The following is a 57,671-nucleotide window of genomic DNA, read 5'->3' on the forward strand; positions in this document are numbered from 1 at the left end:
CTAACCAACAAAAGGAATGACAGAGTTAGGCAGTGATGAGATCACAATAAGAGAGCCTCTATATGTGTTTGCCGTAAACAATTTTAACGGTCACAGTGACATTGCGAAGTAGATTATTTTGCTGATTGACGAATACAATTAGCTGCCTAACAGCAGCTAAAAAAGATCCTATTGTCTATTTGACGGAAGAAGGTTCATATGTGTTATAAGCACACTGCTGCACAGTTACCATATATAATTTTAATAATGAGTCCATCATCATCGCTAAACTCAGCAATATTTAACCCGTTAAGTTCAGAAAACTTTGCATCCGATATATATACAGGATCATTTACAAAATTGAAGTCTACGCTATCAAATCTGATGCTCCAACTCACCCTTTGATAATCTTCAATAGTAAGAATAAACATATATGTTATGCGCCAGTTTCCGCTTACACGAACAGACCAAATATCTTTTCTATCACCTATAAGTTGGTGCATAAATAAACCAGGAAGATCCATATCATCTGGTTCTTCTGCTTGATCTAAATTAGCCAGAATAAGACGTAGTTTCTTTTCGTGCTTTTTCTGTATCCCCACAGTACTGCCAGAAGCATAAGAAGTGGGACAATTTTGGATGCATTTTTGCATCGTTTCTTTTAGCAAAAATACGGACTAAGTTGTGAAGTCTGTATTGATGCGTTTGTTGTATCGACCTATCTATTAGGTACTTTTGTAAGCGTTTTAACGAACCACATTATAAATCCACAGTTTCGACACGCTAAGGTGGTAGCGGTCTTATTCGCCCAGTCTAAACCTATGAAACTCATACCAGCTGTATTTAACTGAGCCTCACCTTTGTCAAAAAATTCATTTTGACACTGATTACATTTAATTCTGTGTTCATTTATTTCGTATCGATGCGGTCCATTTTTCATAATTAAGTTATCGATGCTACTCTGGATTTTCTTACGAATACTCATGGGCTTCCTTGTCTAAATAACGCCCTCGTTAAGGGGCAAATTGTAGTTGGCTAAAATTGTGTAGCGAAGCGAAACGTAGCCAACTGTTACGTGTTCTTGTTGATTTGCTTTGTTAGAAGACGCTATCAAAGACTCTAATTCTTCAGGATCTGAAAGATACATTTTCACAAGGTGCAATGATGGTAGACCTGAGTTACTTAAACCAATGTCCTCTCTAATAGCTCTATATAGGTTATCAATAGCAAGAAAAATATTACCACTTACTTTTGACTGCTGTTCAAACTCTGCCTGCGCAATTAAAACCTTAGGTGACCCCCAAAGAATAATATTTGTCTTAAACTTAACTAAGTAATCTATTAGAGCCTGGTCGCTGATTCCTTTTGCTTTTGATTTTTTATTCTGTCCCTGAAGTAGTTTTTCAACTGTCTCAAGGAATCCTCTGTATATTTCTACTTTTTTCTCTCTATGGGCTTCTTCAATTGCCCTTTTTTTGGTTTGGTATTGTGTAATTAAGACAACAGCTAAACCAGCCAATATAGTAAACATCCCCCCAATAACTGCGGCAGAAATCTTCGCATCAGCTTTAATAAGTGACTCTATAAAAAATGAAATAATAATCCAGGATAACCAGCCAAGAGCAACTACTAAAAACAACCCGAGTAGTATGATTTTCCAATCTTGCTTTTTATTATGCACCGACCCCTCCTAGTCTTCTAACGCCTCACTCAGAGGCTAAAATTGTTGGCTAAAATAGCGTGGCACGAGCAATAGCCAGCTGTTTTAGTCCTTTGCAGTGACTTGTTAGGCAATTACCCATTGTGCACCAAAGCTAATACCTAAAATTAATGAAGATACTAATTGTCCATATAAAAACAACTTATTTCTATTTTTATAGTAATAAAAACATAAAATTAAAATAACGATTAACCAAATAAAGCCATTACCCGCAAAGAATGACCATAACAAAATACCAGGAACATGAATAATAGAATTAAAAGCTGCATTTAACTCCCACATTCCAATTGAAAAACCAACACCAATAAAAACAATAGCTATCAAAAGATTAATTATTTGAATTAGAAAAAAGTTCATCACCTCTCACTTAATTGCCTAACGCCCGCATAAGCAGCGGACCAATTTAGGACGCATTTATGCGTCGTTTCTTTTGCATTAAATGAGGCCGAAGTTGAAGCCGTCTGACTTAATGCGCTTGTATGGATAATAACTTCACCAAATAAACCTACTTCGGGTAAAGTGAGACCCAGGCTTTAGCTGCAACTAAAGCCCTCTTTTGTGGCAGTTCGATTGAGCGATGGCTCCTCAGTTGAGAGACCGATAACAAGAAAGAACGCCACAAAAGACTTCAAGCACAAAACTCGAATAGTCTACTGGGTCTCGAACCCGCATTATGCAAGCAAGAGTCAGCTTATTATGAATACAAAAACAAATCAAAACATTAACGTCGGTGTTGATACTGGTAAGTTCCAACTCGACATTTATATCCGCCCTTTGGATATTTATTTCACCGTTTCAAACGATGAAAAAGGGATCAATGACGCGGTTAAAGAAATTAAGAAACATAAGCCTGAGCGCATTATTATCGAAGCTACAGGTCGTCTTGAAATGCCTTTTATAATCGCATGCGCCAAAGCCAAATTACCGTTTGTAATTGCCAATCCAATTCACATAAAGCGCTTTGCTGGTGCGATAGGTCAACGCGCTAAAACAGACAAGTTAGACGCGCAATTAATAGCCCATTACGGTGAAGCGATAAAACCGAACTTATCTCAATTAAAGCCAGACACAATGCAAGCTATGAGCGATTTAGTCGCAAGAAGAAATCAATTGTTAGTGATGCAAACCATGGAAAAGAACCGACTACAAATCTTACCTAAGAACTTAGCCATGACGATTAAACCTATCCTTACCGCATTCAAAAATCAGATAACAAAGATAGAAAATAAAATTGTTGAGCTAATTGAAAGCTGTCCAGATTATCAAGCCAAAAACACAATTCTTCAAAGTATGAAAGGCATAGGTAAAATCGCATCCGCTTCACTCATTAGCAACCTGCCAGAATTAGGTTATATGACGAACAAACAAGCCTCAGCTTTAGTAGGTGTTGCACCTATGAATCGAGAAAGTGGTCGCTTAAAAGGTCAAAGAAAAATCCAAGGAGGAAGGCACCAAGTGAGAACGGTTTTATACATGGCGATGATGTCAGCCATTCAATCAAATCCAGTTTTCAAAGAAACATATCAACGCTTAGTTGCGGCTGGAAAGCCGAAAAAAGTAGCCATAATTGCATGTATTAGGAAGATGATAGTTATCTTAAATTCGATGCTCAGAGATGGTGTTTTATGGGAAGCGCCAAAGATGTGAAATTAACTATTGACGCCATAGTCTCTTGTTAGATGCTCTTATACACTGTAGACCTGTGTGCAACTTTGACCACATTTACTATCAAAACGTCATCACGTATTTCATAGATGATTCTGTATAACCCTTGTCTAGCCCTATAGTTTTCTGATCCAGATAACTTGATACATCCTTCAGATCTTGGGTCCTCGGCTAGACTCTCTATTTTATGCAGTATTTTCGATACATCTTTTTTTGGAATGTTCTTAAAATCTTTGCTTACGGACTTCTTAAATGTGATTTTATATTTTGCCATCGGCTCTCAGCTCATTCAGGAAATCTTCATAAGTGATCTCTGGCTCATTTAAGCGTTCTGAAATGGCAGCTAAATCTTCTTGATCTTCGCGCATCAATAGTCGCACTGCTTCGTCAATTAATTCAGAAACAGATACATCAGAAGATGCAGCACGCATTTTTAAGGCTTGGTGGATGGCAGGCTCAAAATAAACAGTTGAACGCTTAGATAGATTACTCATAATATTTCTCATTAACAGTTTGGAGTTATAACATTGTAGCACTATAGCACTATAGCACTATAACACCAATTTTCGAGAGAGCTTCTAACAGTTTAATCAGAGGAAACTTTCCTCTTTTTAACAATATTTATATTTGTATCAAATTACACAAACCTTTGCTACAAACTAATTTCACAAGCTAGGGGATGACGTTTTTCTTCTGAAATTATGAGCTAATTAAAGGCGAATTATGTGATTCCTCTGCACTGGGTTGGAGATCCCAAATATCGCTGTGGCTGACTCATTTTACAAGCTTAGGGATGACGTTTTTCTTCTGAAATTATGAGTCAATTTAGGGCGAATTATGACATTCCTCTGCATTTGGTTGTAGATCCCTAATATCGCCGTGGCTCTTTTGGGATGACGTTTTTCTTTCTGGAATCAAGAGCTAATTTAGGGCGGAATATGTGATTCCTCTGCACTCGGTTGGAGGTTCTTAATATCGCTTAGACTCTTTTAGAATGACGTTTTTTGTTCTGAAATTATGTGTCAATTTATGGCGAATTATGATCTTCCTCTGCATTTGGTTGGAGATCCCTAATATCGCCGAGGCTCTTTTGGGATGACGTTTTTCATCTGAAATTATGAGCTAATTAAAGGCGAATTATGTTCTTCCTCTGCATTTGGTTGGAGATCCCTAATATCGCTGTGGCTGACTCATTTTACAAGCTTAGGGATGACGTTTTTTGTTCTGAAATTATGAGCTAATTTAAGGCGAATTATGTGATTCCTCTGCACTCGGTTGGAGGTTCTTAATATCGCTTAGACTCTTTTAGAATGACGTTTTTTGTTCTGAAATTATGAGCTAATTTAGGGCGGAATATGTGATTCCTCTGTGTTTGGTTGGAGATCCCTAATATCGCCGTGGCTCTTTTGGGATGACGTTTTTTTTCTGTTTGGTTTGGAATGACGTTTTTAATCTAAACCACCAGATTATTTCACCTAAATTTCAGGCTGCATATTACTTCGTCTAAATCCCCCTTAGTTGAGATTTATATCTCGAAGTGAACGGCAGGGACGCCGTTGCAAGGGATGCTTGTATATGGACATACTTTCATCCCGTCTTCGACGATAATATAAATCTTAAATAAGGATTAGGGATTTGGCCGAAAGCGGCCTTTTTGCCTACTTTTTTGGCTGTTGAAAAAAGTAAGGTCGACGCAGTCGAAATAGCCGCCTGCAAGGCAAAGAAAGGCGCAGCCTGCAAGGCGAATTATGCACTTCCTCTGCACTTGGTTGGAGGTCCCAAATATCGCTAAGGCTCGACTCATATTACAAGCTAGGGGATGACGTTTTTTGTTCTGATTACTTTGAGCCAATTTTAGGTGGATTATGAACTTCCTCTGCACTCGGTTGGAGGTCCCAAATATCGCTTAGACTCTTTTAGGATGACGTTTTTTGTTCTGATTACTTTGAGCCAATTGAAGGTAAACTATGTGATTCCTCTGCACTTGGTTGGAGATCCCTAATATCGCCGAGGCTCTTTTGGGATGACGGCATTTTGTTTATTTGGGATGACGTTATTTCTGGTTATTCGTAATTAAATTCTATCTAAATACGTTGTACAGGGTTACACCTATAAACTAGTAAAATCAAAAACTCGTTTAAAGGTAAAAGCTTGATTGGTGTCGCCATGCTTCCGAACGAATTCGAGTTTACTTACGGCTTCTTCAAGCGTTGGAATATGTCCTTTAGGTATCCACCACATTACGTAATTTTGTTCTGGCAATGCATCAAACCATTCTTTTTTACGACTTAAAAAGTCTCGGTGGTGAGTTTTAAACATGAAGTGTTTTAAAGCGTCTGGTGAGGTCCATACCGACATATTGACAATAATATTAGGATCATCAAATATCTTTATTGCAGTTGCATCACCAGATTCATCTTTTAATCGCCACACAAAACCGTCGCTGTTTTCAGCAAGCAAGTTTACGGGCTCTAAGTTATCGACAAAATCTTTAATTTCAGGTGCGTCTAAAGGAAATTTTGCTGTGGCGATATTCAATTGTGCTAGATGCATTTGGGCTCCATTTCAGACTATTTAGCATGTTGCTAAGCACTTGGGATAAGTTAGTTTGAATAACAAACTAAACTTTGTTCACTTGCTTATTATTTGTGGTCAAACCGATAAATACCATCCCATTCTAAATCGGGGTCATTTTTAAGAGCGCGACAACGTTCAATTAAACAATGGGCGGCTTTGTGCTGATATTCATTTTCTAATTTTATAAATTCTTGTTCCGCCGCGGAAAAGTCGCCATTTTGATACAGGGTAAACGCCCGAAGGTACATAGTTTGAGCAATTTCGTTAAATGACTTCGAGGCGTCTTCGATACCATAAACTTCTGTTGCTGTGCTCTTCCCTTTCACAATTATTTGATCTACAAAAGCAAACATATTGCGATACTGATCGGATAATTGAGACAACAAATCCTTAGTCACTAATACGTGCTGCCCATACACCTTACTCAATGACGTGATACGCGACGCCAAATTAACGGTGTTGCCAACAGCCGTATAATTGTATCTTAGTTGCGTCCCCATGTTTCCGACGATTACAGGTCCCTGGGCGAGCCCGAGTGACAATGCAACATTTGGTAATTGTAAGGTTTGCAGCTCTAAGTTAATTTCTTTAACTGCCTGCTGAATACCAATCGCTGCAATGATAGATTTGTCTTGATATCTTTCTATATCAGCAGGGGCATTAAACAACGCCATCACTTCATCGCCGATGTATTTATCCAACATTCCTTCATTATTAATGATATTTTCAGTGACAGGCTCAAATACAGTATTGAGCAGTAAAATAACTTCCTGAGGTTCTAAGTTTTCCGACAGGTTTGTGAAATTTTGAATGTCAGTAAACAACACAACGGTTTCCTTTAGATTGCCTTTTTGATCAGCACTAATCCCTTGCTCAACAATACTTTCTACCACTTGAGGTACAACGTAAGAGCTAAACGCAGACTTGACTGAACGATAGCGATTTTGTGTCATCAAGAAGTTCTTAAACTCCAATATGATCAAACAAACAAAACTGTAAAATAGTATTTCAAATACCTTTAATGCTTCATTTGCAACATACAAATACGACATTGACGCGACAAAAATCACGCCAAAATAGCCAACGTATAATCCCCACCGCAACCCGTCATTTACAATGAGCTTGGCAAAAATAGACAAGATTAAAATACTGACTAAAGCCAAAATCATACTGACTTGGGACTCGTGCTCATACCAATTATTTTGCAACATATTAGACAAAGCAGCCGCATGAAGATGAACGCCGGGAGTATATGGGTCAAGGGCGGTGGGTCGAATGTCATAAAGTCCTATTTCTGACAAACCAATGAGTACAATTTTATCCTCAAAAAACTCTGGAGAAATATGACCATTTAGGACATCAGATGCACTGACAGTAGCTATTTTCCTTGGAAAGTTTAACAGTACAGAATTTTGGTTTTCTATGAGTAAATTATCACCTGTCAGTTTTCTAATTCCAGTATTATCTAACTGAACTTCAAGCTCTTTATTGGTGTAAAACTGAAATGCTTGTACCGCTAAAGTTGGTAAAACAAGATCTTGATAGACATACAACAGGGGGTAGTTTCGGTAAATACCATCACTATCTGCGGTGACTGAGAACAACGCACAGGACATTGCGGCATCTGCGATTAATGGGATATTAACTTCAGCATTTTTAATGGCTGGCAAATTGACATACGTAGAGGTTATTTCAACCCGTTGTAAAGCACAGTTTTCGATATAGGGATAAGACTCATCTCCACCCTGTTCTTGGCTTCTTCCTCTCAAGAAAAAGCCTAGGATCACATTATCCATATCAACGAGCGTATTACTAAATATAAGATCTTCGGCTGGGTCATTTGACGGTTCTGAAAAAACCATATCCGCTACTACAATAGACGCAGCATCAAGTTGACCAAACATATCGGCGATTAAACTACGTGGCCAGGGCCAACGTCCAAAGTCGTCTATCGACTTATCATCAACATCCAAGACAACCACGCGGTCATCTATTTCATGATGATATCCCAACTTATGTAGTAGCGATATTTCTAGATCAGTAAACTGATATGAAAACTTTTCAGCCCAACTAGGCCAATAATTAAAGGTAATCAAAGTGAATAAAAACAGATAAAAAACCGACAAGCGGTTAGCAAATAATTTTATTATTAGTTTATTCACGTAAACCCTTACCGTTTATACTGTTGCATATAACCAATCTATCAGAACGAAATGATTTGTGGTGATTGATTTTCATAACCTGTCATCGTACGACCAATATTAGCGTTGATAAACGTAGGATCCGCAACCACAAAACGTTTGCCTCTAACCGTAAATGCATCACCTTGAATATCCGATTTTACGGCAACGGCGGTCGCTATATGCCCGTCATACTGTAAACCGACAACTTCATTCCCTAGCAAATTTTTCACTAGATAGGCAAATAGTACCGCTCGGTCTTCACAGTCAGCATAAGGATAATGAATGGTTTCACCGGCGAACAAATAGTTTTCATAGTTAAATTGCTGTTGGTCTGTTTGATAACGCAAGCTCTTTTGCACAAAGTGCAATATAACATTTAAAGCGCGTTGCTCTGACATGCCCAGTATATAAGGACGTAATTGATTCAGCAGTTCCTGTTTGGTGCCATCGGGTAACTCAGCTTGAAAATAGTATTCCATGCTCAACTGAGGATAATGATCTAAAAACTCAATATACGAAGAGTTGTAATGCGTACTCACCGTTACCGACTTATTGTCTATTGTTGTGGTTAATTTTCGTGATTTATCAGCGGTTCCGTGTTTCGGCGCAACGCTTAAATCAATATTAACTTGTTCACTTGCCGAACTATGTTGCTTGTCATAGGTATACACACTACCAACACTAATGGGTTGCTTTTCGGCAAGATCAACAAAGTAGTATTTGCCATCTTTCAAAGAAAAGTATTTTTGGCCAAACAATTTTTGTTTCACGCTCAGCATTAAATAAGCTTTGCCATCGTTGTACGCAACTCTGGAATTAAACCCCTGCTTAACAAGGTAAAACCAACTGTATAACTGCATATCGTTCTTGCTTAGTCGTGAGCCCGAAACCAAATATTCATGAGTTAATAGTGCTTGGCCCCAATCATCTAACGCCAAATCGTCAGCTGCAGCTTTAATAGCTGCCACCTGATCTTTAAACTGAGTTTTTGCCATCGACAACCAGCTATCGGCAATCGTATTACTGTCTAATTTTCTGATCCCAAGCGGCTTGGCGTCTAGTTTCGGCATCACCAATGTTTGCCCCAACATTCTCACTGTTGTCCTGCTTTCGCCTTTTTTCACATAAACAAACTGCTCAGGCGCTGGTTTAACAACAGGCTTTGGTTTAGGTAGCGGTTTTGGCAGCGGCTTTGGTTCAGTTGGTTTGTGAACAAGTTCTGGTTCGGAAGGAACAGGATCTGGCTTTTTAACAATTTCTGGGGGCGGAACCGGCTCAACAGGTTTTGCTGGCGGCAAAAGAACAACTGGCTGCGGGTCAGCCTCTACTTCAACAATTGGTTCTGGCTTCGTTTTAGGAGGGGCAGTCACTTTAGGTTTCGAATCGCGTTTCACCTCAGGTTCTACTTCGGTTTCAACCCAGTTTGCTTTTAAAAATTGAGCGAACTCTTTGTCATGTTCATCGACAAAGGTTTTAAATTCTTTCTTATACTGCTTTAACCACTCTTTAAATTCCTTTTCATCCGAAGCATATGACCCCGTTATTGTTGATAATAACAGTGCTACGACAAGTGATTTTTTGAACATGACCATCTCCCTTTTAGTTAACTTTAGTCTACTGCATCTAACGCAATTTTGAGAACTTTTATTTGTCGATTAAGACTTTTTATTTTGTTTAGTCAGTGTGAAATTGACTATTCTATAAAGTGTAGATAGTCTTTAAATGTCGACTTTAATAAATACTAAGTGAAATGGATCAATGAAAACTATATGGACAATAATGTTATTATTGCTTTCACAGTTTGGGTGCGCTCAATCTATTCCTAATTGGGTGCATGCACCATCCCTCGATTCACAATCAAATTTCTATTCAGTAGGCTCTGGTAGTTCTTTAGAAGTAGCTAAGTCTAATGCCTTAACAAACTTAGCTTTACGACTAATTGTCAACGTTGAAAGTGAGACAGAGAGTTACTCTAACTTAGACAACGGTAAGCTTAACCAAAGACTCAACATGTCCACAGTTCAAGCCTCGGAGCAATTGACCTTCGTAAAAACCGAAATAATCAAAACCCATGTAGAAGGCGAAGAAACCCACGTATTAGTTTCCGTCGATAAAATGACCGTATTTAATTCCATTCGGGATAACTTCTCAAATGTCATCTTGCCTCTGACCAATAGTGACAAGGTGCCAGCCGCACAAATTTTGGTTAATCGACTTAAATTAGACGAATACCTCCCTCTATATCAAAAGTACTTATCGTTGCTGCGCGCCTATCAACAACCGGTACAAACAATCGAAAATGCACTAAATCGCTTTCGAATCGCAAGCAATGACCGAATTAATCAAACCGCTTTCACTGTGATCACCAATAAACAAGATGAATTAGGATTAGCAAAATCTTATTCCGACCGGTTGCTCAAAAAGGGGTTTTCAAATTCATCCCAGGCTAATACATTAAAATTGACCTTAGTTGGCCCTGAACTGCAATATTCGATGCAAAATGATCACCATGCATATCGTGCCATTGGCGAGGTCTTTTTTTCCTATAATGGTGATGTTGTTTTAACTAAAAAAATCGACGTGTTTGAATTCGATAAAGATAAATCTATAGCTTGGAGCACGTTAGTATCCGCTCTTAACAGTATTGTTCCGGAGTAATAACAGTGAAAAAAATAATAAAAATAATTTTAGCTGTCAGTTTCGTCACCGCTGTTTTAACGGGTTGTGTGATGACGCCGCAAACCGACGCACTAGGTAATAGCTTTGTCGGATTTGGAGAGCATCAAATCGTTACCGAAGAAGAAGCAAAGAAACTGCCCCGCGGTGAGCGATTAACCCGGATCAGTATTGATATGCAAAATATTGGGTTTAAAAAGGTTAAGGTTTCGAACCTCATGGATTCGGTAACAGAGTCAATACTGAGTATTTTTGAAAACCAATATGAGCTATTAAGTCGCTATACGCTAATTGTTGATGATCACAAAGATGTAACCTCGTTTATTTATGCAAATGAAGGCAAGTCAAGTGAAGAGCTAGCTGAAGAGGTTCGTCGATTTGATATGATGGCGGAAACAGAAGACCAAAAAATTGGACCAAAACTCCAACGTTACCGAACCGCTAATGATGAGATCCAAAAACAAAACACCATTTTGGCAGGTGAATTAGTTAAACAAACAGTTCGTTTAGCCTCATTTTTTCAAGAAAATTCAGAAGAATTACTCGGTGCAGATGCACTCACAATGTTGTTAAACGCAGGTAAAATATCAGAAGCTTATAACCTTGCTGAAATACGCATTCACATGGCGTCAATTGCCAATGACTTTATTGACGATGAAAAAGCAGTGTTAGAGATTACGAAAAAAATTCAAGAGATATTAGATGAAAAACTTTGAGCCATTGGTCACTAAACACAAATTTCAAACTCCCTTAAAAGTTTGTGCGTCGTTTTGCATATCCCTTTTTATGCTTGCTTGTTCTGGTGTTGACGTTAAATATCCGGAAAAAACGACCAACAACCTCGTTCCAAATAATGTGTCTTCAACTATAACGGTCGCTCGCTCAGCCTATAAATTTGAAGACAAAGATATACAAGTACCGTCAAACTTTGACACCCAAGGGTTAAATTCATGTAACTTTTCCATAGATAATGAATCGTCCACCTGCCCATTGAAGAAGAAAAACGTACGTATTTATTTTGGTGACAACCGAATCGTCACCACTAATGAGCAAGAACGCAATGCAATGGAGCAACTCACTAACGATCGTCTCGGATTGATGTTAGAAAATCAACTAGCCGGCGTAAACCGATTCCGCATCGTGACGCGAGATACGATTACCGAAACAGAGCAAACTCAACAATTTATGGAACAGGATGCAATGGAATTGGCGCAAGTTATTGCGAACAAAAAAGTTCTGCGTCCAGACTACCTAATTAAACTCGACACCATAAAAACCGCAGAACGATTTTACGCCGAGTACAATGGCGTCGCTCAGTATAATGTCGAAATGACAACCAGTGTTATCGACCCTTTTACCAAAGAAAAACTGGCCTATCCAAACATCGGAAAAATTCGGGTAAAAGGCACGGACGTGCGAGACAAAGAGTTTTTTGTTTATACCGAAGTTAATAACCGTTATTACACTGGCTTTAATTACAATGATTTAGAAAACATCAGTGCTGTATTTTCTGGCATGGCATCTAAGTCTTTTGACATTTTACTATCACGGTTATTAACGGAAATGCCATCAAGCGCCCAGGTTTTAGCGTTTAGAAACGACCAAGCAACACTTGATAGAGGTCGCAATGCTGGTATTTTGAATAAAGAAACTATGATCTTATTTCGATACGAAATGGGTTTTGTAGAGCCTATTGCTGTAGCTGAAGTTAAACCATCAAAAAATAGTTCCATCGCCCACATCATTCGATGGAAAAATAGCGACGAAGCAGACAAGTTAAAAAAAGCATCAGCCAATACGATTTTTCGTGTTCCAAATGAACAAAAAATATTTGCAGTCTCTGTTGGCCTGCCTGAAGACTTTGTCACCACGAGGCTATAAACATGTATCGTCTATTCGTTGTTCTTGGTTTCCTAATGAGCAGTTCCGTTTTTGCTAACCCGACCCATAAAGTCAGTTATGACGAAACAACTCAAATGGTCAACGTTGAAACACAACTTTGTTTATATGGCAGAGGCATACAGCAAGCGTTAATTGAAACCTCTTACCAAAACTTGAGTAATTACCTGCGCGTTGAGTATCGTCAAATTTCAACTTCCTTAGCAAATAAACATAACCTGAAAAAAAAGCAGCGTGAATATATCGAATATTTACTCACGCTTAAGTTAAACAAAACAACCTTGCAGCATGATTTTTCATTTGTTGGTAACGATACCTGCACCACTGCTAAAGGAAACTTTGAACTCGCCGAGCAAGTAAAATTTGAGTCACTTTTTGATTTTCCCCCTCCGGCAATGTTTCATTTTGTAACGACTGCTCAAAATCTAAATCAATATTTAACTCAAAAACTCAACCTATATAATGTTGTCGTAAGACCTGAGTTATTTGCAAAACACTTAACGGTCATTGATAATTTGTCGGTCCAAGATACGGCAAAAACCTATTACCAGTTTGACCTAACGGCCTACAACTCTAGCTTATCACTAGCAAGCAACTCGGTTTATATTGACGCCGAGCAACCTTATGTAAAAATATTAAGTAAGTACCTTCAATCGCGTTCTTTTTCAATTCAAAGCCAACCTAGCAATGCATTTTGGACTGTAAAACTCACCGCTAATATTGAAGACCAAAAATACTTATCACTACAGTTAGAGATATCAAATACCGATGACTTTCAAACCATATTGGTAAATAACAGTCGTCAACTACCGGCAACCACGCTGTCGAATCCAATTATGTTAGAGAAGTTTTTTAATGTTCATATTGAACTGATGAAACTCAATGAACATCTACGTACAAAAAGGTAATTTGGTAAGCTGAGCATTAATAAATAACCCGCCTAGGGCTACTAGGCGGATTAGTATTACTATCTCTTTCTTAATAATAGACCGAGCGCTGCGCACAGAAAAATGGCTCTGTGATCCGGCTCTGGTACGTTAACTACATCAGGTGCCGCTTCGCCAAATATATTAATATTGCGAAGACCAAAAATTTCACTTCCAGAGTCAGCTTTAACGCGTAATCTAAGTGCTAATGTATTGCCTGTTGCTGCAATCCCTCGATTAAATGTGGCAAACTCGTTTGTCATTAATTGGCCATCTATCGATAGCGGATCTTGAAAGGTCACTGATTTTCCTGACGCCATAATATACTGCATTTCTTTGCTGTTTTCGGTTTGAATGTTAAACAATGCCTGGTGTTCGCTAGCGTCTATTGAATAATCGAACTCTAGCTTGTCAGAAGTTTCAAAGTCTCCCATCGCAGCAAAGTCGATTCCAAGGTTAATACTGTTATATCCAGCAATTGAAAATAACCATTGAGCCTCGACCCACTGCCCGGAGGTTTGCGAATTAACCGTGTCAGATAAAGCAAATAAAGGGGTGAACTGCGATGCAGTGGTGATACTTTTAAATCCGAGATTATCAGCCGGAGAACTAAGTGTTTCGTCAATTAAACTGCTTGGTAACGCGTCGAAATCTATCGGATTAAATTCGCCAAAATAATCATCAGGTGAGGAAAACCCAGCTTGAAATGGATTTTGGTAATTCACTAGGTTTTTGGTGCCATCCGCCGTAAGGGCAAAGGCGATAAGTTCGCAGTTACCTTTGGCTGGGGTAAATAATAGGAATAATAAAGCGGTTATTAAATAGTTTTTCATGGTACATCCTTGTCTAGTTTTAAAACCTAAAAACTAGCCAGAACCACTTAAAACAACAAGTCCAGTTTTAGTAAATCACTAAAAACTGGACTTTAAATACTACCGCTTTGCTATCTTCGATAAATGAGACAAAGCCGCTGCTTTTGCTTCATCTTTGGTAGCATAAAGCTTGCCGTCAATTCCATCCGCAACGCCCGCAGCTCTCAGGGCACGGTCCATTTGATATCGAGAAAGTGCTGTAGGGAAAACATAACAACTGACTCGACAACCGAGGTTTTGATTCATTCGTATTGCGTCAACTAGTATAACTTCGGCTTCTGGGGTCGCAGCTTCTAAGTCATCTGAAATGCAAATTAATGCCCAAAACTCCCCGTTTAAAGGCGCTATGACCTCTTCAACCGAGTTAGCAAAAAACGACATTAACTCAGTACTTGCGGCGCCTCGAAATGTAGCCCAAACAATATTGCCCTCTAAAGACAAAGTTAATTCTGACCGAAATCCTTTAAATCGCATGAGCACCCTACTAATTCCCTATTATTGCCCATAGATTAGATCAAATTTCCAATAGTCGCCACTGGTTTAATGCTAACCCATATTTAATTCTTGCATCTTTCTGGTTATGGTATTACGCCCCCAACCGATACGTTTCGCCGCTTCTTGTTTGTGGCCACGCGTATGACGCAATGCAATATCAATTAGAGCCCGTTCAAAAGCGGCCTGAGCATCTTTGATAATGTCTGATTCACCTTCGCCTAATCGCTTATCTAACCAAGATTCAAAACTCGATACCCAGTCATCAGCTACCGCGGATGGATCTTTAGCCGTTTTAGAGGTGCTCGTTGCCGTTAACATTTCCGGTGGTAAATCATCCATAATGATCTCTTTACCACTCGCCATTACGGTCAACCAACGACAGGTATTTTCAAGTTGGCGAACGTTACCCGGCCAAGTGTATTGCGATAAAAACTCTGCCGCATTTTTGGACAACATTTTGGCGTCAACAGCCAGCTCTTTGGCGGCCTTGAACAAGAAATGTTCACACAATTGTGGGATATCTTCTTTCCTATCTCGAAGCGCTGGAATGTGAATTCTGATGACATTTAAACGATGAAACAAATCTTCCCTAAATTTGCCTTGGTCCACCAAGTTTTCCAAATTTTGGTGGGTCGCAGCGACAATTCGAACATCAACAGAAACCGGCTCGTGACCACCGACTCGATAAAATTGACCATCGGCGAGTACACGTAATAGTCGAGTTTGGATGTCCAATGGCATATCGCCAATTTCGTCCAAAAATAAGGTTCCGCCATTAGCTTGTTCAAATCGGCCTTTTCGTGCAGCTGCTGCCCCCGTAAAGGCTCCTTTTTCATGGCCAAACAATTCTGATTCAATAAGATCTTTTGGAATTGCAGCCATATTCAAGGCAACAAACGTTTGTTCTTTTCGTGGGCTGTGTTTATGCAACGCGTGGGCGACAAGTTCTTTACCCGTTCCCGACTGACCATTGATTAAAACGCTTACGCTAGAGCGTGACAATCGCCCTATCGCGCGAAACACTTCCTGCATCGCTGGGGCTTCACCAATAATCTCAGACGCTGGCTTTTGTTTTACTTTCAGTTTACCGCTGCGCTTTTTACCATGTTCAATCGCACGGCGGGTCAAATTAACCGCTTCGTCAATATCAAAAGGCTTTGGAAGATATTCAAATGCGCCCTGTTGATACGCGTTTACCGCACTATCTAAATCAGAGTGCGCCGTCATGATGATAATTGGCAGTTGCGGGTGACTGGCCTGCATTTTATCCAATAGCTCCATACCGTCCATCTCTGGCATTCTGATGTCCGATATAATCGCTTCTGGTTCATCATATTCAAGTCGTTGCAACATCATAGTAGCAGAGGCAAAAGATTCGACTTCAAATCCATCTTGTGTAAGCGCTTTTTCCAAGACCCAACGAATTGAGTTATCGTCATCTACTATCCAAACTCTACTCATTATTTACTTCCTTCATTGTCTTGTATTACAGGGATAAAAATCGAAAATGCTGTTTGTCCGGGCCAACTATCTACTTCTATTGTGCCTTGGTGTTGGTCGATTAACGTTTGTGAAATAGACAAACCTAAACCATTGCCGTCTGACTTGTTGGTCACCATTGGATAAAAAATTGTACTTCTTAGCTCATCGCTAATGCCTGGACCATTATCAACAATGGAAATTTTCAGGACTTGTTTAAAACGCGTGCCATGCATAACTTTAGAACCCGCAAATCGTGTTCTCATGGTTAATAACGGTTCGAAATTTGCTGGTTGATTAGCGGCGTATTCTAGTAAAGATTGAATGCCATTTTTGACTATGTTCAAAACCGCCTGCTCTAGTTGGCTAGGGTCAAAAACGGTGACTGGTAAACTAGGATCATAATCACGGTAAACTGTAATAAACTCAGGTTTGTCCAGCTTAACCAAATTATAGACTCGTTCTAAAACAATATGGATATTATTGGCTTCACGTTTAGGCGGGGTGTTTGGACCTAATAATCGGTCCACTAAGTCTCGCAATCGGTCTGATTGCTCTATAATCAACTGAGTGAATTCTTTTAGCTCTTCGGACTCCAGACTTCGACTTAATAATTGAGCTGCACCACGAATACCACCGAGTGGATTTTTAATTTCATGGGCGAGTCCCCGAATTAGATGTCGGGATGCACTAATATGGTGCTTTTGAGTATTTTCTTGGCTTATTTTACGTAAATTTTCATTTTGACGAACTTGAAGCAGACATAACGTCTCCCCTTCAACCATCGCCTGATCCGCGCTGACTTCGACTATTGAATGACGTCCATCAGGAAATACAACTTCAACCTCATTATCTGCAAAACTGCGACCGTTATCCCACAACTCAGCCAACAAAGCCTTTGGAAATGTATGATATATGAGTATTTTAAAAAATTTTTGTCCCTGTAATTTGCGTATACTTTGCCCAAACAACATGGCTGCAGAATCGTTACAGAATTTAATTTTTCCGCTGCGGTCGAGTAAAAACACCGAAGAACTTAACTGTTCTAAAATTTGTTGGCTAACACCAGGGTTAGACGACGTTGGTTCGTTCATGGAAAAATCCGCACCGATATAGTGCATAGGTTTATTGAGTTTAGCCGTAAACTGGCTTTTTCCCAAATATTATTGCACCGATTTGGTTAATTAACCGATGCTCTATGCAAATAAACTGTTATTGGCTTACTTACTGCAATAACCTTGCCTGAATCGTTCCAAACTTCTAACTGAACACGGTGTTCGCCGCGATCAACGTCACGTAAGATGAATACAGCTGACTTTTGAGGGCCTGCGACCTTCTTGTCGTCGAATTTGAGAACTACGCTCATACCACGCTTAAAGGATGGTTTAATCAAGCCATTGATATACAGCGAGCCAGTGTTATCTCTTATCGTGTCTTGATCAAGCGGTTTAACGATGTCGATTGAAACAACATCTAGGAGATCTTCTTTTGTTGTATCGCCACTAATTATTGAGGCGTCAACAGATTGAATAATATTGGGGGTTTTTGAAACATCTATTGTATCTGATTTAACATTAGGTTTTGGAGAATCAGAAAACACAAGTACGCCTTCAGCATTACGCCAAACGTATATTTTTTTCTTGTCTGCTGCTAGTGAATTAGTACTTATTAATACTAGAATTAGCAGTATTACGAACTTCCCCATGTTCTCTCATATCAAATAATAGACGTTAGACATAATCTAGCGAATTTTTAACTTTTTGGCTACAAAAAAAAGCCCACTCATGCGAGTGGGCTTAGATCTAATTTATTAATTTAAGTGAATTAAATTAATATTAGCAGCTGTAGTACATTTCAAACTCAATTGGATGAGTTGTCATGTTAAGTTTTTCAACTTCAGCGCGTTTTAATTCAATGTAAGCATCGATAGTGTCGTCTGTGAAAACACCACCAGCTTTTAAGAATTCACGGTCAGCACTTAGTTCATTAAGCGCTTCTTCTAAAGAAGATGCAACTTGTGGGATCGCTGCTGCTTCTTCAGCTGGTAAGTCATACAAGTCTTTATCCATAGCATCGCCAGGGTGGATCTTGTTTTTGATACCGTCAAGACCTGCCATCAACAACGCAGTAAATGCTAAGTAAGGATTCGATGACGGGTCAGGGAAACGTACTTCAATACGACGTGCTTTTGGTGAAGGTACTACTGGGATACGAATAGATGCAGAACGGTTACGTGCAGAGTATGCCAACATTACCGGTGCTTCGAATCCAGGGACCAAACGCTTGTAAGAGTTAGTAGAAGCATTGGTAAACGCGTTAATCGCTTTAGCGTGCTTAATTACGCCACCGATATAGTAAAGCGCAGTTTCAGAAAGGCCGCCATACTTGTCACCAGCAAATAAGTTTTCGCCGTTTTTAACAAGTGATTGGTGAACGTGCATACCAGTACCGTTATCGCCAACAATTGGCTTAGGCATGAATGTCGCTGTTTTTCCATATGCATGCGCCATGTTATGAACAACATACTTATAGATTTGAACTTCGTCAGCTTTGTTAACGATAGTATTAAAACGACAAGCGATTTCATTTTGACCAGCTGTAGCAACTTCGTGGTGATGTGCTTCAACTACTAAGCCCATTTCTTCCATTACTAAACAAGTCGCTGAACGCCAATCGTGTGAAGAGTCAACAGGTGCTACTGGGAAGTAACCGCCTTTAACGCCAGGACGATGTCCTTTGTTACCATCTTCATAAGACTTATCTGAGTTCCATGCCGCTTCTTCAGCGTCAATTTTATAAGAAGAACCAGACATGTCAGTTTTAAATTTAACATCGTCAAATACGAAGAATTCAGGTTCTGGACCAACTAATACTTCATCAGCAATGCCTTCAGCACGCATATAAGCTTCTGCGCGTTTAGCAACAGAACGAGGGTCACGTTCGTAACCTTGGCCAGTACCAGGTTCGATTACGTCACAACGAATGTTTAACGTAGTCTCTTCTGTGAATGGGTCTAAAACAACTGACTCAGCATCAGGCATAAGAACCATGTCTGATTCATTAATACCCTTCCATCCTGAAATTGAAGAACCGTCAAACATTTTGCCGTCTTCAAAGAAGTCTTCGTCAATTTGATGATAAGGCACAGTGATGTGTTGCTCTTTACCTATAGTGTCAGTGAAACGTAAGTCAATAAATTTAACTTCGCTCTCTTTGATTAGGTTTAAAACCGTTTGAGACATTGTTTTCTCCAAGTTAAAAAAATATTTTTTCGAGCCCTTTGGCTCATTTAAGTGCATAAGGCAAAGCCAAATTCATGCCATCAAATTTTAGTTATACAATACAATGAGTTACATATTAACCCTGCGTTTCCATCGATAACATTGCACCATAATGGTTCAAGATACGCACCAACATGAGACTAATCAATAGAAAGCAACAATGAGTGTAATTTAGTTGTTACATTTTGTCCGCGATTTTCGTTATTTTTTTACATATAACGTAGTTCAGTTCCTTCTTAGATCCAAAAAAGACCTAATTTGAAATAACCAAAGTTGAATTAGAGTACCGCTACTACTAATGCAACAACCTAAATTACAGCAGTTTAGCAATAACACAATGCAGTAATGAAAATTAACTCACTTTTTGAGATAGCTATCTACTTACAGGTCTGTAAGTAGCGTTCAAAATTGAATTCCAAAATACAACTGCACCATTTTGAGGCAATGGGCATTTTGGCTATTTTTTACTGTCGATCCAGTCTAGTTGACCAATGAGTTTACGGCGGCTGAAAATTAGATTTTCAATTAATGGTGTTAATATAAGCTCCAATGCCAACCCCATCTTCCCACCCGGGACAACAATTGTATTGATTCGACTCATAAAAGAGCCGTCGATCATTTGTAATAAATATGGAAAATCAACATTAGGCACATCTCGGAAACGGATCACCACAAAACTTTCATCTAGTGACGGAATGTCTTTGGCACTAAATGGATTCGAAGTATCAACAGTAGGAACCCGTTGAAAGTTAATATTGGTTCTAGAAAACTGAGGGGTGATATGCGTGAAGTAGTCGTCCATGCTTCGGACGATGCTGCTCATTACAGCTTCGCGGCTGTGGCCTCGTTGGTTAGTGTCGCGAATTATTTTTTGGATCCACTCCAAGTTAACAATAGGTACCATGCCGATTAACAAGTCGACATAATGGGCAACATTATGCTGTTCGGTAACCGCTCCGCCATGTAGACCTTCATAAAACAGACAATCTGTATTGGGTCTGAGTTCTTCCCATGGCGTAAATGTACCAGGCATTTGATTATACGGAACGGCTTCATCAAATGAATGCAGGTACTTACGAACATTGCCACTGCCGGTTTCAGAATAACTTTTAAATAAGCTTTCTAATGCTCCAAAATCGTTAGCTTCAGAACCAAAATAAGAAATATGGCGGCCTTGTTCTTGCGCTTTTCTAATTTCCATTTCCATTTCTGCACGTGCATAGCGATGAAAACTATCCCCTTCCAAGATCGCAGCATCCACGTCCAAATTACGGAAAATGTGAGTAATAGCATTTGTGGTTGTTGTTGTGCCGGCTCCAGAGGAACCAGTTACTGCAATTATTGGGTGTTTAACTGACATAAATCTTTTTTCTTAGTTTTGAGACTAGATTGTTATAAAGTGATTATTCTAATTAATCAAGCTTAGCGCGCTGAACATTTTATGACAAAAACAATAATTAGGTCCCTAAAATGATAAAAAACCTAGGTAAATTTGCGTTATTGAGTATATCCACTTTTTTACCAATAACGTATGCATCAACCGATATATTTGTTGCGCAGTTCGCAACTCATGGGCAAAAAACACACGTAGTGGAAATAGATAATATTACTCAGCGTCCCGGATATGACAATCAGCCTTATTTTGCAGACGACGGTTCTGGGGTTTATTACACATCTCAATTGGCGCAACAAACAGACATTTTATTTTACAACTTGTCTTCAAAAACACTTACGAACATAACCAAGACATTAGATACCAGCGAATACTCACCGACGCTTGTTCCTGAGTCAAACAACTTATCTTTTATTAAAGTTGAACCTGATAGTACACAGCGGTTATGGACATTAACATTGGGAAGTCAAAAACAAACGATTATCAACAAAACAATCAAGCCTGTTGGATATCATGCTTGGGGCGCTGATAATGATTTGGCTCTATTTGTATTGGGTGAGCCAATGACGTTGCAATATATTCAGTCACCAGAACAAGAAAACGCGAAGGTCATCGCTAATGAAATCGGCCGAGCCCTTCATTATAATGCCAAACATCAGGTGTTTAGTTTCACAACGGGTACAAACAATGTACTTAATACCTTTTCAGCACAGACAGGAATTATCACTCAATACCTAGCTTTGCCTAAAGAAACGCAAGATTACACTTGGCTGAATTCAGATCAGGTCATTGCGGCTATGGGAACTAAAATAATGGTTTGGTCGTTACACACACCAAACCAAACATGGCAGCCTTTATTTGATTTTTCAAACCAGTGTCCAACAAATATAACCCGATTAGCGGTAAATAAATCTGCCAGTAAACTTGCCTTTGTATGTGACGAGGAAACACAATAATGAGTGAACTGCAGATTGTAATTTATTGTTTGATCATATCGGTCATTTTACCATTTGTCGCTAAAGTTCCTTTAGCTCACGCTATGCGTCAGGTTGGTAGTGGTAATATCAGGGGCTACGATAATGAAGAACCCCGTAGCCAGCAAAAGAAGCTTTCAGGTTTTGGCGCGCGTTGCTTAGCGGCCCATGAAAACAGTTTTGAAGCCATCATCATTTTTGCGCCAAGTGTGTTACTTGCCATAGCAACCGACAACCTCTCGCGGGACATTACGCTGCTTAGTTGTGGATTTATCGCTGCTCGTTGTTGCTATTTATTTTTCTACTGGGTCAATTGGGACAAACTGCGTTCATTAAGTTGGGGGATTGGGATGGGTTGTTGTATCGCCATCATGCTTCGTTGTTTGTAATACTCATTCGATAATTGTCTGTTTGTTTTAAAACAGCCTTGCGAGTAACACAAACAAAAACGCCTGCTTAATGCAGGCGTTTTATTTTTCAATAAGACAAATTATTTAGTGTTATTGCTCACGTGCTATCGCGCGATATGCAATGTCGTTGCGAAATTGAACACCATCCCATTTTATTTGTTTTACCGCTTCGTAGGCTAGGGCCTGGGCTTCTGTAACTGTTTGACCTAACGCAGTTGCACATAATACGCGGCCACCAGCGGTAACAACGTCATCGCCGTTTAATTTGGTTCCAGCATGAAACGTTTTTGAATCAGCCGTTGCAACAGGTACGCCAGTAATAACATCACCTTTATTATAAGAACCAGGGTAACCACCAGCGGCTAATACCACTCCAACAGCAGGTCTAGGGTCAAACTTAGCTTCTTTACCTGCTAATTCACCAGCAACCGCAGCCAAACATAACTCAACCATGTCAGACTGCATACGCATCATGATAGGTTGTGTTTCTGGGTCACCAAAACGGCAATTATATTCGATTACTTTTGGCGTACCGTCAGTATCGATCATTAATCCCGCATACAAGAAACCTGAGTATGGATGGCCTTCTTTCGCCATACCTTCAACGGTTGGGTAAATCACTTCATTCATAATACGAGTATAAATTTCGTCGGTAACCACAGGTGCTGGTGAATAAGCGCCCATGCCACCCGTGTTAGGTCCAGCGTCATTATCAAATGCACGTTTATGATCTTGACTAGTTGCCATTGGCACAACATTTTTACCGTCGACCATAACAATAAAACTGGCTTCTTCACCCGTTAAAAACTCTTCGATAACAACTCGAGAACCGGCTTCACCAAATGCATTTCCAGCTAACATATCTTTAATCGCATCTTCAGCTTCTTGTAAAGTCATTGCAACAATGACACCTTTACCAGCTGCTAAGCCGTCGGCTTTAACGACAATTGGTGCGCCTTTTTCACGAACGTAAGCTATCGCTGGGTCGATTTCAGTGAAATTAGCATAATCCCCTGTTGGGATATCATGACGAGCTAAAAAGTCTTTGGTGAACGCTTTTGAGCCTTCTAACTGAGCAGCGCCTTTTGACGGTCCGAAAATTTTCAAACCAGCGGCTTGAAATTCGTCAACAACACCAATAACTAAAGGTGCTTCAGGACCAACAATCGTCAAATCGATAGATTTGTCTTTTGCAAATTGTAGTAACGCAGGTACGTCTTCTGCACCTATCGCAACATTTTCAAGTTTGTTTTCATTGGCTGTGCCGGCATTGCCAGGGGCAACATAAACAATCTCTACGTTTGGATTTTGAGCCGCTTTCCACGCCAACGCGTGCTCACGACCACCACCACCGATAACTAGAATTTTCATGGCTGTTTGCTACTCTGCTAAGTTCAAGATAATTTTGGGCGGAAGTATAACACGATGAAATTATTTTTCTGCTGGAAATAAAGTGCTAAAAACAACTAATGTATAGCTAAAACCATGACTGAGCTTATTAGGGCGTTTAGATGGCGTAACTTGTCAATGTACCGAAATGTACGGAAAAAAGTGATTTTTATTTATGGCAAGCTTGCGGGGGACGAAGAGAGGAAGCAGCTAGGGTCAATCTAGGCTATCAAAACAATAGTAAAAGGGGAGCGAACTCCCCATTAACAAATTAGTTTTTAACAAACTTTAATGTCATTCGATCGCTTTCGCCAATCATAGTGTATTTTTCTTTATCTTCATCACCAAGTGCTAAACGTGGTGGTAAAGTCCAAACTCCACGTGGGTGCTGCGCTGTATCTTTAGGATTCGCATTTATTTCACTAGCCGCGGCTAATGTAAAGCCGGCTTTCTCAGCTGCTGCAATAACAAAGGACTGCTTGACGTACCCTGAACGCTTGTTTTCTTCCTGATCTAAGTTTTCAGGTAAACGGTGATCTACAACACCTAAAACCCCACCTTTTTTCAGCGCTTTGTAAAATGCTTTAAACGCATTTTCAACACCTACATCACCGTCACCCATATAGAAATTATGTACATTTCTAAAGGTTAAAACCATGTCTGCCGTCCCTTCTGGCACAATATCTAAGGCTTTAGTTTGGTGAAACTCAGTGACTTTGATCCCCGCATAAGCCGGATCGTTCATAATTTTTTTATTAAATCCATCAATCGAACGCTGATAATAGCCAGGTGCGCCATCAAACATATGGAATCCAGCGGCGTAAAATTCTCCGTTTTGTTGTACTACCGGGTTAATAATAGATGTATACCAGCCACCACCAGGCCAGATTTCAACAACGGTCATGTCGTCACGTAAACCAAAAAATTCCAGTGTTTGTTGTGGATGACGAAAAGCATCTCTCTCACTTGCTTGTTTTCTTGCATCACTCATAACAGCTTGGGTTATGGCTTCTTTAGACGCCGCTTGGTCACCGGTTATGGAGTCCATAACTGAAGAACACGACACAGATACTAGGCCTGCAAACAGACCAGCGAGTAATATTTTTTTCTTGGCGAAAGTCATTATTGTTTCCCTTAGTTAACTAATGCCTCCAGTGTAGACGTTTTTAAGGAAATATGACTATTGTTTTATCGGCTGTTACCTCCGGTTTAACTCAAATTCCAGAGACCAAATAGGTATTTGTGTCGGTATTTAATCACTGCTAGGCAACGAACCGTCCAAACACATAAATATTATTGATAATGAGGACGTGCAAATCGAAAGGGAGAGTATGAATCATCAAAAAACACTACGTCGTAAAGTGCTCATTTATTCCATTTGAGCACTTTCTAAACATTATTCTACTCAGGTACTATTTGTTCTGCTCTAAAGTCGTTGTTATCCCCTGGTAGTGTTTTCACAAGATAAGGTAAAACTTCAGCCATTGCCGACGGTAACTTCCAAGGTTGATTCACCAAAATCATACCACTGCCGGTCATCCCTCTTTCATGTGAATCTTTAGCAACATTAAATTCATATAACGCGATATTTTTAACACCTGTGCGTTTAAGACCCTGCTCAACTTTATCAATCCGGTATCTCTCAACAACTGGATACCAAATTAGAATAACAGCTCCTTTAAATCGCTTTGTGACGTCTTTGACATATTGCACCACGCGGTCGTAGTCATCTTTGATTTCATAAGGTGGATCGATTATCACAACGCCACGCTTTTGCGCCGGTGGGAACAAGCCCATGCTTAATTCAAAACCATCACCTTTTATCGCTTTTCGGTAACGATTGGGGCGAATAAACTGACGTAATAAATCAAAATCCGTTGGATGAAGTTCATGAAAGAACCCTTTCCCGTCCATTGGCAGCTGATTAAGAGCAAACCAAGGTGAACCTGGGTATAACACTAAATCGTCAAAGCCATCTTCTTTATTAAATTTCGCGACTACGTCTAAATATTCAGCAACGGCCTTAGGCATGTCTGCACGGTCAGCATTCCAAAGTGGGCCAATGCCCGTTTCAAATTCTTTATTTTTTTGAGCAAACTCATCTTCGAGCTTATATGCACCTGCGCCAGCATGGGTATCAACAACAATATAAGGTCGTTCTTTCTCTCCCATATATTGCAGTACAAACTGAAATATTAGATGTTTTAATACATCTGCATGATTTCCCGCATGGAACCCGTGGCGATAACTCAACATGAAATTTGTTTTTCCGAAGTAATGACTGACATCGCCATTCTACGTCACTCCATAAAAAGGAACAATGATAGTGAAACTCTCTGGCAAATTAGGCTAAAATCCAATTTTGTCCAATTAGGAATAAATCAGACTATGGCTTGGGTGCAACTTCGTTTTCCCGTTAAACAACAACACACAGATGAAATCAGTGACTTCTTAATGGACTTAGGCTGCGTATCTGTCACATTTACAGCCTTAGACGATGAAGCTATTTTTGAGCTTTTTCCAGGTGACAAAAAAATATGGCAAATGTCACATTGTGTCGGACTTTTCGACGCCGCCACTGACATGTCACTTATTTCTGCTGCATTAAGCCAACATTCCTCATTTGATGTCCCGCCAATTATCACAACCGAGCAAGTCGAAGACAAAGATTGGGAACGCGAATGGATGGACAATTTCCATGCAATGCAATTTGGCCAACGACTTTGGATTTGTCCTAGCTGGCTAGACATTCCTGATCCAACGGCATGTAATGTCATATTAGACCCTGGTTTAGCCTTCGGCACTGGAACACATGCAACAACAGCATTATGTCTTGAATGGTTAGAAGGTATGGATTTAACCGGTAAAACGGTATTGGACTTTGGATGTGGCAGTGGCATTTTAGCCATCGCAGCCTTGAAACTTGGTGCTAAACGCGCCATTGGCATCGATATCGATCCTAAAGCGATAACCGCAAGCCTAGAAAACGCGGTACGTAATAAAGTAGAAGATCAAATAGAATTATACTTGCCTGAAGATGCACCGATATTTGAAACCGACGTCATTGTCGCCAATATTCTTGCTGGCCCGTTAAAAGATCTGCAGTCCATAATTGTGGGTTACGGACATAAAGGTACAGAATTGGCCTTGTCTGGCATTTTAGCAGAGCAGGCAGATTCTGTTGCAGCAGCATATCAGTCGAGTGTTTCGTTAAATCCGGTCACGCAACAAGACGAATGGGTTCGAATTGACGGCACGATTACCTAAAAGACACAATAACGTAAATTTAAATAATTTATTTTTTTACATCATTTTTTTTGGCCGAACATTCTGTGTCGGCCAATGTTTTCCCGCCACTAACCTCTAAGCGATATAAAAGTCAATCATTTCAATCGCTTTTTTCACCCCTTTTTCGCTAATTCAGAAATGTTTTTTTCGAGTTTTTACTCAATTTTAAATGTCAATAGTTTAGTCCACAAAAAATACACAATTTGTTTAAAAAACAACCTTTGATTTTTGTTAAAAAAACAGTAAACTTGCCGCCCTTTTTTTGGTCAGTGACAGAATTGTGACTGAACTTAAAAAACGATTGAACTAATTAAATGCTAAACGAGGTTATGCGCTTTCATGCAAATTGGTCCCTACACTCTGGACAACAACTTAATTGTTGCACCAATGGCTGGAGTCACGGATAGACCATTTAGACAGTTATGTCGACGTATGGGAGCTGGCCTTGCGGTATCGGAAATGTTGTCGTCCAATCCACAGGTTTGGAAAACAAGTAAATCGATGAACCGAATGGATCACTTAGGTGAAACCGGCATTCGAGCGGTGCAAATCGCTGGAGCGGATCCAGACTTAATGGCAGAGGCCGCGGCATATAATGAAAAAAATGGCGCGCAAATCATCGACATTAATATGGGTTGCCCAGCAAAAAAGGTAAATAAAAAGATGGCGGGGTCTGCATTGATGCAATATCCCGACTTGGTTGAACAAATCGTCAAGTCGGTTGTCAAAGCAGTGAATGTACCTGTCACTTTGAAAACGAGGACTGGCTGGAATACCGATAATCGAAATGGTGTTGAAATTGCCAAAATTGCTGAACGAAATGGAATTCAAAGTTTAGCAATACACGGCAGAACGCGGGCTTGTATGTATAAAGGCCATGCTGAATACGACATTATTAGAGAAATAAAGGACTACATATCGATTCCGGTTATTGCTAATGGTGATATCGATTCACCAGAAAAGGCAAAGGAAGTCTTGGAATATACAAACGCAGATGGGCTAATGATTGGCCGAGCTGCACAAGGTCGTCCCTGGATTTTCAGAGAAATTGACCATTATTTACGAACTGGCGAGTATCTCGCTGCCCCTGACAAAGAGGAAGTTCGAGGCATCTTGTTGGAGCATGTGATAAACCTGCATCAACTTTATGGCGAAGTACTGGGACCCCGAATTGCGCGTAAGCACGTTGGGTGGTACTTGCAAGACCAAGACACGGATAAGTCTTTTAGAAAGTTATTTAACGCTATCGAATCTGGCAATGAACAGTTAGATGCATTAAATAAGTATTTCGAATTTGAATAGGAAAGCCCATTCGCTTTTGAATGTCGCTTTGAGTCTTAACCTTATTTTAATGATAGAGAAATAATAAACATGTTTGACCAAAACGTAGCAACACCGTTTATAACGAACGCACACATCCAAACTGCTGACAAGCCTCAGCCTCTACGTAACGAAGTAAAAAAAGCGGTACGTAACTATTTACAAACGTTAAATGGTCAAGATTCTACCGATGTTTATGACTTGGTTTTATCAGAATTAGAAAAGCCATTATTGGAAGAGATCATGACTTACACTCGCGGTAATCAGACTCGTGCAGCCAATATGTTGGGCATTAACCGTGGTACTTTACGTAAGAAGTTAAAGAAATACGGAATGAACTAATCTCCCTTGGGAGAACATTAAAAGCACCCTCGGGTGCTTTTTTACTTACAGGGACGTAAGTATGCCGGGCCTTCAGGGATGAAGATTAGACCGGCGACTTACAGGGACGTAAGTATGCCGGGCCTTCAGGGATGAAGATTAGACCGGCGACTTACAGGGATGTAAGTATGTCACGATTTCAAGGACGAAAAAAAGTGACCACTTACATCGGATGTAAGTATGCCGGGCCTAATTTGGCGCTCTTTAACCAGAGTTAGTGGCAAAGTACTAAGTTAAAAGTAAAAGGACAGTTTTAAAAACAAATTATTACGTAAAAATAGGTATGGTTTGTTACTAGGAAGTCTAGTTTAAAACTGAGCTGGTTTAAGTTTCGCGACAATAATTAAGCCAGCTAACTTTTTACACACCAATTTCTTTACGGTTGTGGTTACGACCATGACTTTAATCAACCAAGCTAAGGTATATTGATTCAATGGATACATTACGACCTGTTCGCCGCGCTCTAGTCAGCGTGTCCGACAAAACTGGTATAGTAGAATTCGCGCGTAAGTTAGCCTCTCACGGCGTTGAAATATTGTCTACGGGCGGCACATTCAAACTACTCACCGAAAATGGCGTAAACGCAATTGAAGTTTCCAATCACACTGGTTTTCCAGAAATGATGGACGGTCGTGTTAAGACGCTTCACCCTAAGATCCACGGTGGCATTCTAGGCCGTCGCGGTACCGATGATGCGGTAATGACTGAACACGACATTGCACCTATAGATATGGTTGTTGTAAACCTATATCCGTTTGCAAACACAGTTGCAAATCCAGATTGCACAATGGAAGATGCGGTAGAAAACATCGACATTGGCGGACCGACAATGGTTCGTTCTGCAGCAAAAAATCACAAAGACGTTACGATTGTTGTAAATGCCAAAGACTACGACCGCATTTCAGCTGAACTTGACGCCAACCAAGGTGCGACATCGTTTGAAACTCGTTTCGACCTAGCAATCGCAGCGTTTGAACATACTTCTCGTTATGACGGTATGATTGCAAACTACTTTGGCAAAATGGTTCCTGATTATTCAGACAATGCCGACGAAGTTGAAGACTCTAAATTCCCTCGCACCTATAACATGCAATTCACTAAGAAATTAGAAATGCGTTATGGCGAAAACAGCCACCAAGATGCAGCCTTTTATGTTGAAAACGACATTGAAGAAGCATCGGTAGCAACAGCAACACAACTCCAAGGTAAAGCGTTGTCTTATAACAACATCGCTGATACCGACGCAGCTCTGGAGTGTGTAAAAGAATTCACGCGCCCAGCTTGTGTCATCGTTAAACACGCAAACCCTTGTGGTGTTGCTGTTAACGATACCATTTTAGAAGCGTATGACCGGGCTCACAAAACTGACCCTACGTCAGCGTTTGGTGGCATCATTGCATTTAACCGCGAGTTAGATGCAGATACTGCTGAAGCGATTATTTCACGCCAATTTGTTGAAGTAATTATCGCGCCTAAAATCTCTGCAGAAGCTGCACAAATTGTTTCTGCGAAACAAAATGTTCGACTTTTAGAAACAGGCGAATGGGGAACTAAAACAACTCAACCTGACATTAAACGTGTTAATGGAGGTTTGTTAGTTCAAGACCGTGACCAAGGTATGGTTGCTCAAGACGAGCTTAAAGTTGTTTCTAAAGTACAACCAACTGAAGCCCAACTTAAAGACTTAATGTTCTGCTGGAAAGTGGCGAAGTTTGTTAAATCTAACGCTATTGTATACGCCAACGAAGAAATGACTGTTGGTGTGGGCGCAGGACAAATGAGCCGTGTTTATTCAGCTAAAATTGCTGGGATCAAAGCCGCTGATGAAAACTTAGTTGTTGAAGGTTCAGTTATGGCCTCTGACGCATTCTTCCCGTTCCGTGACGGTATCGATGCTGCTGCAGCTGCAGGCATTAAAGCAATCATCCAGCCGGGTGGGTCAATGCGCGACGACGAAGTTATCGCTGCTGCTGACGAACATGGAATTGCAATGGTATTTACTGGCATGCGTCACTTCCGCCACTAAATTCTAGGATATTGATATTAAAAGCCGAACAACCGTTCGGCTTTTTTTTGTTCAATTAGTTTCTGTTGCTAATCCCACCGACTAATTTGTTAATCCCACTTTCCTAATGTAATGTTCCGCTAACTTTTTACTAGCGTATTTGAAACACATTGAGTTTGTAAAAATAAAGGCAAGTTATAAATATCCGCCACTTCTTCAAGACTGTATAAACATATTTGCATCCAATGTCTCGACACTAGGTATTTAGGTTCATAATAGAGCGAATAGCCTTTATCCAATAGTGAATCTGCAAGCTCAATAATGTCGATATCTGAGGGTATCGCAATGGTGAATATACAACTTAGATTGTCATTATTCTCTGCGACGACCGTTATGCCTAAAGCCTTTAATCTAGAAAATAAGTAAGCACTTGCTTCGGCAATTATTTGGTATTTCGATTGCCAGTCGGTTGTTGTCAACGCGTTATTAAAGGCCCTCAATAAATTGGAGCTTAGAGTAAACGGTATCCCACCCCGTTGAGCGTACAAAGATAGATCTAAATACGCAGGTAACATCCTATTATTTAAAAATTCACCATGTTCCCGCGCCACAAACGCCAAACCAGAATACGAACCAATCCCTTTGCCACTAGAGCCTGATACTAAATAGGCACCATCAAAATTAGTTTCTTCACTCCCTAGTAAACTAATGGCGTCAATGCAGCATTTAACATCATAACTTAAACACAGGTTGAGCAATTTTCTGTAGGGGTTTTTAACACCAGTGGACGTTTCTAACCCTACAAACCAAAGCCACCCAAGTGCTTTATCGGAAGTTAATACTTTTTCAATTTCAGGCAGATCAAATTGTTGCCCCCAATCGACTTTAAGCAGTTCAAACTCCAAGCCCCAGCGTCTAGCTTGCTCTGCAAGTCGTTCGCCAAATTCGCCATTAACTAAAATGACGCCTCTTTTTTGCAGTTGTTGTATTTGGCCCGCGACCAAATCGTTTGCTAATGTCCCAGAACCTTGAACAATATAGGCTTCTGGCATAGCAGTTTGCTCGCATATTTTAGCAATTGTATGTTCATACAGATCTAAAAAGCAGGCGCTTCGATGGGAAATAGGTTCTAAAGACAAAGCGTTGCTGACATTTTCCGATATTTCTACAGGCCCAGGGTGCAAGTTCAGCTTTTTGTGTTTTGACGTTTTGATATTGTTTAGCATTGTCGCCAACGATAAGTATTTTTTTAGTGTTAAATACATCGGTTGGTATTGAGCACGAGTTGTTCCTACTGTCGGCCCAAATGATACAAAGCCCATTCGACGATACAGACGAGCCTCTCGTAATGTAGCAGAAATTAATGCAATGTCCTGTCCCTGCCCAGCATAATGAGTCGATAATTTTTCGATCAAAATTCCGCAAACTTTAGTTTTACGGTAACTCGGGTCCACCGCTAATAGTCTAACTTCGACAGGCTGACTATTTAATGGCAATAAACTATCTAACCCTTCAATTTTTATATCGAGTGAAAATGGCCTTTGCGTTCGGCCTGCGATCATCGCAACCAATTGGCTGCCGTTTTTGCAAATAAAATAGGTATTTTCAAGATGAAACTTATCGACTAGTTTGCCCTCTGGGTTTCTCTCATGCTGTGGGATCTCTTCGACAAACGTTAGATAGTTTAGCTTATGAATTGCTTCAAATTCCTCGGCCGTTTCAGCTATTTTATACTCTAACTTCAATGTTCATCCTCCTAATTTTGTTGTACTTTCGACTCATCAGGAAATAAAAAGTTCTCGGCTACCAAGTTTTATCCTGAAAAAAGTTAGCTTACATACTAATACTACTGCTCCTAATTGTAACCTAACCATAATTGATGTTTTCTAACGAGACATAAACAATTGGTAATGCGACCTAAGCCAGATATACTAAAATCTAATCACGCTACCCAATGAGGCTACCATGCAATATAACACTTCTGAACTATGTGATATGTACACAGAGCAGGTTGATGTCGTCGATCCTATCTTTGAACAATACGGTGGACTGACTTCATTTGGTGGTCAAGTTCGCACCATCAAGTGCTTTGAAGACAACGCTCTTATATTAAACGTTGTCTCGACAGACGGCACAGGCAAGGTACTCGTCATCGACGGTGGTGGTTCAACTCGACGTGCATTGATTGATGCAGAAATTGCAGAATTAGCCGCAGAAAATAATTGGGAAGGCATCATTTGTAACGGCAGTATCCGTGAAGTTGACGCCTTAGAAGACATCAATATTGGTGTTGTCGCATTAAATTCAATTCCGGTTGGTGCGGACGATCAGGGCATTGGTGAGGACGATATTGCCATTAATTTTGCCGGTGTCACATTTTTACCAGACGATCATCTTTATGCCGACAGTACTGGTATCATTTTAAGTCCAGAACCACTTGATATTGAATAAGAATGTCGTATCCGATAGCGCTAACTACTGATGCTGATCTAACACGGTTTAAACAAAAGCGACTTGGTGAATCCCACGTCGCTGACGTTATTTCAATACCGAGCGATTTGGATTTGCTTAGTACGCTAAATCAGGCAAAGTTAGATGGTGTTACAACTGTCTTTGTTGGCGTGCCAGAAGACATTGGACCTAGAGCAAACTGTGGCAATGGCGGTGCGGATAAAGGCTGGCCGGCTTTTTTAAATGTACTGTTAAATCAGCAAGCCAATCAGATGTTTGACTGGTCAAAATGTTTGTTATTAGGCCATGTTGTGGTGAATGATTTTTTAGCCAAAAGTCATCTTGATCCTAGTTTAAGCAATCTTCGACAGCTCTGTGCCGATATTGATACTCGCGTAAAAGAGGTGTTAACCCCTATTTTTGATTTAGACTTTAACCTCGTGGTGATTGGTGGTGGCCATAATAATGCCTATCCAATCTTAACGTCGTTAAGTACCAGTGCGAAGTCTCAAGTGAGCTGTGTCAACCTTGACCCGCACGCTGATTTCAGAAACCAAGAAGGCCGACATTCTGGCAATCCTTTTCGATATGCTTTTGCCGATGGCATTTTAGCTGGCTATCATGTATTTGGTTTACACGAGCAAAAAAATAATCAGGATACGTTAACCGAACTAAGTAAAGCTGGTTTTAGTTATACGAGCTATCAATCGTTGTTTATTCGCCAAGATCAATCTATTGAAGATTCAATGCAACAAGCCCTTGTTCAACACCAAACATTAGGTTTACCTTCCGGTGTTGAGCTCGATATCGATGCTATTAAATATGCCGCAGCAAGTGCGTTTAGCGTTTCAGGATTTACATTAGAGCAAGCGGCACGTTATGTGTTCAAAATGAGCAGTAACGATACAAATCGCTACTTACATATTTGTGAGTCCGCGCCAACAGATACGCAACAAAATGAAGCAGGACAAGCAATCATGCAACTGGTATACAGCTACTTAATTGCCAAACACCCAAGTTAATATTGAGGTTTCGTCCTAATCTTTTTCTGACTGTTCAGTGTCGTACCAAATACCGTATTTATCGCCTTGCCAAGTGAGCAATCTAAATAAATGCGCGGTGACCAAAAAGATAATACCACCTGCTAAGATGCTCTCGTAAACAAACCCCATAACACAAAATATGAAAGCAAATATATGGCTAACCACTTCAATTCTCACACCAGTGGCGCGATTTGGGCGCATCTGTAAATAGTTAATAATGAACCAACCTTTAAGTATTGGTGACATTGCTTTCCAATTATCTGACCCTTTATCAATCATAAGTTCCTCCTGATTTAATACATTAATATCTACATCAAGAGCCGCTGCTAAACATTTTAATGATTCCGTACTCGCATTATGACCACTCTCAATACGTTGAATCGTTCGAACACTCAGCCCCGATATCTCTGCTAATTGTTCCTGCGATAAATACCGACTAATACGGAGTTGTTTTAAAATCATTTAGTCATTGCCCCTTGATTGAGGTGAGATAATGTAAAAAATATACCGCTGTCAGTTACGACAAACACCTGACATTTGCCCGACAGTGGGTTTTTCGGCCCTTTTCAGCGTACTGATTTAATATAAGAGTGAAATAAGCAAAAATATAATCGTCAATATTAAAGCTATTTGTGAAGTGATGCTCCAGTATTTTGCCACTGCTCTAGCCAGGTCTCAAATCCAGAAAGCTCAAACGGTTTACTGTAAAAATACCCCTGTGCTAATCGACATTGAGTATCTCGTAATTGATGGATGGTCGACTCAACTTCAACGCCATGACCAACGGTATTTATATTTAAGTTGCGCGCCAGTCCGATAATCGCATTTAAGTAAGCATTGTTTTTTTCTGTACTGGCATCGGTATTTAAACTTTTACAGTCAATTTTTACATACCAAGGTGAAAACTTATTAAAGCAACTAAGCGCACTTTGATCTTTACCAAACTCATCCAATCCCACACGTACGCCAAGGTGCGATATTAAGCGTGTTATTTTAAGTGCACGTTCCGGATCTTGAGCAAATGCCGATTCTTTAATTTCAACCACGAGTTTGTCGGGTGCAACTTGATATTTCTCAAGCAAATTTGCAATTGTATCCACCAGCTGAGACTGGAATAACTCTTTGTTAGATACATTTACAGCTAAGTATTGTTCACATCCATGGAGTTGCATTTTAGCCAATTTTTTTATCGTTTGTTCAAAGCACCAGACACTGAGTTGATAAATAACCCCAGATTCTTCTGCGAGGGTAATAAACTGATCCGCGGCTAATATTTCGCAATTATCTCGACGCCATCGAATTAGAACTTCACCTCCTTCAACTTCATTAGTGATCAGATTGATTTGAGGCTGAACAAACAATTCAAATCGGTCATGGTTTAAATCTTCCCGCAACTGACTAATCACTGCGCGGTTATTGTGGAGGCGACTTTCTAACTTGTTTTGAAAATAAACAGAGGTTCCATCTTGTTGTTGATAACTTAATGCAAGATAGGCTTGTTCTATTAGGTCCTGTGCCGACCCTCCGTGCTCTGGGTAACTTGCAACTCCAAATTGAATCCCAACATCAACCGCTGTTGCATTAATTAACAAAGGTTCGTTAATGACTTCTTTAAGTTTTGACAATAATGTTTCCGTGACATCGTTTTTCCCATCATCGCGAACAGCAAAGCTAAAATCTACACCACCTAATGTTGCCAAAAATGCCGTTTGTGAATGCTCTGACAATAACAATATGTCGGGTGATTGCTTGAGTATATTCCGGATCCGACTAGACATCTGTAACTTCACCATATCGCCATTTTGATGGCCTATAAGCGAATTCAGCAATTCAAAATTAGTTAGTTTAAAAATGACGAGATTAATTGTTAATGAAGAATGGATCTTTAACTGCTTATCAATTTTGTCTGTAAACGCCAACTTATTAGGTAGGCCGGATGCGAGGTCTAATCCAATTGCAATTTCGTTTTTGGAATGTTGTTTTGAATCAGCGTGATGCGCACGGGTTATTTGCCGTAACGACCAAAAATTGTACCCAATAGTCGCCATGGAGCAAATGACAATTGGCAACATAAACAAGAATAAGGAAGACCAGAACAGTTGATTTAAGATTATGATAATTAAACAAATGAGAACTAACGACCATTGTTTAACGTAGTCATGTACTTGTCTAAACATACCAGGCCAATTGCACCCAATACCGATTAATGCAGTAACCAAAGCCGCCATAAGCAAATAGCCATGGTCAAATTTGTGGGCTTGTTGTACTAAAATTAAAAAAGTGCCAAGCAAAATTTGGCTAATAATAGTCGGCACGACACGCCAGTTGTGCAAGATAACGAAGTTAATTAACAGTATGACAAACAATGTTGCGCAGATGCCAACTTCAACGGTTAATTGTGTTTCAGTCATTCAAACCCCAAACTAATTACTACGGGTTAACGTTATACCAGACAACACTTTGTTTGATGTTTGATAAATGGAACGGCTAAATGAAACAAGTCGATTTAACCGTCTATTGAGCCGATTTGTTTATATTCAGATTTCAATAATTCAGGGACTTGATCCGCAGCAACTGGCCTACTAATCAAATACCCTTGAATTTCATTACAACCCATAACGTGCATTAAATAAGCCTGCGCTTCGGTTTCAATACCCTCAGCAATAACGGCGATTCCGAGGTGTTTTGCCAATTGTACAATGACAGACGTAATATTACGGTCTTGTTCGTCAAACTCGATATCTTTGACAAAAGTTCTGTCTATTTTGATCCTATCGATAGGGAACGTTTTTAAATAACCGAGCGAACTGTGACCTGTACCAAAGTCATCTAATGCGATACTAAGACCTTTACTCCGCAACTGACCGACACTTTTAAGTGCGCGTTCAGGTTCACGCATCATTGCGGTTTCAGTTATTTCCAACTCAATGTAATTATGTAAGTTACCTTCCGACTCAATAATTTTAAGCAAACTATCGCAAAAATCGGCCTGTTGGAAATTTAATGCTGAAATATTAACGGCGACTTTCCCTCGCATTAAACCGCTTTTAAGCCAGACTTTTACTTGTTGGCAAACGGTTTTTAAAACATAAAAATCCAACTGGCGAATTAGGCCATTATCTTCTGCGATGGAAATAAACTGATCTGGAGAGACTAAACCACGATTTGGGTTCTGCCAACGCACTAACGCCTCAAAGCCACAAACTTCATTTTCTTTTAACTTAAATTTTGGCTGGTAATACACCAAAAATTCATTTCGATTTAAACCGGCAATTAGCTCACTTTCTAAACTCAACTTATCGTTAACTAAATCGTCCATTACATCATCATAGATAAGACAGTTATTACGTCCGGTAATTTTAACTCTATTGAGCGCAGTGTCGGCACAACGCATTAATACTTCAGGCTTGTCACCATGGATAGGATACACCGAAGCCCCCATGCTTACTGAAATACTGATCTCTGTTTCATCTAACCAAAATGCTGGTCGCAACTCACGTTGAATATCTTTCGCAATGCGTTTTATGAAAAACGCTGGGACACCAGAAAACATCTGATTAGGAATTAAAATGGCAAACTCGTCACCGCCTAGTCTGGCTAAGGTAATGCCCTTTGCCAAACATTTTGCGATTCGTTCCGCAACTAAACCAATAAACTCATCACCCTTTAATGGACCAAAGCTTTCATTTACCTTTTTAAAATTATCTAGGTCTAAAAACATTACCGCAAAATTTGGTGCATGTGCCGTTGTCATATCAATAGTATGTTGTACATGTTCGGTAAATAACGTTCTATTTGGAAGATTGGTTAACGGGTCGCGAGTCGCGAGTAAACGCAACTCTTGTTCACTGTTTTTACGATGCGTTATGTCAGAAAATACACCAACAAATTTCACGTCTGTTTTTGACATCAAACGGTTTTCAGTTTCCACTCGAGTTACGGACAGATCCAATGAAACTTTTTCGCCAGATGACTTTTTACTCCAAACTTCGCCTACCCAAAACCCAGTCTTAGTAACTTCTTGCCAAATTAAACTTTCGAGTTCGTGGTTGCGGCCGAAATCAGCGTGTAGCTGAAAACTTTTTCCGTCAACGTCTTCTAACTGATATCCCGTTATATCAACAAATGCTTGATTGACCGACTGAATTTCTCGGTCTTTGTTTGCTATCCACACACCATCACGTGTTGAGTCAAGTAAAGATAAAATAAACGCCTCTTGTGTCACAGAGTTAAACGCCACTTTTACTCTACCGATCCGCTCATAAACAATGACCATGAGTAGAACAAGTAAAAATCCAGCTACAAATATGATGACCCATTTGGTTTGGAAAAAACGATAAGGGAGAATGTAATTAAAACTTTTTGCATGCTGCCATGACTGCCCCTCTAAACGCGCTTGAAGCTCTAATTGATTGGCACCTTGGCGCAAATTCTTTAACGTCAAAGAGTGATTAAACATCGAAACCACAGTCCAGTTTATTTCGTCAGAATACTTAAACCGAACTTGCATTTGCTGTGAAGGGTGTTGTTTTGCGATATTAAAAGCCAATCGAATTTCATCACTGTCGCTCGACAACGCGATCTTGTTACCAACATTAACGAGGTATTGTGCTTCGTAATCATCAATCACCTGCTGCACAACAAAATTAGGCTCTGCGTTCATTTCATTTACGGCCAATGAACTTAATTTAAACCAGCCGCGTTGGCTGTTAAAAACAAGGTCTTGGCGGATATCCGAAGTGGCATCAAAAATACGATTAAATCCACTGTAGTAAATTTTGGATTGTAATGTGGAAGGGTCAAATAACGCGACTTTATTAGGGTAAATCAACCATAGCTTTTGGTTGCTCGCAACCGCCAACGATAGTAAAGGAGTTAATTGATTTAACGCATCTAACCTTACTATTGAACGCGACAGATCTTTTTTGTCGACACGGTGTAACCCCTGACTCGTTGCAAAATACAAGGCATCACCTAAATGAACCGAATTAGAAACTTTCCAAGGCAAGGCACAGTCTGAGTTACATTGAATAGGATCTTGAAGCACTATTTCACGACCATCCCCAGATAACGTCCGGATCTCATCTTTGGCAAAATAAATCAACCGCGTCGTATCAAACGGAAAAACCGCATCGCCTGATTGGCGTGGCTTATCGGTAGTTACGGTCATCGAGTTTTTATCTAATGCGATAAACCGGTTTGCAGAGACTAGCCATAAATGATTTTGGGTTTCAAATAGGTGAGTATAAACCTTGTTTTCGTTTGGCGATGGTTGCCAAACCGGCAGCCAACTCTGTCTGCCGTTTACCTGACGCTCGTAAAGTGTCCCGTTTTTAAGGGCATAAATTTTAGATTTGGTAATAAGATTAGAGTTTGCGAAATCACTCCAAACGGGTGCATCTTGAGGTTCGACACTTATGGGCTGCCACCAAGAAACTTGAATATCAAACGGTGTACTAAGCCAAATATTGCCACTTCTATCGATAAATACATTTTGAGAAAAATTGGCTTCTCTGACTTTCAAGGCGGGATTTCGAGTGCTGTACAAAAACTCCCCCTTGCGAACGTGGAGGTCACGACCGCTAGATATAAGTTCACTAATCCCAGTTTGATTCGCGACTTTATCAATTTTTGCTGTATCTAAATTTAATGAATAAAGATCCCCCTGTTGATTAAGCATGACAAGGGAGTTTTTAACAGCGGCAAACGACACAAACTCATTGTCAAAACCAAAAGTTTGCCAACTGTTATCTAAACTAGAATATTGTTCGATAGTATCGTCAAACAACAAAAAAATATGTTCATTAAAAGAAGTAACTTGTTTAGGTTGTTGCAGTGGTTCAATTGGTCGAATTAAATTTGAAATCACACTTTGTTGCGGTTCTGAACCAATCAAGCTCAACTGATAAATACCGGCTGTCGTTTGTAAATAAAGGTTAGTTTTATCAACTAAATTACCTTTACCCTGCAGAATTTTAACAACCTCAATTTGGCTTTTTTCTTTAACACCAGTCGTTGGCCATACTTGCGTTAAGGTTGAGTGTGGATTAGTTAACGAGACACGAAACACCTGCCTAGGCGTTGTAATAAAAGCATCATTGCCAATAAATTCGGCACCGGTAATTTTTTGTTCGAATGAAAAAGAGCGAAAAGATACAAACTGAATATCACGAAAAACACTTAACCCCTGCTCTGTTACTAACCAGGTTTGGCCTTGTGCATCTTGACCAAATGCGACACTGTTTTCCATGATGTGAGGGGAAGGTAAAGTTATTGGAATAAAGTCGGTGTGATTTTGAGCCTTTGCGCCAAAGGCGCAAATAAAAATTAGCACTAGCAATCCTAGCCGAATAGTTGCATTTTTCAATACGATTTTCATTTCCATTTGACTGCTTCAGAAGAAGTTAAATTTAGCATAGTCAAAAAATGTACATCTGCCAAAATAAACTTACAAAAATTAAAGTTAAATTGTTAAAAACATTTAAAAATAATATTTTTAACAACGCATTTAATTACATTGCACCGGCAAAATCCAACTGCCGCCAAGACTCATAAACAAAGACTGAAACCGCATTTGACAAGTTCATACTGCGACTTCCAGATTGCATTGGAATTCTAAGCCAATTTGGGCTTTGAATTTGGGCTAATACATCATCCGGTAACCCTCGAGTTTCAGGGCCAAATACCAAACTGTCACCGGCTTTGTATTTTGCTTCATGGTGAAAAGACTGACCTTTAGTCGTGCAGGCATACAGTTGAGATTCTGGGTATTCAGCAACAAACGCTTCAAAATTAGGGTATCGTTTAACATTCGCAAACTCGTGATAATCCAACCCCGCACGACGGACTTTTTTATCATCCCAATCAAACCCCAATGGCTCAATTAAATGCAACTTATAACCCGTGTTTGCACACAATCGAATAATGTTGCCTGTATTAGGGGGAATTTCCGGCTGGTATAACACAATATTTAGCATGAACTTATTCTTTACCTTTCTAATTCTGAGCAGGCTGTATATTACTAAATTAAGTCCATGCACACGACACATTATTATTTAAATTCTTGCGGCACATATTGCGGCACTTAATGCATACGTATGTTCAATTTCCATTTGCTGTTTAATGTTATGTTTTAGCCCTACGTTTAAGCTTGTTTTAGGGGGTTAGATGCCATCTCGATTTATAAAAACCACAATACTATCAATTATATGGTTAACCTCTGCCGTGGCTTATGGCAGCCCAGTGAAATTACAAAGTTACTCTGGAGATACGTCGCTTCCACACAAAATTCTGGTGGAAACTCTCAAGCGCGCTAACTTAGAATATATCTACCCGTATGCTAGTGATAAAGACGTTTCAAATGCCCGTATTTTGAATGATGTAAAAACAGGCAGCTTAGATGTAATGTGGAGCATGACGTCAAGACAATTGGAGGACGATTATCAAGCTCTGTATTTTCCGCTTTTTCGCGGTATGTTAGGAATGCGACTTGCAATCGTTAAGGCCCAAAATAAACATCTTTTTGCCGGTGTAAAAACATTAAGTGACCTAAAGGCTTTCTCCGCTGGGCAGGGGAAAACCTGGCCCGATACTCGAATTTTGGAACACAACGGGTTAACGGTTGCCAAGACCCTAAAGTACCCTAACTTGTTTTATATGCTGGAAGGGGAACGTTTTGACTATTTCCCACGAGGCATAAATGAGCCTTGGGATGAAATTGTTCGTCATAAAGAACTCGATCTTATTGTCGAGCCTCACATTATGGTCAGATACCGCGCACCACTTTATTTTTTCCTGCGAAAAGACAATGTTGCGTTGCAACAAACAATGATAACAACGTTGAACAATATGGTTGCCGACGGCACGTTCGAACAAATGTTTTTGGCCGATACCCAAGTAAAAGCCGCTTTAAGTAAAGCCAATGTAGCAGGCAGGATCATTATCGATTTAGAAAACCCGCTATTAACCGAAAGAACACCAATCAACAGAAAAGAACTATGGTTTGACCCTATTTCTTACACAGGAAATTAATCAGCATGAACTCCATTTCTAAAAAAGTCATTGTCGCAGTCAGCGCCGCGCTGTTTGTCGCTTTTGTCATTGTGTCCATTGTGAGCAATCAATTGCAATCTCATACAGAAAATAACCACTGGCAACAAACTCAAGAAACATTAAAAAATGAACTGAGCGTTATTCTCGCTGAGCCAGTGTATTCATACGATAAACCGCTGATTTCCAGTATTATTCAGGCGTTTGTTAAAGATAACAACATCAGTAAAATTCGCGTTGTTGATCATCGAAACCAAGAACTCGGAAACAGTGGTTTTACGACTGAGTCAACATTAGACAAGGTCACTATTCCTCTAACTTGGAATGACTCGCAACAAATTGGCCACATTGAACTGTCATTATCATCTGAGTTAACCGATAAACGAATTGCAACGTCTACCGCGAACGTCACTGTATCACTGCTAATTTTTGTTGTAGTCACTGGTATTTTTATTATGGTGATCATCAATCGCGTTGTGGTTAAACCGTTATCGAGTGTTAACAAGTTACTCCAAGAGATTGCGCAGGGTGGCGGCGATTTAACCAAACGAATCAACTATAAATCAAACGACGAAATAGGCCTTCTAGTCACTGGATTTAACCAGTTTATCGGTGAGGTTCAACAATTAATAAGCGAAGTGGCGGAAACATCACAGGGCCTCGACGACGTCGCCAAGCAGGTGAAACACGCAAGTGAAAAATCCCACACAGAAGCCAATAACGAATCGGCAAAAACTGAGGCTACGTTAAGTCATTTAGAACAGCTTAATGCCGCGACAGCCGATATTGCTCAAAATGCGACCACCGCAGCAACCAGTACAAATGAAGCACGAGACACTTCAAACCGTAGCCGGGAGCAAATGAACATTAATCTACAGCAGGTTAGTGAATTAGTTTCAGAATTAGACAATACGTCAAATATTGTGACTAAATTGAATCAAAGTAGCGACAATATTTCCGGCGTTCTGGATGTCATCAAAAGTATTGCCGAACAAACAAACCTACTTGCATTAAACGCAGCGATTGAAGCGGCTCGTGCTGGAGAGCAAGGTCGTGGCTTTGCCGTTGTGGCAGATGAAGTAAGAACGCTTGCGCAACGCACTCAGTCATCAACTAAAGAGATTGAGATCATCATAGCCTCTCTGCAGGCCCAAGCTGGAGAGTCGGTTAGTGCAACTAACCGCAGTAAGGAATTGGCTGAATTGGTAATCGAATCGACCGAAATCACCAGTACAGCGATGAACGCTATCGCCGACCAGATGAATCATATCTCTGATATGAATAATATGATCGCCAGTGCGTCTGAGGAACAATCGTCGGTGACCAACGAAGTTCGAAATACAATGGAGCAAATACATAAAGGGGCTGCAGGGCTAGTTCACGAAGCGGAAATGCTGGAAGGGAGCATTCTACAATTATCAGATTTAGAAACCGGCTTGATGCGTCAAATAAAACAATTTAAATTTTAATTCCCCCTAAATATTGGTTCAGCTTAGGCAGTGTGAATAAGCTGAACCAGAATATCTCTCAGACAGTTACCTTAAAATGCGTGAAAGCAGCGCTAGGTAACATGCACGATTTTGTGTCTATTTAAACGCCAACAAGTTTACACTCTCGCCTTTCATCGCAGTAATTATCAGTTGTTTAGAAATTGTATCGATGATTGTTATTTGTCATCATGTCGTTGCCCACTTTTTATTTACAATGAAAGAAAAATAACAATGATAAATACGTTCAAATTATTCGCAGCAACCATATTACTGGTTTGTTCGCTTAGCGGTTTTGCACAAACGTCTGATCCACATTCTTTTGCTAACTTTGACCAAGTTAACGTTAGTCATATTGACCTCAACTTAAACGTCGATTTCAACAAAAAACAACTTACTGGCTCAGCAACGCTAAGCCTAAAATGGCTTGATAAAACAACTAATTCGTTAGTTTTAGATACCCGTGATTTAACGATTAAATCCATCAACTCTGGCGGAAAAACGTTAGCGTATAAACTGCACAAAGCAGATCCTAACCTAGGAAGCGCTTTGGTAATCGACATTGCAAATGGTACGGACAAGGTAACCATCGCTTACTCCACTTCACCAAATGCTTCAGGGTTACAATGGTTGTCTCCTGAACAAACAACTGAAAAGAAACATCCATTTTTATTCAGCCAAGCGCAGGCCATTCACGCCCGTAGCTTTATCCCATTGCAAGACAGCCCAACAGTTCGTGTAACTTACGCGGCAACGATTACAACACCAAAAGAATTAGTGGCAGTAATGAGTGCGAATAACGACGCCAGCGCGCCACGAAATGGTGTTTATCATTTCCAAATGCCTCAGGCGATTCCATCATATTTAATTGCAATTGCCGTGGGTGACTTGCAATTCCAAGCAATTGGTAAAGATACTGGCGTTTATGCTGAGCCAAGCGTACTGGCCTCTGCCGTTAATGAGTTTAGCGATACCCAAGCCATGTTAGACATTACCGAAAAAATGTACGGCGCGTATCCTTGGGAACGTTATGACTTATTAATTTTACCATCGTCATTTCCTTTTGGCGGCATGGAAAACCCTAGATTGTCGTTTATCACGCCAACGGTTATTGCCGGCGACAAATCGCTTGTGTCGCTAATCGCTCACGAACTTGCGCACTCATGGTCAGGTAATACAGTGACCAACTCCAGCTGGCGTGACCTTTGGTTAAATGAAGGATTCACAACTTATTTAACTTATCGGATCATGGAAGTCATTTACGGTACGTCGCGATTTGATATGGAAGCTTTGTTAGGTTACCAAGATTTACAAGCTGATTTAGCCGTACTACAGAAAGACGATCAACGTTTAACCATCGACTTAACAGGTCGTGATCCTGACGATGTTTTCAGTAATATTCCTTACGAAAAAGGCGCTTTGTTTATTCGAGAAATAGAGCAACAGGTCGGCCGCGCTAATTTTGATGAGTTTTTAATGGCCTATTTTGAGCATTTTAAATTCCAAAGCATCGACACAGAAACATTTTTAGCCTATATCCAAAAACATTTGATAACACCTTACCATTTAGACTTAGACCGAATTAAACAGTGGATTTATACACCGGGATTACCAAAAAATCATCCAATACCAAAATCGGATGCGTTTACTATCGTTGACCAAAACAGAATGTCTTGGTTAAACGGCAATGTGAAAGCTACACAGTTAGACGTTAAAGAATGGACAGTGCACCAATGGTTACATTTTTTAAATAACTTACCTGATCAACTTTCTGCAGCCCAATTGGTTGAATTAGACTCTGCATTTAAATTGACTCAGTCGACCAATAACGAAATTGCCCATAGCTGGTTAGTTTTAGTTGTTAAAAATGATTATCAACCAGCTTTTGAACGCCTAGAAACGTATTTAATAAGCATTGGTCGTAATAAGTTAGTTAAACCTTTGTATCGTGAATTAGCAAAAACAAGCAAAGGTAAAAAGTTTGGGAAACGCGTATTTAACATCGCTAAACCTGGCTATCACCCGCTTACCGTCAAAGCAAATGAAGGTTTCTTTAACTAGTTTGATTTTGGTTAAGACAACCTTTAAATAAAATCATAACATCCACTAATGAACTTCTAAGTCATTAGAGGGTGTTATGTTTATCCATAAATTGAAAAATGTGTTTTAGCGCCAAAACTCTTCGTTGATCTGCTTCGATAAAAATCTCGTGCTGACTTCCGGCCACAACAATAGGTAAATTTGAATACAGCGTAGGATTTAGCCGTTTAAGTTCCTCGCAAAACTCATCTTGTGCCTTATTTTCTACTACAGTGTCATCTCCGGCCTGTAAAACTAACACCGGAATTTTTACCCTATCCAATTGCTCAAAAGCTAAATCCAATGCGTCAATAGATGCCTGTAACCACCCAAAAGTAATGCCACCTAATTGAATGTTTGGATGTTGATCATAAATATCGCGGAAGTAGTTGTATCGCGCTTTACTGGTTGTCAGTTCATTATTTTCAAAGGCTTTTCTCGAATAGTTTTTGCCACCAAAAAAGTAGGCACTGTCACGTCCAGTCCATTGGGTCATTCGATTACCTAATTTGACAATATTGCGCGCCATATTCTCCGGAAAGTTAGCCGATATAAAGCCCCACATGGGTGACGAAAATGATGCTGTAGTAAAAACCAAAGGGTAATTTTGAATATATCGTAGACCTATTGCGCCACCCATTGAATGACAGATCAGATGTAAATTTTGCAAGTTATACCCTTGGACCACGCCCTCAACAAACGTATTCAAATCAATTATATAATCGTCAAAGTTCTGTACGTAACCCTTGTGACTATTGCGCAAGATCCGCGACGACAACCCCTGTCCTTGGTGGTCGATAATAAAAACATGGTAGCCTTGGTTGACTATGTCATAGGCCAACTCTTTGTATTTTAAATATCCCTCAACTCGACCAGGACTTATCACAACGCCGCCTTTAGGGTTTTGACAAGGTAAATGTACATAATGGATATCTAAGCCAATAGGGTTCTTAAATAATCCAGGTTGGGCCGTTTGGTTCCAAAATGGGTCGAGTTGGGTAATAACAAATTGACTAAAATTAGACTCTCTAGAATTCAAGCTGTTCATTTAATTTAACGTAAGTTCCATGCTGAAGTCGCAAAATAGCGCAGTGTTTCACCACACTATAATCTTGTATTGGTCTTATTCATTTAAGAATAGTGGATTGACCCTTGAAGTAAATCAAAAATAAACAAAAGTAGGCAAGCTGTTTAAAATTAATTACACTTCGGACGTGATTTGAAAAGGAACAATAGTATGAAAATTTGGGTAGATGCCGACGCTTGTCCTGTCGCAGCAAAAGAAATTCTGTACCGAGCAGCAAATCGAACTCAGATTGAGTTGATATTAGTTGCCAACCAATACCTAAAAGTTCCGCCCTCTCCTTTTATAACCACCATTCAAGTGCCTAGTGGTTTTGACGTTGCTGACAATGAAATTGTATTACGCGCACAACCAGAAGACTTAGTGATCACAGCAGATATTCCATTAGCCTCAGAAGTCATCGACAATAACGCAATTGCCCTGAACCCAAGAGGCGAGTTGTACACTAAGCACAATATAAAACAGCGCCTCAACATTCGTGACTTTATGGATACGATGCGAGCAAGTGGCGCAGATACCGGTGGTCAGCCTAAATACGGCGATAAAGACAAACAACAATTTGCCAACGCCCTTGATAAATATCTAGCTAAACACCGTAAATAAATTATCGACGCGGTTATTCGTGACAGGCTCGAACGCCAGCGAATAAATCTCGGTAACGGTATCGAAAAGCCGAATGTAACTCAATCAAATCACCAGACACCCATTTTGATGATTGTCGAGTCGGTAAGCTCTTTGAGGCCGGTTTGTCATTGTCACCCGCTTGCATCTGCGCAAAGCGATAAAAGTCCTGCTTAGTGGGGTGGTTAGGCGCCACAATATTATAAATTTTTTCTTCACTAACGGGTTGGTTGATCAAATGTGTTATGGCACTAACCACATCGTCAATCATTACCATGTTAACCAGCTGTGATGCATTTGATTGATTTATTTCAACTTTGAAACGACCCGGTGCACGGTCTTTCCCCATTAGCCCAGCTAATCTTAGGACGTGTTTAAATTTCGCACTACTGTTTAATACGCTGCACTCAGCATTATATAAGACCTTAGTCTTTAATTGGCTTTGGTCAAACGGACTAAACTCATCATTTTTTTGACTCTTAGTATAAATCCCTATCGAACTGGTAAAAATGATGTGTCTAACCTTATGTTTTTGCGCTTCATTCACGATTGCAGAAATATTGGCTGGATAACTTTCAGCCAATCCAGATTTGAATCCTGGCGGAATACAAATCACCACAACTTCCGCGTCAAATAACGTTAGGTCTCCTGATAACTGACCGTTTTCAATATTTAGTGGCAGATACTCAACATCACTAATGGGTTCTTTTGGCGTATTCGCACGAAAAGATACCTTAACTCGATTTTTCTGCTGATTTAATTTAGTTGCCAATCGGCTGCCTAAATAACCATTAGCAATGATAGAAATTGTTTTATCCGTCAACTTTACCTGCCTTTTTAGATTTATTAACTTTCCCACCTTTGGGAACGACAACATATTGCCCAGTAAACTTAGCAACCGGTGTAACGTCATCAAGCACTTCAACTTGCACCGCTATGCGCGCCATTTTTGCTTTAAGCAGTGGTTTAAAGTCACCGACGATATTGTCAAAATTTGCCACGGCTCGAGGGAGTTCAGTTACCGGTTTGTGGTAATGAATAGTGGCATCAGCCAATACTAAGTCCCCTTCCACATCGTTTTCTTTCATCATTAAATGAACCAATCCCCACCCCGTTAGCGTTGCAAGGGAGTAGATGCTCCCCGCAAACATAGTACCGTGTAGGTTCATGTTTGGGTTTAATGCCGCTCGTGTTTCAAATGTCGTGCCTGTGTATTGGTAAACTCGGATCCCCATAAGTTGGGTTATTGGAATTTGTTGATGCCAAATATTTTGTAAATCGACACACCAATGTGGGTTTCTAATGATCACTTCAGACGTCTCAAGAGATTTACACATTTGTACATGGGGTATTGCCCCAAATATCTCAGGAGCGTCACCTGTAACCACGTAGCCGAGGTTTTCATAAAAATTAGTTGCGCTGGTACGCGCGTTTAAAATAACCCGCTCAACGCCTTCCTGCCTTGCTATAGCTTCCAAAGATTCTAACATCATAGTTGCTAAGCCTTTGCGGCGATGTTGTTCTGTTACCGCCATATAGCGAATTTGTGATTCTTCACCATTGACCAAATGCAATCGGGCTACGCCCACAACGTTGCCAGCTTCATCTTTGACCATTCGGTGCCAAGCATGTTGTTCATATTCGTCTTTCTCTGACCCTCTAGGTTGTTGTAAAGGCGCTCGCAATATCTGCCAACGTATCTCATAGTACTGTTCCCACTCCTGTTCTGAATGTGGTGCAACTACTTGATACATATTATTTCTCCCCAAGTATCCAAAACGATATACACTTTCTATTATAGTTATTATTAAAAACCCAAGGTTTATTAAAAACTAACAATGAAGTTAGCGCAAACACTTACGCCAGATAATGAAAATAAAACGATATATATGGTCAAAAGTTCCTTTGGCAATATTGAGATCCGTCAAAGCGGGCGCCAATCTTGGCTGCTCGTTAATGGTATTGTGCAAACCGCCATAGAGAACAGCAGGCCCTATCGTTCTCTGTTACCGCACAATTATGTCATGCTGTTACCGTTAAACTACGATGACGAACCCAAATCAATTTTGGAATTAGGAGGTGGCGGTTTATTTATTAATCGCTATTTGTCGCATTCAAGGCCGGATATCAAAGTCACCAGCGTTGATTGTTGTGCAGAGGTCATCGACTCGGTTAAAACCTATTTTCCTGCGAGTGCTAACTTAACTATTGTAGAAACCGATGCAATAGATTATCTCGAGCACTTAATCGTAAAAAACAGCACATTTGATTGGGTTATTGTTGATATTTTTATTGGGGACAGCAACAAACTCGCGACCGCTCAGCGGTCTATTTTTGCTAAAATAAATCAATGTCTAAACCAATTTGGTTGGTTAGTTATCAATATATTAGATACCTCAGAGCAAACAATCGAACAATTAAACCAGGGTATATTGGCGGAATTTGACGAAACCCCGTATCGTTTTGCGGTTCCCGAAATGCAAAATCAGATTATGATGTTGCGCAAGGGAGGTGACTTTAAGTTCCCAGAATCGGTTGCGCAACACGATCTGAACAAGACCTCACATACCTTCTCACATTAATCAATCGATTCATCCCAATAAGGTGGTACGCCATAATAACCTTCAATGAAATCGATAAAACAGCGCACTTTATTTGGCAGTAATTTTCGGTGGGCGTAGACCACATACAAGCCCATAGGATCGAGTTCAAACTCGGGCAGTACAACGTTAAGCTTGCCACTTCGAACCGCCTCACTGGCGATAAAGGTAGGTTGCAACACCAAACCTGCGCCTGCAATTGCTGCATCAACCAAAACGTCACCATTGTTACTTTGAAAATCTCCAACAGACTTACTGTTCTTGGTTTTTAACCATTGGAAAATATCGTTCTCTTTGCCGTCCATTTCGATATAGCTGTAATGCAAATAGCGGTGATCTTTAAGGTCTTCTGGTTGTTTTGGTACACCGTGCTTTTTTAAATAGTCCGGCGATGCGCACAAAATTATTCTAATCGGCGCGACGCGTTTGGCAATAAGCGACGAGCTCTTAAGACGACCAATGCGCAGCGCAATGTCAAATCCCTCGTCAACGATGTCAACTTTGCGGTCGTTCAGTTGTAAGTCTACAGTCACAGATGGATAATGCAGTTGAAAGTCAGTGACTAACCGCGCCATATGTTTTAGCGCAAATGACACTGGGGCACTAATTCGCAATGTACCTTTGGGACTTTGTTGTAGCCCACCTAATTGCGACTCCATTTCGTCAATACTTGATAAAATCTGCTGTGCATGTTGAAAATAATGGGTCCCTGCCTCAGTGAGGCTCACTTTGCGTGTGGTCCGATTAAGCAAACGAACATCGAGTCGTTCTTCTAGTTTAGAAACATACTTACTCACCAGCTGCGGCGATATTTGCATTGCTGTAGCGGCATTACTAAAACTGCCTTCAATTACAACAGAGACAAATGCTCGCATTGCATCAACTCTATCCATCAAGTCCTCCGCCTTTTAATTCAAACATTATCAACATTATGTTGTTAATCATTCCACATTTTCCATATTACTCTTTTATTCTGTTGATAGTAAAGTGTGTTCATCCCAAGAGACGGGCAAATTAATTGTTATTTCAACTACAAAAATGGTTAGAGGAATTACCGATGAAAACTTCATTATTAAATAAAATATTAACTTCAGATGCGGGTTTTGCCGCACTAATCCTTCGTGCTCCTGTTGGCTTAATTTTGGCTGCACATGGTGCCCAGAAACTATTTTCTTGGTTTGGTGGATATGGGTTAGATGGCACTGGACAATGGATGGCCAGTATTGGGCTAACACCAGGTTACTTAATGGCAATGCTAGCCGGCAGCGCTGAATTTTTTGGCGGAATTGCATTACTATTAGGATTGTTAACCCGCCCTGCCGCAGTGGTTTCAGCATTCACGATGTTGGTTGCTATTGTCACCGTACACCTTGGAAACGGTTTATTTATGGCGAACAATGGCTATGAATATGGGTTAGTTTTATTTGTCGTATCAATTGCATTAGCCATTCAAGGTGGTGGTCGTTTCAGTTTAGATAACCTTATAGTGAACAAACTGACTCCTAAGCTAAACTAATCGCTAGCTATTCCCCTGAGAATGACAACGCAGGTATTGATACCGCTTTAAAAAACTTAAAGCGGTATCATTCCCGTTAAGACTGATTTGCGAGTCGCACTTCATTCTGAAAATTTGACTAAGTTAATCTATTTGGAACCAAAATGAGCAATGTCAATATCGCATTTATTTCCCACGGAGGCGGGCCAATGCCTTTGCTTAATGACCCTTCACACGCGGAATTAGTCACTTATCTAACGTCATTGGCCAGTACATTTAAAAAGCCCAAAGCCATATTACTGATCAGCGCCCACTGGGAAGGATCAGTCGCGACAATTACCGCGAGCAGTCACCCTGAAATGATCTATGACTATTCGGGCTTTCCCGCTGCTGCGTATCAATTGCAATACCCAAGTCCAGGCGAGCCCAAACTCGCAACTAAAGTTCAACAAGCTTTACTTAATGCAGGCATCGCAGCACAACTAGATTATAAACGAGGTTATGATCACGGCGCATTCGTGCCTTTAACTTTGATGTACCCAGCGGCAGATATTCCGGTTATTCAATTGTCGTTGCTCAATAATCTTGATCCACTGCAACACCTTGCTATTGGCAAGGCACTGCAGTCCATTCAATATGATGAATTACTGGTGATTGGTTCCGGGTTTTCATTTCATAATATGCGAGAGTTTTTTGCACCTGATACCGAAGAACGAAGAGCTAAAAATCTCGCTTTTGAACAATGGTTGCATACCACGTTATCTGATCAAAACAGCTCTGAGTCAGAACGTTGGGATAAAATGGCAAGCTGGACCAACGCACCGCATGCTCGGTATTGTCATCCAAGAGAAGAGCACCTCTTGCCATTGCATATTTGTTATGGATTGGCGGGTAGAAAAAGTGATGAACAGCAAAGTGTTACCGTACTTAATAAACAATCTAGCGCATTTGTTTGGCGCAGTAAGTCTGATATCAATTAATAAGTTCAGGCACTTTTATTGCTGCTATTTTCCTGTCTCCCTGCATCTAAACACGCAGTTGTCGAGACAGGCGACTTGTTTATTGGCTTCAACCCAAATAAAAACCTAAGTATGTTAAAGGGTTTGATCACAAAAAAACAAATGGCACTTGTTATGGTAAGCGACAACATAAATAGTAGGCCAATCTTAGCTGGGATCGACATTTGCCAGTTAATGACAAAATATGCGATAACCACAATCACAGTTTGATGAAAAATATAAAAAGGATAAATAAGCTCGTTGCATTGCCGAAGCCACTTTGGCGACTGAGTTAAATGGACCTGCGCATACCCCAAAAGCGTTAACATCGCTGACCAAGCAACAAAACAACACACTATCCACCAAATCGCCCATCTAACATCCAATGACAAATATTCGCTCAAATCTGGCGAATAATAATAGGCATAAAAAACACATGTACTCACAAGCAATAACGCTAAGTGATCTTTCCGCTTCTCGCCTAGCGACAGCCAAATATGTCTATCTTGAATAAATACCATGCCTGCAATAAAGAAAAACAAATAAAATGTCGACGCAGATAAGTTCTCAATTTTGTTATCGTCGCTTGGAAAAGCTAAAGAAAAAGTCACCTTGATAATTATAAGTAACGCGACTAATACAAATAGCCCTCTTCTTATATCGGTCAGCGTTCTCAGTTTATTTATAACAAACTTGCCGCTAGATGATGCTAAAAACTGGTTAATTGGGATCGCAAATAAGGCAAATACAATCAAAAACTCAATAAACCACAAATGATTTGTATCAAATTTTAGAGCAAGCATGGGTAACTCTTGCCAAAAAGATCCCATTTCTGAGATATTTTCAATGTAGCTTTGCGGTGGCACAACAAGCAAAACGCCAACCAATAACGGAACAAACAACCTTACCAACTTATCTAATACGAACTGCTTGGCGGAGACGTTCGACAATAGTAAAACCGCACCAACGCCTGATATAAAAAACAAGGTCGGTAATCTAAATTGCTCAAAATACACCATGATGTCATCAAGAAACTTGCTTGAATCTTTATTCATCACATGCCAACCATCACCATTAAAAGGCATACAAACATGATGAACAAAAACGGCGAAGATTAATATGACTCTTAACCAGTCCAATTCAGACAATCGTGATGTATTTTTCATTTCCACAGCGGGATCCTTTTTATTAACAATGGAACATTTGGTTGCTTGTGCAAAGTCCCCCAAACAAAGCTTTAAAAACATTTATATTTCAGCAGTCTGAGCGAAAAAACCTAAACTAGAAAACCGGAAAACATCGTGTAATCCGAACCTTCGAATACAGTTGAGTTGTGTTAAAACTCAGATGACAAACTAGGCTCACTCAGTATTAGTCGTGGAATCAATGAAAAAGGTTACTAATCAGTTGAAATAATTATACGAATAGAAATTGAAAGGGAAGAAATAGAAAGGGTGCGCCATTATATGTTTGGCACCTTTAAGCCGAAAACTGTTTTGTTCTTAAACTAAAAAGCCATCCAAATTTGGATGGCTTTCCATTTACTTCTTACAAGTACTAATAGTTACATTATGCTTTCTTGTAACGTCTTGCCATTAAACCTGCAAAACCTAACATAAGCATAGATAACATTCCTGGTTCAGGAACATCAACATATTGTAAGTTGTCAAAACGAGCCGTATAACCGCCCTGTGCAGACAACGTATTGTAACCATTCAATATTACGCTACCTATGTACGATACATCACTGACTGAGTCAGTATAAACAGTCGTTCCGTTTACTCCAAACTCGGTACCATTCGACGTAATAGAGATACTGAAGGTATTAAATGCATCAAGGATTAATGAAGATGTATCAAAAGCCCAACCGACATTTGAATCCCATACATCAGCGACTATAGTTCCAGAATCTGTTTGCGCTTCCAAAATAGGGTAGGCTGTAATGTTATCACTGTTGTCGAATGCAACACCCCATATACCGCCATATCGACCATCGTTTGCTGCTTGAGCAGAATCAATAAATAAATCAACTGACAAAAATTTAGAATGACCAATGTCTAATGTCATCCCTTGGGTATTATAAAAGCTATTGGAGTTTAGCTGCCCAGCAACAGTCATATGTAGTTCATTGTTTACAATTTCAAAGCCATCTGGCGCTGATCTATCTACAGTCCAGTCGGCAAGGCTGTCACCATTGTTAAAGTCCACTTCAATTATCGACGCCTCTGCGTTAGACACTAGAGCGACACTAAATAATAAACCTGCAATCGATTTCTTCATGAAAATCTCCTTTTTTGAAAGCATGTATTAATTACAAATGACTAACTTGCACTTTTCATTCCAAGTAAAAAATTAGTATCAAATTCAATTGGATGCGTAAAATTTCGGAATAAAACTGTACCAGTTGTAAAATTTTTAGACATAGACAAATAGCAAGCAAACAAAACATTATTACAATACTCTCATTCTTGAGCACGATTTCAGATCGTCTTAATAATTCTCTAAGGCCTGCCAAACAACAATTACAGCAGTAAAACAGTGTTATGGAAACGCCCCAAAATAGCGCATATCGGCTGTCAGTTTTTTTTACATTTATGATGTAATGGCAGAACCTCGTCTGTCATGTAAACTAAAAACAAATCAACAGAACGTTATTAGTTGCCCTGAAAGACCTTTTGGTTTCATTATGTATAATTACTTGAAACTGCACTGAGCAAGTTATATACAAGCCACTCAAGAAAGACAAAACAGAGTTGTACCGATTCTTAGTGTGGCGTTATGCAGAATGACATGGGAGGATACCTTGGAATTAGATAAAGCTTTATCAAAACTATTTCTACCAGATAATGATAGTTGGTTAAAACATGCCAACCCTTGGTCAGTTTGGACTAGATTCGCTACTTTGCCGTTTATAGTTTTAAGTATTTGGTCTCGAGTTTGGATTGGGTGGTATTGCCTTATTCCTATCTCGATTCTTATCTTTTGGGTTTGGATAAATCCAACATTGTTTTCTAAGCCAAAGCATTTTAATAGTTGGGGCGCTAAAGCAGTATTAGGTGAACGCGTGTTCATGAATAGGAAAGAAGTTCCAATACCAAAAGGTCACTTAAAAGTAATAGTAATATTAAATGTACTTCAATCCTGTAGTGGAATTATGCTGATTTACGGTTTGTGGAGTTTAGATTTAGCCATTACTCTTCACGGCATCGCTTATGTATACCTAACCAAAATGTGGTTTTTGGATCGTATGGTTTGGCTTTATGAATCTTCAAATTCGGCATAACAATGTTAATAAATGGACAGCGTTATCGTGGCAAGGAAGGTTAAGGATATTTAGGAAAACAAGGAATATGTTCTGCTCAAGTCAAAGCAATATTTCAACATTCCTTAGTTTGTAAACAGTCCTGTTAACGTTTTGTTGTAGTCAAGGATATTTAGCCTCCGTTTTATAACATCTGACCGGTGATTTTCTCGCACTTTCACCCCCTAATTTCAAACCCCAACATCATATAAACCACTTTTATTAAGTTACCGTGAAATATCTTTTGGCTCCATTGTGTCTACTTACTTGAAACTTGCATCTGCAAGTCATATACAAGTTAAACAAATCAGTAATAGTGCCTAATACACTTTAGTCGGCACTTTTAACTCGCGAACATTAAGGAACCACCATGTCGGACAAAACTTATGAACCACCTAAAGTATGGAAATGGCAACCAGGCAATGGTGGTAAGTTTGCCAGCATTAACCGTCCTATCGCCGGTGCCACGCACGAAAAGCCACTTCCTGTTGGTAAACACCCACTCCAGTTGCATTCATTAGGGACGCCAAACGGTATTAAAGTCACTATTTTACTGGAAGAACTTCTCGCGGCAGGTGAATCTGGCGCGGAATACGATGCGTTTTTGGTTGATATTTTTGAGGGCCAACAGTTTTCTTCTGGGTTTGTAGAAATCAATCCAAATTCAAAAATTCCGGCCATGATTGACCAAAGTACGGACAACCCAACCCCTATTTTTGAGTCGGGCTCCATTATGTTATATCTTGCTGAAAAATTTAATAAATTTATCCCTACAGACCATGCAAAACGCACTCAGTGTTTATCTTGGTTGTTTTGGCAAATGGGCAGCGCGCCATTTGTAGGCGGCGGCTTTGGTCACTTTTATGCTTATGCGCCAGAAAAATACGAATACCCAATAGAACGTTATACGATGGAAGTTAAACGCCAACTTGACGTTTTAGATCGTCATTTAGCAAATAATCAATTTATGTGTGGTGATGAATATACTATTGCTGATATTGCAATTTGGGCCTGGTATGGAACCTTAGTTTTAAACCGAGCCTACGACGCAGCCGAGTATCTAGACACCAAAAGTTATACCCATTTAGTGCGTTGGACTGAACAAATTGCCGCTCGTGACGCGGTTAAACGCGGCTGTAAAGTGAATAAAGTGTGGGGAGAAGATGAAGACCAATTGCATGAACGACACGATGCCAGTGACTTTGACACTAAAACCCAAGATAAATTGAAGTTAGCACAGGAATAACCACTAACTTAGATTAACACTGCAACTCACTTTTGTGAGTTGCAGTGTTAACATTGTCCAAAGCCCGTTAAGAACAATCACGTTTAGTAACGCCTCGGCTTTCAGGTAAGTCCGCTATTGACGTAAAACCCAACAAAACCGCAGCATCAACATCATCAACTTGGAATACATGTACTTTTCCATTTTGACCACCACATACTGCTGGGAACATAACTCCCGTTAACGAACCGCACGTCGCTGAGGTCACGGCGATATTAGCGTCGGTCAATATTTGCGCTGAGTACTTAATATTACGACTGAAGTTT

Annotated in this window: 52 protein-coding genes (1 of these 52 running past the window's edge); 22 read left to right on the forward strand and 30 right to left on the reverse strand. The window is 40.0% G+C overall.

From position 1 onward, the window contains the following. Nucleotides 1-203 precede the first annotated feature (203 nt). The 3 genes from KO525_RS19890 to KO525_RS00020 form a co-directional block, all read right to left on the reverse strand. Nucleotides 204-632, reverse strand: coding sequence for a type II toxin-antitoxin system RelE/ParE family toxin (locus tag KO525_RS19890; RefSeq protein ID WP_371744358.1), 429 nt, complete (start codon nucleotides 630-632; stop codon nucleotides 204-206). Nucleotides 633-976: 344 nt separating this feature from the next. Beyond that, on the reverse strand, nucleotides 977-1,660 hold the full coding sequence (locus tag KO525_RS00015) for a hypothetical protein (RefSeq protein ID WP_215961741.1): 684 nt from the start codon (nucleotides 1,658-1,660) through the stop codon (nucleotides 977-979). A 105-nt stretch (nucleotides 1,661-1,765) separates the two neighbouring features. After that, nucleotides 1,766-2,056 (reverse strand): hypothetical protein, encoded by a 291-nt coding sequence (locus KO525_RS00020; protein WP_215961742.1) that lies wholly within the window; start codon nucleotides 2,054-2,056, stop codon nucleotides 1,766-1,768. Between the two features lie 339 nt (nucleotides 2,057-2,395). Here KO525_RS00020 and KO525_RS00025 point away from each other — a divergent pair, with 339 nt between their 5' ends. Then, nucleotides 2,396-3,346, forward strand: a complete 951-nt coding sequence (locus tag KO525_RS00025; protein WP_215961743.1) for an IS110 family transposase — start codon at nucleotides 2,396-2,398, stop codon at nucleotides 3,344-3,346. A gap of 28 nt (nucleotides 3,347-3,374) precedes the next feature. Here the strand turns inward: KO525_RS00025 and KO525_RS00030 are convergent, their stop codons facing one another. The 5 genes from KO525_RS00030 to KO525_RS00050 form a co-directional block, all read right to left on the reverse strand. Further along, nucleotides 3,375-3,638 (reverse strand): type II toxin-antitoxin system RelE/ParE family toxin, encoded by a 264-nt coding sequence (locus tag KO525_RS00030; protein ID WP_215961744.1) that lies wholly within the window; start codon nucleotides 3,636-3,638, stop codon nucleotides 3,375-3,377. Continuing rightward, nucleotides 3,625-3,858, reverse strand: coding sequence for a ribbon-helix-helix domain-containing protein (locus tag KO525_RS00035; RefSeq protein ID WP_215961745.1), 234 nt, complete (start codon nucleotides 3,856-3,858; stop codon nucleotides 3,625-3,627). The genes KO525_RS00030 and KO525_RS00035 overlap by 14 nt, the downstream gene beginning before the upstream one ends. A gap of 1,615 nt (nucleotides 3,859-5,473) precedes the next feature. Beyond that, the gene (locus tag KO525_RS00040) at nucleotides 5,474-5,917 is read right to left on the reverse strand and encodes a DUF3291 domain-containing protein (RefSeq protein WP_215961746.1); all 444 of its coding nucleotides are present in this window, start codon (nucleotides 5,915-5,917) and stop codon (nucleotides 5,474-5,476) included. A gap of 89 nt (nucleotides 5,918-6,006) precedes the next feature. Next, nucleotides 6,007-8,103, reverse strand: a complete 2,097-nt coding sequence (locus KO525_RS00045; protein ID WP_215961747.1) for an adenylate/guanylate cyclase domain-containing protein — start codon at nucleotides 8,101-8,103, stop codon at nucleotides 6,007-6,009. A gap of 41 nt (nucleotides 8,104-8,144) precedes the next feature. Continuing rightward, nucleotides 8,145-9,710, reverse strand: a complete 1,566-nt coding sequence (locus tag KO525_RS00050; RefSeq protein WP_215961748.1) for a hypothetical protein — start codon at nucleotides 9,708-9,710, stop codon at nucleotides 8,145-8,147. A 172-nt stretch (nucleotides 9,711-9,882) separates the two neighbouring features. On the opposite strand from KO525_RS00050, the gene KO525_RS00055 reads away from it, so the two are divergent. Genes KO525_RS00055 through KO525_RS00070 form a run of 4 tightly spaced genes read left to right on the forward strand, consistent with a single transcriptional unit; the run spans nucleotide 9,883 to nucleotide 13,607 of the window. Next, a complete protein-coding gene (locus KO525_RS00055) occupies nucleotides 9,883-10,782 on the forward strand; it encodes an LPP20 family lipoprotein (RefSeq protein ID WP_215961749.1) in 900 nt (299 codons plus the stop codon). A gap of 5 nt (nucleotides 10,783-10,787) precedes the next feature. Then, the gene (locus KO525_RS00060; RefSeq protein WP_215961750.1) at nucleotides 10,788-11,516 is read left to right on the forward strand and encodes a hypothetical protein; all 729 of its coding nucleotides are present in this window, start codon (nucleotides 10,788-10,790) and stop codon (nucleotides 11,514-11,516) included. Next, nucleotides 11,503-12,681, forward strand: coding sequence for a hypothetical protein (locus KO525_RS00065; RefSeq protein WP_215961751.1), 1,179 nt, complete (start codon nucleotides 11,503-11,505; stop codon nucleotides 12,679-12,681). The genes KO525_RS00060 and KO525_RS00065 overlap by 14 nt, the downstream gene beginning before the upstream one ends. 2 nt (nucleotides 12,682-12,683) lie before the next feature. Then, nucleotides 12,684-13,607 carry a hypothetical protein gene (locus KO525_RS00070; RefSeq protein WP_215961752.1) on the forward strand — a complete coding sequence of 308 codons (924 nt, stop codon included), beginning with the start codon at nucleotides 12,684-12,686 and terminating at the stop codon, nucleotides 13,605-13,607. Nucleotides 13,608-13,666: 59 nt separating this feature from the next. On the opposite strand, the gene KO525_RS00075 is transcribed toward KO525_RS00070, so the two are convergent. The 7 genes from KO525_RS00075 to KO525_RS00105 form a co-directional block, all read right to left on the reverse strand. Further along, on the reverse strand, nucleotides 13,667-14,458 hold the full coding sequence (locus KO525_RS00075) for a hypothetical protein (RefSeq protein WP_215961753.1): 792 nt from the start codon (nucleotides 14,456-14,458) through the stop codon (nucleotides 13,667-13,669). A gap of 99 nt (nucleotides 14,459-14,557) precedes the next feature. Further along, nucleotides 14,558-14,971 carry a hypothetical protein gene (locus KO525_RS00080; RefSeq protein WP_215961754.1) on the reverse strand — a complete coding sequence of 138 codons (414 nt, stop codon included), beginning with the start codon at nucleotides 14,969-14,971 and terminating at the stop codon, nucleotides 14,558-14,560. A gap of 72 nt (nucleotides 14,972-15,043) precedes the next feature. Further along, nucleotides 15,044-16,453, reverse strand: a complete 1,410-nt coding sequence (glnG, locus tag KO525_RS00085; RefSeq protein WP_215961755.1) for a nitrogen regulation protein NR(I) — start codon at nucleotides 16,451-16,453, stop codon at nucleotides 15,044-15,046. After that, on the reverse strand, nucleotides 16,453-17,565 hold the full coding sequence (gene glnL / locus KO525_RS00090) for a nitrogen regulation protein NR(II) (protein WP_215961756.1): 1,113 nt from the start codon (nucleotides 17,563-17,565) through the stop codon (nucleotides 16,453-16,455). The genes glnG and glnL overlap by 1 nt, the downstream gene beginning before the upstream one ends. 86 nt (nucleotides 17,566-17,651) lie before the next feature. Continuing rightward, a complete protein-coding gene (locus tag KO525_RS00095; RefSeq protein WP_215961757.1) occupies nucleotides 17,652-18,176 on the reverse strand; it encodes a DUF4124 domain-containing protein in 525 nt (174 codons plus the stop codon). A gap of 130 nt (nucleotides 18,177-18,306) precedes the next feature. After that, entirely contained in the window at nucleotides 18,307-19,713 is a 1,407-nt protein-coding gene (gene glnA, locus KO525_RS00100) for a glutamate--ammonia ligase (RefSeq protein ID WP_215961758.1), read from the reverse strand. A gap of 496 nt (nucleotides 19,714-20,209) precedes the next feature. Then, nucleotides 20,210-21,112, reverse strand: coding sequence for a phosphoribulokinase (locus tag KO525_RS00105; protein ID WP_215961759.1), 903 nt, complete (start codon nucleotides 21,110-21,112; stop codon nucleotides 20,210-20,212). 110 nt (nucleotides 21,113-21,222) lie between these two features. On the opposite strand from KO525_RS00105, the gene KO525_RS00110 reads away from it, so the two are divergent. Together KO525_RS00110 and KO525_RS00115 are read left to right on the forward strand one after the other, a co-directional pair. Continuing rightward, complete coding sequence (locus tag KO525_RS00110; protein ID WP_215961760.1) at nucleotides 21,223-22,101, forward strand: hypothetical protein; 879 nt, start codon at nucleotides 21,223-21,225, stop codon at nucleotides 22,099-22,101. Then, nucleotides 22,101-22,508: an MAPEG family protein gene (locus KO525_RS00115; RefSeq protein WP_215961761.1), complete on the forward strand. Its 408-nt coding sequence runs from the start codon at nucleotides 22,101-22,103 to the stop codon at nucleotides 22,506-22,508. The genes KO525_RS00110 and KO525_RS00115 overlap by 1 nt, the downstream gene beginning before the upstream one ends. A 111-nt stretch (nucleotides 22,509-22,619) precedes the next feature. On the opposite strand, the gene purD is transcribed toward KO525_RS00115, so the two are convergent. From purD to KO525_RS00130, 3 genes are all read right to left on the reverse strand, one after another. Further along, nucleotides 22,620-23,900 (reverse strand): phosphoribosylamine--glycine ligase, encoded by a 1,281-nt coding sequence (purD, locus tag KO525_RS00120; protein WP_215961762.1) that lies wholly within the window; start codon nucleotides 23,898-23,900, stop codon nucleotides 22,620-22,622. Nucleotides 23,901-24,189: 289 nt separating this feature from the next. Further along, complete coding sequence (locus KO525_RS00125; RefSeq protein WP_215961763.1) at nucleotides 24,190-25,041, reverse strand: class I SAM-dependent methyltransferase; 852 nt, start codon at nucleotides 25,039-25,041, stop codon at nucleotides 24,190-24,192. A 278-nt stretch (nucleotides 25,042-25,319) separates the two neighbouring features. Next, nucleotides 25,320-26,174: a 23S rRNA (adenine(2030)-N(6))-methyltransferase RlmJ gene (locus KO525_RS00130; RefSeq protein WP_215961764.1), complete on the reverse strand. Its 855-nt coding sequence runs from the start codon at nucleotides 26,172-26,174 to the stop codon at nucleotides 25,320-25,322. A gap of 132 nt (nucleotides 26,175-26,306) precedes the next feature. Here KO525_RS00130 and prmA point away from each other — a divergent pair, with 132 nt between their 5' ends. The 4 genes from prmA (at nucleotide 26,307) to purH (ending at nucleotide 30,933) form a co-directional block, all read left to right on the forward strand. Next, a complete protein-coding gene (gene prmA / locus KO525_RS00135; protein WP_215961765.1) occupies nucleotides 26,307-27,185 on the forward strand; it encodes a 50S ribosomal protein L11 methyltransferase in 879 nt (292 codons plus the stop codon). A gap of 360 nt (nucleotides 27,186-27,545) precedes the next feature. Next, nucleotides 27,546-28,508, forward strand: a complete 963-nt coding sequence (gene dusB, locus KO525_RS00140) for a tRNA dihydrouridine synthase DusB (protein ID WP_215961766.1) — start codon at nucleotides 27,546-27,548, stop codon at nucleotides 28,506-28,508. A 69-nt stretch (nucleotides 28,509-28,577) separates the two neighbouring features. Beyond that, complete coding sequence (gene fis, locus KO525_RS00145) at nucleotides 28,578-28,868, forward strand: DNA-binding transcriptional regulator Fis (protein ID WP_215961767.1); 291 nt, start codon at nucleotides 28,578-28,580, stop codon at nucleotides 28,866-28,868. Nucleotides 28,869-29,340: 472 nt separating this feature from the next. Beyond that, nucleotides 29,341-30,933: a bifunctional phosphoribosylaminoimidazolecarboxamide formyltransferase/IMP cyclohydrolase gene (gene purH / locus KO525_RS00150; RefSeq protein WP_215961768.1), complete on the forward strand. Its 1,593-nt coding sequence runs from the start codon at nucleotides 29,341-29,343 to the stop codon at nucleotides 30,931-30,933. 119 nt (nucleotides 30,934-31,052) lie between these two features. On the opposite strand, the gene KO525_RS00155 is transcribed toward purH, so the two are convergent. Continuing rightward, entirely contained in the window at nucleotides 31,053-32,657 is a 1,605-nt protein-coding gene (locus KO525_RS00155) for an aminotransferase class V-fold PLP-dependent enzyme (protein ID WP_215961769.1), read from the reverse strand. 220 nt (nucleotides 32,658-32,877) lie between these two features. Here KO525_RS00155 and rraA point away from each other — a divergent pair, with 220 nt between their 5' ends. Further along, entirely contained in the window at nucleotides 32,878-33,363 is a 486-nt protein-coding gene (gene rraA, locus KO525_RS00160; protein ID WP_215961770.1) for a ribonuclease E activity regulator RraA, read from the forward strand. Between the two features lie 2 nt (nucleotides 33,364-33,365). Further along, nucleotides 33,366-34,385: a formimidoylglutamase gene (locus tag KO525_RS00165; RefSeq protein ID WP_215961771.1), complete on the forward strand. Its 1,020-nt coding sequence runs from the start codon at nucleotides 33,366-33,368 to the stop codon at nucleotides 34,383-34,385. A 15-nt stretch (nucleotides 34,386-34,400) separates the two neighbouring features. Here KO525_RS00165 and KO525_RS00170 read toward each other — a convergent pair whose 3' ends face one another. From KO525_RS00170 to trmL, 4 genes are all read right to left on the reverse strand, one after another. Further along, complete coding sequence (locus KO525_RS00170) at nucleotides 34,401-34,868, reverse strand: helix-turn-helix domain-containing protein (RefSeq protein ID WP_252736507.1); 468 nt, start codon at nucleotides 34,866-34,868, stop codon at nucleotides 34,401-34,403. Between the two features lie 164 nt (nucleotides 34,869-35,032). After that, nucleotides 35,033-36,817: a GGDEF domain-containing phosphodiesterase gene (locus tag KO525_RS00175; RefSeq protein ID WP_215961772.1), complete on the reverse strand. Its 1,785-nt coding sequence runs from the start codon at nucleotides 36,815-36,817 to the stop codon at nucleotides 35,033-35,035. A gap of 95 nt (nucleotides 36,818-36,912) precedes the next feature. Next, nucleotides 36,913-40,740, reverse strand: coding sequence for an EAL domain-containing protein (locus tag KO525_RS19895; protein WP_215961773.1), 3,828 nt, complete (start codon nucleotides 40,738-40,740; stop codon nucleotides 36,913-36,915). A gap of 178 nt (nucleotides 40,741-40,918) precedes the next feature. Then, complete coding sequence (gene trmL / locus KO525_RS00185; RefSeq protein WP_215961774.1) at nucleotides 40,919-41,383, reverse strand: tRNA (uridine(34)/cytosine(34)/5-carboxymethylaminomethyluridine(34)-2'-O)-methyltransferase TrmL; 465 nt, start codon at nucleotides 41,381-41,383, stop codon at nucleotides 40,919-40,921. Nucleotides 41,384-41,573: 190 nt separating this feature from the next. Between trmL and KO525_RS00190 the strand changes: the two genes are divergently transcribed. The 3 genes from KO525_RS00190 to KO525_RS00200 all read left to right on the forward strand — a co-directional run bounded on the left by KO525_RS00190 (nucleotide 41,574) and on the right by KO525_RS00200 (nucleotide 46,003). Then, entirely contained in the window at nucleotides 41,574-42,437 is an 864-nt protein-coding gene (locus tag KO525_RS00190) for a transporter substrate-binding domain-containing protein (protein WP_252736508.1), read from the forward strand. Nucleotides 42,438-42,442: 5 nt separating this feature from the next. Beyond that, on the forward strand, nucleotides 42,443-43,924 hold the full coding sequence (locus KO525_RS00195) for a methyl-accepting chemotaxis protein (protein ID WP_215961775.1): 1,482 nt from the start codon (nucleotides 42,443-42,445) through the stop codon (nucleotides 43,922-43,924). 252 nt (nucleotides 43,925-44,176) lie between these two features. Further along, nucleotides 44,177-46,003: a M1 family metallopeptidase gene (locus KO525_RS00200; protein WP_215961776.1), complete on the forward strand. Its 1,827-nt coding sequence runs from the start codon at nucleotides 44,177-44,179 to the stop codon at nucleotides 46,001-46,003. 64 nt (nucleotides 46,004-46,067) lie between these two features. Here KO525_RS00200 and KO525_RS00205 read toward each other — a convergent pair whose 3' ends face one another. Next, the gene (locus KO525_RS00205) at nucleotides 46,068-47,069 is read right to left on the reverse strand and encodes an alpha/beta fold hydrolase (RefSeq protein ID WP_215961777.1); all 1,002 of its coding nucleotides are present in this window, start codon (nucleotides 47,067-47,069) and stop codon (nucleotides 46,068-46,070) included. Between the two features lie 189 nt (nucleotides 47,070-47,258). Between KO525_RS00205 and KO525_RS00210 the strand changes: the two genes are divergently transcribed. Beyond that, a complete protein-coding gene (locus tag KO525_RS00210; RefSeq protein WP_215961778.1) occupies nucleotides 47,259-47,708 on the forward strand; it encodes a YaiI/YqxD family protein in 450 nt (149 codons plus the stop codon). Nucleotides 47,709-47,721: 13 nt separating this feature from the next. On the opposite strand, the gene KO525_RS00215 is transcribed toward KO525_RS00210, so the two are convergent. Beyond that, the gene (locus KO525_RS00215) at nucleotides 47,722-48,549 is read right to left on the reverse strand and encodes an NAD(P)H-binding protein (protein ID WP_215961779.1); all 828 of its coding nucleotides are present in this window, start codon (nucleotides 48,547-48,549) and stop codon (nucleotides 47,722-47,724) included. Further along, a complete protein-coding gene (locus KO525_RS00220) occupies nucleotides 48,539-49,480 on the reverse strand; it encodes a bifunctional GNAT family N-acetyltransferase/hotdog fold thioesterase (protein WP_215961780.1) in 942 nt (313 codons plus the stop codon). Before KO525_RS00220 ends, KO525_RS00215 begins: the two co-directional genes overlap by 11 nt. An 84-nt stretch (nucleotides 49,481-49,564) precedes the next feature. On the opposite strand from KO525_RS00220, the gene KO525_RS00225 reads away from it, so the two are divergent. Further along, the gene (locus KO525_RS00225; RefSeq protein ID WP_215961781.1) at nucleotides 49,565-50,308 is read left to right on the forward strand and encodes a spermidine synthase; all 744 of its coding nucleotides are present in this window, start codon (nucleotides 49,565-49,567) and stop codon (nucleotides 50,306-50,308) included. Here the strand turns inward: KO525_RS00225 and KO525_RS00230 are convergent. Then, nucleotides 50,305-51,219 (reverse strand): LysR family transcriptional regulator, encoded by a 915-nt coding sequence (locus tag KO525_RS00230; RefSeq protein ID WP_215961782.1) that lies wholly within the window; start codon nucleotides 51,217-51,219, stop codon nucleotides 50,305-50,307. The two genes, KO525_RS00225 and KO525_RS00230, sit on opposite strands and share 4 nt — an antisense overlap. Nucleotides 51,220-51,383: 164 nt before the next feature. Here KO525_RS00230 and KO525_RS00235 point away from each other — a divergent pair, with 164 nt between their 5' ends. After that, on the forward strand, nucleotides 51,384-51,842 hold the full coding sequence (locus KO525_RS00235; RefSeq protein WP_215961783.1) for a DoxX family protein: 459 nt from the start codon (nucleotides 51,384-51,386) through the stop codon (nucleotides 51,840-51,842). Between the two features lie 143 nt (nucleotides 51,843-51,985). After that, on the forward strand, nucleotides 51,986-52,801 hold the full coding sequence (locus tag KO525_RS00240; protein ID WP_215961784.1) for a class III extradiol ring-cleavage dioxygenase: 816 nt from the start codon (nucleotides 51,986-51,988) through the stop codon (nucleotides 52,799-52,801). 5 nt (nucleotides 52,802-52,806) lie between these two features. Here the strand turns inward: KO525_RS00240 and KO525_RS00245 are convergent, their stop codons facing one another. After that, entirely contained in the window at nucleotides 52,807-53,985 is a 1,179-nt protein-coding gene (locus KO525_RS00245) for an acyltransferase (RefSeq protein WP_215961785.1), read from the reverse strand. A gap of 403 nt (nucleotides 53,986-54,388) precedes the next feature. Further along, a complete protein-coding gene (locus tag KO525_RS00250; RefSeq protein WP_215961786.1) occupies nucleotides 54,389-55,099 on the reverse strand; it encodes a PEP-CTERM sorting domain-containing protein in 711 nt (236 codons plus the stop codon). Between the two features lie 523 nt (nucleotides 55,100-55,622). Here KO525_RS00250 and KO525_RS00255 point away from each other — a divergent pair. Next, a complete protein-coding gene (locus KO525_RS00255; RefSeq protein ID WP_215961787.1) occupies nucleotides 55,623-56,102 on the forward strand; it encodes a DUF6653 family protein in 480 nt (159 codons plus the stop codon). A 388-nt stretch (nucleotides 56,103-56,490) separates the two neighbouring features. Next, the gene (gene yghU / locus KO525_RS00260) at nucleotides 56,491-57,366 is read left to right on the forward strand and encodes a glutathione-dependent disulfide-bond oxidoreductase (protein ID WP_215961788.1); all 876 of its coding nucleotides are present in this window, start codon (nucleotides 56,491-56,493) and stop codon (nucleotides 57,364-57,366) included. Between the two features lie 67 nt (nucleotides 57,367-57,433). On the opposite strand, the gene KO525_RS00265 is transcribed toward yghU, so the two are convergent. Further along, on the reverse strand, nucleotides 57,434-57,671 hold the 3' portion of the coding sequence (locus KO525_RS00265; RefSeq protein ID WP_215961789.1) for a hypothetical protein. 125 nt of this gene lie beyond the right edge of the window; the window shows 238 of its 363 coding nt (coding positions 126-363); its start codon lies off the right edge, out of view — the gene reads right to left on this strand; its stop codon occupies nucleotides 57,434-57,436.

It is taken from the genome of Psychrosphaera sp. B3R10 (assembly GCF_018861025.1).
Taxonomy (GTDB): Bacteria; Pseudomonadota; Gammaproteobacteria; order Enterobacterales; family Alteromonadaceae; genus Psychrosphaera; species Psychrosphaera algicola.

Coding starts and splice junctions, on each gene's coding strand:
- KO525_RS00230 (WP_215961782.1), bottom strand. CDS start 51,219: ATGGATAGAGTTGATGCAATGCGAGCATTTGTCTCTGTTGTAATTGAA.
- KO525_RS00080 (WP_215961754.1), bottom strand. CDS start 14,971: ATGCGATTTAAAGGATTTCGGTCAGAATTAACTTTGTCTTTAGAGGGC.
- KO525_RS00195 (WP_215961775.1), top strand. CDS start 42,443: ATGAACTCCATTTCTAAAAAAGTCATTGTCGCAGTCAGCGCCGCGCTG.
- yghU (WP_215961788.1), top strand. CDS start 56,491: ATGTCGGACAAAACTTATGAACCACCTAAAGTATGGAAATGGCAACCA.
- glnG (WP_215961755.1), bottom strand. CDS start 16,453: ATGAGTAGAGTTTGGATAGTAGATGACGATAACTCAATTCGTTGGGTC.
- rraA (WP_215961770.1), top strand. CDS start 32,878: ATGCAATATAACACTTCTGAACTATGTGATATGTACACAGAGCAGGTT.
- KO525_RS00070 (WP_215961752.1), top strand. CDS start 12,684: ATGTATCGTCTATTCGTTGTTCTTGGTTTCCTAATGAGCAGTTCCGTT.
- KO525_RS00050 (WP_215961748.1), bottom strand. CDS start 9,710: ATGTTCAAAAAATCACTTGTCGTAGCACTGTTATTATCAACAATAACG.
- KO525_RS00220 (WP_215961780.1), bottom strand. CDS start 49,480: ATGTATCAAGTAGTTGCACCACATTCAGAACAGGAGTGGGAACAGTAC.
- KO525_RS00035 (WP_215961745.1), bottom strand. CDS start 3,858: ATGAGTAATCTATCTAAGCGTTCAACTGTTTATTTTGAGCCTGCCATC.
- KO525_RS00020 (WP_215961742.1), bottom strand. CDS start 2,056: ATGAACTTTTTTCTAATTCAAATAATTAATCTTTTGATAGCTATTGTT.
- KO525_RS00210 (WP_215961778.1), top strand. CDS start 47,259: ATGAAAATTTGGGTAGATGCCGACGCTTGTCCTGTCGCAGCAAAAGAA.
- KO525_RS00170 (WP_252736507.1), bottom strand. CDS start 34,868: ATGATTTTAAAACAACTCCGTATTAGTCGGTATTTATCGCAGGAACAA.
- KO525_RS00095 (WP_215961757.1), bottom strand. CDS start 18,176: ATGGGGAAGTTCGTAATACTGCTAATTCTAGTATTAATAAGTACTAAT.
- glnL (WP_215961756.1), bottom strand. CDS start 17,565: ATGAACGAACCAACGTCGTCTAACCCTGGTGTTAGCCAACAAATTTTA.
- KO525_RS00075 (WP_215961753.1), bottom strand. CDS start 14,458: ATGAAAAACTATTTAATAACCGCTTTATTATTCCTATTATTTACCCCA.
- KO525_RS00030 (WP_215961744.1), bottom strand. CDS start 3,638: ATGGCAAAATATAAAATCACATTTAAGAAGTCCGTAAGCAAAGATTTT.
- KO525_RS00200 (WP_215961776.1), top strand. CDS start 44,177: ATGATAAATACGTTCAAATTATTCGCAGCAACCATATTACTGGTTTGT.
- KO525_RS00025 (WP_215961743.1), top strand. CDS start 2,396: ATGAATACAAAAACAAATCAAAACATTAACGTCGGTGTTGATACTGGT.
- KO525_RS00115 (WP_215961761.1), top strand. CDS start 22,101: ATGAGTGAACTGCAGATTGTAATTTATTGTTTGATCATATCGGTCATT.
- purD (WP_215961762.1), bottom strand. CDS start 23,900: ATGAAAATTCTAGTTATCGGTGGTGGTGGTCGTGAGCACGCGTTGGCG.
- KO525_RS00105 (WP_215961759.1), bottom strand. CDS start 21,112: ATGTCAGTTAAACACCCAATAATTGCAGTAACTGGTTCCTCTGGAGCC.
- KO525_RS00175 (WP_215961772.1), bottom strand. CDS start 36,817: ATGACTGAAACACAATTAACCGTTGAAGTTGGCATCTGCGCAACATTG.
- trmL (WP_215961774.1), bottom strand. CDS start 41,383: ATGCTAAATATTGTGTTATACCAGCCGGAAATTCCCCCTAATACAGGC.
- KO525_RS00165 (WP_215961771.1), top strand. CDS start 33,366: ATGTCGTATCCGATAGCGCTAACTACTGATGCTGATCTAACACGGTTT.
- glnA (WP_215961758.1), bottom strand. CDS start 19,713: ATGTCTCAAACGGTTTTAAACCTAATCAAAGAGAGCGAAGTTAAATTT.
- prmA (WP_215961765.1), top strand. CDS start 26,307: ATGGCTTGGGTGCAACTTCGTTTTCCCGTTAAACAACAACACACAGAT.
- KO525_RS00225 (WP_215961781.1), top strand. CDS start 49,565: ATGAAGTTAGCGCAAACACTTACGCCAGATAATGAAAATAAAACGATA.
- dusB (WP_215961766.1), top strand. CDS start 27,546: ATGCAAATTGGTCCCTACACTCTGGACAACAACTTAATTGTTGCACCA.
- KO525_RS00240 (WP_215961784.1), top strand. CDS start 51,986: ATGAGCAATGTCAATATCGCATTTATTTCCCACGGAGGCGGGCCAATG.
- KO525_RS00040 (WP_215961746.1), bottom strand. CDS start 5,917: ATGCATCTAGCACAATTGAATATCGCCACAGCAAAATTTCCTTTAGAC.
- KO525_RS00055 (WP_215961749.1), top strand. CDS start 9,883: ATGAAAACTATATGGACAATAATGTTATTATTGCTTTCACAGTTTGGG.
- KO525_RS00065 (WP_215961751.1), top strand. CDS start 11,503: ATGAAAAACTTTGAGCCATTGGTCACTAAACACAAATTTCAAACTCCC.
- KO525_RS00235 (WP_215961783.1), top strand. CDS start 51,384: ATGAAAACTTCATTATTAAATAAAATATTAACTTCAGATGCGGGTTTT.
- KO525_RS00205 (WP_215961777.1), bottom strand. CDS start 47,069: ATGAACAGCTTGAATTCTAGAGAGTCTAATTTTAGTCAATTTGTTATT.
- KO525_RS19890 (WP_371744358.1), bottom strand. CDS start 632: ATGCAAAAATGCATCCAAAATTGTCCCACTTCTTATGCTTCTGGCAGT.
- KO525_RS00245 (WP_215961785.1), bottom strand. CDS start 53,985: ATGAAAAATACATCACGATTGTCTGAATTGGACTGGTTAAGAGTCATA.
- KO525_RS00190 (WP_252736508.1), top strand. CDS start 41,574: ATGCCATCTCGATTTATAAAAACCACAATACTATCAATTATATGGTTA.
- KO525_RS00125 (WP_215961763.1), bottom strand. CDS start 25,041: ATGACTTTCGCCAAGAAAAAAATATTACTCGCTGGTCTGTTTGCAGGC.
- KO525_RS00110 (WP_215961760.1), top strand. CDS start 21,223: ATGATAAAAAACCTAGGTAAATTTGCGTTATTGAGTATATCCACTTTT.
- KO525_RS00130 (WP_215961764.1), bottom strand. CDS start 26,174: ATGTTGAGTTATCGCCACGGGTTCCATGCGGGAAATCATGCAGATGTA.
- fis (WP_215961767.1), top strand. CDS start 28,578: ATGTTTGACCAAAACGTAGCAACACCGTTTATAACGAACGCACACATC.
- purH (WP_215961768.1), top strand. CDS start 29,341: ATGGATACATTACGACCTGTTCGCCGCGCTCTAGTCAGCGTGTCCGAC.
- KO525_RS00250 (WP_215961786.1), bottom strand. CDS start 55,099: ATGAAGAAATCGATTGCAGGTTTATTATTTAGTGTCGCTCTAGTGTCT.